The organism is Vibrio sp. 10N.261.55.A10 (assembly GCF_041470825.1).
In the GTDB taxonomy this organism is placed as follows: domain Bacteria; phylum Pseudomonadota; class Gammaproteobacteria; order Enterobacterales; family Vibrionaceae; genus Vibrio; species Vibrio crassostreae_C.
Genome location: NZ_JBFRNC010000054.1, coordinates 57,672 through 101,139 on the forward strand (window position 1 = coordinate 57,672; position 43,468 = coordinate 101,139).

A 43,468-nucleotide genomic window follows, 5' to 3' on the forward strand; every position below is an offset into this window, starting at 1 on the left:
CGGACGCCAGTGTCGGAATGAACATCAGTGGAATCACAATCAAGAACTGAATCCAAGCCGCACGCTCTGGAACGCCTTGTTTGTTTAGAGCGACCGTTTTCTCACCGAAGATACCTTTAGGGATTTCAGAGAAGAAAATCTTAACGGGTGTTGCCGTCCACATCAGCAGAGAGCCCAGCATCGCCGTGAATGAAACCACACCAACGAAACGGTTCATCAAGATTTCAGACAGGCCAAAGTGTCTTGCTAGCCCTTCAAATACCTGAACTGAGCCGCCTGTGAATTTAAGCTCTTCACGCGAAACAAACACGTTTGCTAACACAGATCCTACCGAGTAAAGCGCACCGATGAAGATACCGGCAATGATGATGACTTTAACGAAAGACTTGTGACCGCCTTTGATGTCGTTAACGTAAACCGCGACCGATTCTGCACCGCCTGCCGCCATGAAGATCCAAGTGATTACGCCAAGGAATGCCCAGTTGAAGCTTGGTGTCATGGCTTCAATGGTGATTGGGTCAGCTGGCTCGATACCGCCTACCAAAGCACCGCCAGATAGCAAGATGTAAGACATCGTTAGCAGCAGCATCAGTGATGATGTTAGTGAGGTGATAGGGCCCAGTAATTTCGCACCGTTATTCGAGATATGAGTCGCGACCGCAAACAAAATAGTACTTAGAATTGCGGTGGTCATTGGCGTGAATATGTACTCAAAACCTAAGAACGCATACGACGCGTAAGCGATGATTCTAGGGAGCAGAGAGGTGAAGAAGAACAGGTTAACAAACCAGTAGGTGTAAGCTGAAATAAACGCCCAGCGGCCGCCTAGAGAGCTTTTAACCCAAGAGTAAACACCCGCTTCAGAGTCTTTATTCAGTGACACAAACTCTGCAACGATCAAACAAAATGGCACAAAGTAAAAGATGGTTGCTAGAAAGAACATCGGAGCCGAGGAAAGGCCGATCTCGATGTTGTTATTAATGATGTTATTGAAGCTGTATACCGCCGCGAAGGTCATAGACAGTAGGGCAAATTTGCCTATCGTACTGCGTTTATTTTCGGACATGATGTTCTCCGGTGAATCACGTTGATGATCGTTATAACTTGGTCCTAGAGAGGGAAGCTCTAGGCCGCACTTTTATTGTTATGTTGGTTTGGCAAACACCCGCTTTGTTTTGTCAGGGTTGGCTCATTGTTGTTTTTATAGATTTACGATCGGACTTCTTTGGGATTTTTTTCTTTGGTATTTCAGTAAACTTATTACCAAAACAAAGAGTTAAAGATTAAGAAGTTCATTGAAGAGATTGCTTGTTTCATGAGCGACGATTTATAAGGCGTGTAGGGGCTTTTTTGTCGCTTTCTTTATATGAATCAGTTTGTCTCTTCAGCAAGAAGATTAAAGATTAAGCGGCGGGAAGTTAATCGAAATTGATCAAATATGTGACCTTGAGTAAATAAATTTAGTTAATGTTTTACCTTGGTTTTTATTTGAGTTTTATTACCTATTAATTGGTGTTTTTCGTGAACTGAAAACTTGACGGAACGCCGTTTTTATTTTTGGGTTTTTTATTTTAATTATCTGATTTAAAACAAAAAAAGCGCCAATTAAGGCGCTTTTAACTAGATGTATAGATTCTGGATTACGACTGCTTAGCCGTTTCTAGCTTTGCTTCTTTACCTGCTTGCTTCTTTTCAAAGCGAGAGATCCACCACCATGCGATACCAGAGAATACCGCTGTCATGAAGACGTTGATGAAGAAGGCTTGAACAAGGTCAACACCTGTCGGGAATGCCGATGCTGTCATGCTCACAATGAAGATACCAATCAGTACCGATACTACTGCCATACCTTGAACTCGAGTACCCATGCGGAAATCACGCGGTGTGTCGTCGTGTTTCAAGCGGAATACAAAGTAGGCCACCATGATGAAGATTGGCGGTAGCATTGCGGTACCTGCTGTTAGATTGATTGCTGTATTCATCATGTCTTGTACAGATTCAGAGCCGAAGCCGTTCACCACAAGCATCACGAATACAAACGCGAACTGCCACCAAGCTGCACGTACTGGCACGCCGTGTTCGTTAAGCTCTGTTGTCTTCTCGCCGTAAACACCTTTAGGGATTTCAGAGAAGTGAATTTTTACTGGAGCTGCTGTCCACATCATCATCGAACCGAACATAGCAACGAATAGGATAATACCGACGAAGCGACCCGTTAGAGATTGTGAAATGTCGAAGTAGTTCGCCATACCTGTGAAGATTTCAACCATGCCGCCAGCGTAGGTCAGTTCATCACGAGCAACGAATACGTTTACTAGAAGAGAGCCCACTGCGTACATTGCGCCGATTGCGATACCTGCACCAATGATAACCTTGATGAAAGACTTGTGACCGCCCTTAACATCGTTTAGGTAAGCGGCTGCGGTTTCTGCACCACCGGCTGCTTGGAATATCCAACACATGATACCTAGCGTTGCCCAGTTGATGGTCGGTGTCATTGCTTCAAGCGTGATTGGTTCTACTGGCTCATGGTTGCCGCCCAGTGCCATTAGTGCACCGATAACGTAGATTGCAAACAGAGCGAATACACCGTAGGCCACGATCTCGGCAATCTTACCTAGCCAGCTCGCGCCTTTGGTTGAGATGTGAGTTGCTGCAGCAAACAGAGCAATCGAGATAGCCGATGTGACGACTGGCGAGAAGGCGTATTCATAGCCCAACATCGCGTAAGACGCATAGGCGATTACGTTTGGTAGCAGGGATACAAACCAGAAAAGGTTTACGAACCAGTATAGGAAGGAACCTAGGTAGGCTGCTTTTGAGCCTAGTGGTTTTTTTAGCCAGTCATACATGCCTGACTCAGAATTTTTATTTGCTGATACGAATTCAGCAATGATGAACACGAACGGAATGAAGTAAATAAGGGTCGCGAGCAAAAAGATAGGGGCTGAACTCAATCCCAATTCGATGTTGTTGTTTACAATGTTGCGAACGTTAAATACCGCTGCAAATGTCATGGAGAGTAGGGCAAATTTGCCTAACTTACCGCGTACAGATTCAGACATAGTGTCCTCCGAGGAATCAGGTAATTATAGTCGTTATTTCTCAATGCTTCCTTGTAGGGAGGAAGCATTGAGGCTTTGTTCAGCATGTTGGAGCCTTGAACGGCAAGGCTCGATACATACTGTGAATAGATAGCGTTATTGTTTATTTATTGAGGAAGTAACCGTCTTCAATGGTCACTTTCAGTACCACTTTTCGAACTCGGTTATCACCGTGGAAACGGTAAGCCTGATTGTTGTCAAAGATCGCCACTTGGCCTTCAGCTAGCTCACGAGTTTCACCGTTCCCCATTAGGTGTTCGCGGTCGGTTTCATCGCTATAAGCTTGGATCTGCTCTAGCTCTGATTTCGCTGCGAATTCAACCGTTTCACGGCCTTCTAGGTAGTAGTGCACGTCGAAGTAACGACGATTACCGGTGAAGTTTTCTGTGTTACGAGCCACACCGTCTTCAATCATGTAAGCCAGTGAATCACCAATTGAATACATCACGCCATCTTTGATGTTTCCGATGTTTTCAATCGCTTCTACACAGCGTTGCCATTTACGACCATCGCGGTAGACGACTTTAAATTGTTCTAAGTTCTCTAAAACGATCATCGCTTATGCCTCGTTCAGTTGTGGTTGAGCTTTTGGTGCATTCACCGTAAAAAACTCATCGCCAAAGTTGTGATTGATTAGGTGCTGCGCATCGCAATCGCCTGCTTGGAATGGAATCAGAGTTAAACCGTAGCGGAACTCGTCCATGTAAACGCGGTAAGAATCGAGCACTTCGCTGCCCCAAGAGTTAGAGCCTAAGCCCATCACTTGGTGATCTAGGTTTAACGTGATGTAACCGCTTTTCTCTAGCTCAATGGTGTGTTGTGCTTGGTGCAGGTTTTGGTTGGTGTAGAACCATGCGCTGAAGTTGATTTCTTGCTGTGGTTTTACTGCAATACCATTACCCGCGCGGCTTGAAAGCGCAGCCCAACGAACGTGTTGGCGGTTGCCGTTGTTCTGTGGGAACGGGTAGTTCTCGAACATGTCTGCAACGGTTGATTGGTACACATCAATCATGTTGGCTTGCTTGCTGTCTTGGTAGTTCTCTTCAGGGCCGCGTCCGTAATATTGGACTTGGTCGAAGTCGCCGTTGATGCCCATATCAAAACCAATCACAGGAATTACATGAGGGTACTCACCGTAACGTTCGCCGCTTAGCTCAACGTTCAATTGGCCTTCAGCATTAACTTGGTAGCGATATTCACAACGCATGCCGAAATCGAATACTGGTGGAGCAATGATGCTGGTGGTGGTGATCTCTACCTTGCCATTTACCTGTTCAACGTTAACGCATTCAAGGTCAATGCTACGGAAGTGCTCCTGCATAATTTGCAAGTGTGCAGGCTCCCAGTAACCATCGTGCTCTTGTTTATGGTTATCGATCATTGGCTTGAAGAAGTTGATTCGTGGTTCTGACTTAATCATCTCTTCGCCATTGACCAACCATGACGTCAGCTTGCCGTTCACTTTCGAGAAGTTCAGTGCGAAGTTGTGGCCTTTGATTAGATAGGCTAAGCGAGATTCTTCAACATTCAGTGCTGTCGCATTGTTGTTAGTGAAGGCTTCTAGCTGTGCTGTGTTCTCTTTCACTTGGAATTGATACACCGCGATGTCGTGGTTCGCTTCGCTGTAAGGCGTACGAGAATCCTTGCGCACGGTAAAGTTCACAAACACTTCGCGCTCATCAAGTTGTGGCAAGTTAAGTGTCAGTTCACGGCTCGAGTTTTCTGCCAGTTCTTCAATCTTGATGTGTTGCACAGCAATGGTTTCACCTTCAGCACGGATTTCCGCAGTGATGGTGTAGTCATCGATGTTTGAGAACCAAAGTTTGTTGTCTACCGTGAAGGTGCCCGTTTGTGCATCGAAATCGCGAAGCTTCACTGGGGCAATCACTTGCTTGTACTCTTTCAAGCCAGGGCCTGGCGTTTGGTCTGGGTAGATCAAACCGTCCATGCAGAAGTTGTAGTTGTTCGGGTAGTCACCGTAGTCACCGCCGTATTTGTAGAACTCTGTGCCTGCTTCATCACGCGCTAGAATGCCGTGGTCACACCATTCCCAAACGTAGTGACCTTGAATTGCATCGTGCTTGTAGAACACGTTTTGGTATTCGGTTAAGCCACCTGGGCCATTACCCATTGCGTGTGCGTATTCACAGATAATGCGTGGTTTTTCGTGTGGGAATTCACCGAAGGCATTCATCAGTTGAGCACGTGAGTACATGGTTGAAATGATGTCGACCACTTCAGCATCGCGGTCTTCTTCATAGTGAACCAAGCGGGTGTCATCAATCGCTTTTGCCGCATCGTACATAGAGCGGATATTGCAGCCGTAGCCTGATTCGTTACCTAAAGACCACATGATGATAGAAGGGTGGTTCTTTTGAGCGTGGATATGACGTTCGATACGTTCAACAAACACCGCTTCCCATGCTGCATCGTTAGTGATGCGGCTTAGGTCGCCAACGTTAGCAAAGCCGTGAGTTTCGACATCGGTTTCACCCATCACGAACAGGCCGTAGATGTCACACAGTTCGTAGAAACGTGGGTCATTCGGGTAGTGCGCAGTACGTACTGAGTTGATGTTGTGTTGCTTCATCAACACCAAGTCTTTCTCAACGCGATCCATGCCCACAGCACGACCTTTCAGGTGGTCGTTGTCGTGACGGTTTACACCATGCAGCATCACGTATTTGTTGTTGATGTAGAACAGACCATCGCGAACTTTAATGTCTCGGAAACCAACGCGCTGTGGAATCACTTCTAGCACTTCGCCGTCTGTGTCTTTTAGCGTCAGCAACAGTTGGTAAAGGTATGGGTTTTCAGCATTCCATTGAACAGGGTTCACGACATCGATAGAGAATTGAGTGTTCGCATTGCCGCCAGTCTGTTGGTTAGGAACAGTTAAGTTATCTACTGAGCCTTGGGAGATAACTTGGCTGCCATCAAGCAATGCGTACTCAAGAGTTGCGTTAGTCGCTGCTGCTAGGTTTTCTAGAGCAACGTTGCACGAAAGGGTCGCGCTTTGGTAAGCGTCGTCAAAATCAGTACGAACCATTAGGTCTTGAACGTGAAGTTGTTCTTTACCAACAAGGTAAACATCACGGAAGATGCCGCCTGTCCACCACATGTCTTGGTCTTCAATGTAGGTGGAGTCTGCCCACTGCATCACGCGAATAGAAAGTAGGTTGTTGCCCGCTTTTACGTGGCTAGAGATATCGAATTCAGCGGTTAGGCGGCTGCCCTTGCTGAAACCAACGTACTCACCATTTACGTAAACTTCGAAGTAGGTCTCTACGCCATCGAATTTAATAATGGTTTGTTTCTCGTTCCAGCTGTCGCCAAGGAAGAACGAACGTTGGTATGCGCCTGTCGGGTTATCTGACGGTACGAAAGGTACATCAATTGGGAATGGGAAACCTTCATCTGTGTACTGAAGATCGCCGTGGCCTTCCATCTGCCACATATTTGGCACCGTAATGTGGCCCCAATCGCTCATCTCTTGAGAGTAAAACTCTTCAGGAACCAAGAGCGGGTTAGTGAAGTAGCTGAAATTCCATTGACCACTTAGTAGTTGGAAGTGGCTGCTTAGTTCACGTTGAAATGTTTTAGCGGTTTTTTCTGATGCGTATGAGAAGAAGTAAGCACGTGGTGCCATACGGTTCTCATGTAAGTTCAGGAAGTTTTCCCAGTTGTTCACGTTGCCTCTCTCTCGGTCTGAATGCAGTTTGCTGACCGACGTTCTTATGCGTAATTGGGTCGTAGTGAATACGAGTATTTTTGGATTGAGGTAATTATTAGTAAAAGTTTTACTAAATGAAAATGGTGAAAACGTTTTACTTTAACTTCATCACGTTTTTTATGGTCTTTTTACGGTGCTGTGTGATCCACTTAAAAGAATGCTATTGGCTGATTTATGTAGCAGATTAAAGAGGGGGATACGTGGAGATTGATGTATGTGACGGGCACAAAAAAGGCCACCTTCAACAAAGGTAGCCTTTATTTATCTACTTGATATATTTAATTATTTTGTTGTATCGCGCAGCTTGAGTTTGCTTGGTACATAGACACGTAGTGGGATGGTTCGGCCGTCGCGTACTTTCTCAATCAGCAGATTAACGCCTTGAATTCCCATCAATTCAGAGTGAATACGAACAGTTGATAAAGATGGGAAGGTAAATTTAGCTGTTGGGATGTCGTTTACACTGATCAGCGCAATATCTTCAGGGATGTTTAATCCGTGCTCATGAACTGCTCGTAAAACGCCAATTGCGATGGAATCTGACGCAATAAACATGGCTTTAGGGTAGTCGCCCGTCGCGAGCATCTGTTTTGCAAGCTTGTAACCTGATGAGCTAGAGAAGTCACCACGGTAGATGTCTTGCTCACTGACAACGTTCTTGAGGCCACCATATTCAGCAAAAGCGACTTCACGAATATCAGGGGTATTGACGTCGTCTTGGCCACCAATAAAGCCGATGCGCTCATAGCCTTGGTTGATAAAGAAGTTGGTGATCTCTTTGCTGATCAAAGCCAGGTCGATATCGACAGAGTCATAAGGTTCTGAGTGATCGGTAAAATCGACATAACAGATATTATCGCTCAGCTTTTTAGCTTGCTCGATAACCTCTGGTGTCATTCTACCCACCAACAAAACACCTGTGATTGGTGCTGAATTGATCTGTATTTTACTTTCATAACAGTTGGTTAGCTTAACTTCCATCTTTTCACATTGGGTTTCAATCCCGTGGCGAATCGATAGATAGTAAGGGTCGTTAACTTCCGCTTCTTGCTTGTAGTTATACAGTGCTAGGAAGTGATGGTTTTGTTTTTTACTGCTAACGGTTTTTCGTGAGCTGCTGGTTTTGTATTCCAACTTCTCTGCAATTTCAAAGATACGCCTTTTGGTCTCTTCCTTGACGCTTAATGTTGGATCTTCATTGAGAACCCTTGAAACTGTAGCCAATGATACATTCGCTTCAGTCGCGATATCTTTTAACGTTGCCATACTCACTTCCTGTTATTGGAACATTGCGCTGCTTTGAAATTGGTATTTAGTAAAAAAGCAATGCACCTCTTTATTCTACAGACCTATTGTAATCAAACTGGACGTCATTGCATTAACTTTTAGTAAAATAAATGCTCAACTCATCTGTGATGTCTCAAATCTAACTATCTATAATTATCTTATTAAAATTCAATGAATTAGAGGTTAACAGCTATGCGTTCTCTCTATGTCATGATCAGTTCCAATGATGAAATTCAGTGTAAACGTTTACACTTCGTGGTTTTGATCACAGAATTATAGTCAAAATGGCTGCTACTATTTCTGACATACGGTGCTACTGAGCTGAATATCAGTTCGAGTTAGCCCACGAATGACGACAAAGAGAGGTTGATTGTGAAAGTACTGGTTACGGGCGGCATGGGTTACATCGGAAGTCATACATGCATTCAAATGATACAGGCAGGTATGGAGCCGATCATTGTTGATAACCTTTGCAACAGCAAAGAGCTAGTGCTGAAACGAATCGAATCGTTAACTGGCAAGCGACCAACGTTTTATCTTGGCGACATTCGTGACCAATCTTTTCTAGATGGCGTGTTTTCAGAAAACGATATCCAAGCGGTGATTCACTTTGCTGGCCTGAAAGCGGTAGGGGAGTCGGTGGCTAAGCCTTTGGAGTACTACGATAACAACGTTAATGGTTCACTAGTGTTAGCTCGAAGCATGAAGAAAGCGGGCGTGAAAAGCATCGTATTTAGTTCTTCGGCTACCGTTTACGGTGATCCAGAAGTAGTGCCGATTACTGAAACTTCACCAACTGGCGCGACAACTAACCCTTATGGTCGCAGCAAATATATGGTGGAAGAGTGCTTGAGCGATCTGTTCAACGCGGAGAACGACTGGAGCGTCACTTTACTGCGTTACTTCAATCCAGTTGGCGCACATCCATCGGGCACTATGGGTGAAGACCCACAAGGTATCCCAAATAATTTAATGCCGTTTATTGCTCAAGTAGCCGTCGGTCGCCGTGAAAAACTGGCTGTTTTTGGAAACGATTACCCAACAGTCGATGGAACAGGCGTTCGTGACTATATTCATGTAATGGATTTAGCGGACGGTCACGTCGCAGCACTAAAAGTGGTTGGCGAGAAAGCGGGCTTACACATTTACAACCTAGGTACGGGCAAAGGCTCAAGTGTACTCGAGATGGTTGAAGCCTTCGCACAAGCATCGGGCAAACCGGTTCCTTATGAACTTTGCCCACGCCGCGCAGGTGACATTGCCGAATGTTGGGCAAGCACTGAAAAAGCAGAGCGCGAGCTTGGCTGGAAGGCGACGCGTAGCGTGATGGAGATGACAGCGGATACGTGGAATTGGCAGTCGAATAACCCACAAGGTTACTAAAGAACTTTTAAGTTATTGAAAAAAGAGAGATTCCAGATATCTCGCACCTCGATTCTGGAATGACGGATGAGCATAAGGCTATGAAGTGGTTGCCTTTGCACAACTAGCACAACGAGATTACACGTCATTCCCTACAGCGAGGCACGAGCGTGATAGGGAATCTCCTTGTAGAAGAATTATTCATCTTGGTGAATTGACCAAGACACAAAATTTGAGAGCAATCTAAACATGTCAAAAGTTGAATTTAACCCAGTAGACCACCCGCATCGTCGTTATAACCCATTAACGGGCCAGTGGATCTTAGTATCACCGCACCGAGCAAAACGTCCTTGGAGTGGCCAAGATGAAAAACCATCGACCGCGCAGCTTCCTGCGTACGAGAAAGAGTGTTTCTTGTGCCCAACCAATACGCGTATCTCGGGCGACGAAAACCCAGATTACGACGGCACTTACGTATTCAGTAATGATTTCGCGGCCTTGATGCCCGATTCGCCTGACGCTCCAGAGTCTGAAAACCCTCTATTCAAGACTCAAGGTGTTCGCGGGTTGAGCCGCGTGATCTGTTTTTCTCCGGACCACAGCAAAACGCTGCCAGAGTTACCAGTAAACAAGATTCGCGGTGTTATCGACACATGGAATGAACAGATTGAAGAGCTAGGTAAAGACTACCTATGGGTTCAAGCGTTTGAAAACAAAGGCGAGACCATGGGCTGTTCTCAGCCACACCCACACGGTCAGATCTGGGCAAACAGCTTTTTGCCCAACGAGATTGAACGCAAAGAGAAACTGTTAAAAGAGTACTTTGAACAACAAGGTTCGAATCTTTTAGTGGATTACGTTGAAGCTGAAATGAAAGACGGTTCTCGCACTGTGGTTGAAACTGAACATTGGATCGCTGTGGTGCCTTATTGGGCTGCGTGGCCATTTGAAACCATGTTGCTACCAAAAACACACATTCGCCGTATGAGCGAACTGACTGACGAGCAGCGTGATGATTTAGCGCTTGCGATTAAGAAGCTGACCAGTCGTTACGACAACTTGTTCCAGTGTTCATTCCCTTACTCAATGGGCTGGCACTATGCACCGTTCTTCGAAGAAGGCACCGACATCGATCACTGGCAACTGCATGCGTTGTTCTACCCGCCACTGTTACGCAGTGCTTCGGTTCGTAAGTTCATGGTCGGCTACGAAATGCTGGCTGAGTCTCAGCGTGATTTAACTGCAGAACAAGCCGCGCAACGTCTGCGTGATTTGAGTGACGTTCACTATAAAGAGCAGGAATAGCCTACTTCGTAGATAACGAGCGAGATTCCTGATATCTCGTCCCTCGATTCTGGAATGACGGCAGGTGAAAGGCTGATGTTGTCATTCCCTACCGTGAGAGACGAATGAGATAGGGAATCTAAAAGAATTAAAGTGGTGCCGTGAAGGGGCCATAACCAATTGAACAAAGAGTTTAACCAGAGAGTTTACTTATGTCTGACCTAATCCAAAACGTGAAAGCATCTTTTGAGCAAGTCCTTGGTTACCAAGCGACTCATATTATCCAAGCACCAGGTCGTGTGAACCTGATCGGCGAGCACACTGACTACAACGATGGTTTTGTTCTACCGTGTGCCATTAACTACCAAACGGTAGTCGCCGCGGCTAAGCGTGACGACAACATTGTTCGCGTAGTATCAGTGGACTACGGTAATGCAGTCGATGAGTTCGATTTAACTCAAGAGATCACATTCCAACAAGACAAGATGTGGGCTAACTACATTCGTGGTGTGGTGAAGTGCTTAAAAGGTCGCGGCTTTGAATTTACAGGTGCAGACATCTCTGTAACGGGCAACGTGCCTCAAGGTGCAGGTTTAAGTTCTTCTGCGGCGCTGGAAGTGGTGATTGGTCAAACATTCAAGGTGCTTTATAACCTAGAGATCAGCCAAGCTGAAGTGGCGCTAAATGGTCAGCAGGCCGAAAACGAATTTGTGGGCTGTAACTGCGGCATCATGGACCAAATGATCTCTGCAGAAGGTCGCGCAAACCACGCGATGCTTTTGGATTGTCGTAGCCTAGAGACTCAAGCGGTTTCAATGCCAGAAGATATGGCTGTGGTTATCATTAACTCAAACAAGAAACGCGGCTTAGTCGACAGCGAATACAACACACGTCGTGAACAGTGTGAAGAAGCGGCGCGCATCTTTGGTGTTCCGGCACTTCGTGATGTGACCATTGAGCAATTCAAAGCGAAAGAGTCTGAATTGGATGAAATGGTCGCGAAACGTGCTCGTCACGTGATTACTGAAAATGACCGTACTGTTGAAGCGGCTCAAGCTCTACGCACTCATGATATGAAGCGTATGGGCGAGTTGATGGCTGAATCGCATGCATCAATGCGTGATGATTTTGAAATCACGGTGAAAGAGATTGATGCGCTGGTTGATATGGTCAAAGAAGTGATCGGTGAACAAGGTGGCGTGCGTATGACTGGCGGTGGTTTCGGTGGTTGTATTGTGGCATTGGTTCCACCTGCATTGGTTGATGAAATCAAAACAACCGTTGAACAGAAATATCAAGCGGCGACGGGGCTAAAAGAATCTATTTATGTGTGCCAAGCGAAAGACGGAGCAGGCTTAGTTGAAGTAATCTAACGGCTTCGAGACTTAATATAGAGCTTACCAAGTAAAAAGATCATGGTAGGCCAAATGCTAAAGCCTTTACTTCAGGTAGAGGCTTTTTACTGGCACTAGAAGGAATTTAGAATGACACAAGAGCAAAACCTGCATCAATCCATGGCGCAGACTCCAGCCTATGATGGCCAACCCGCTCAGTTAGTGACGCTATCAAATACGCATGGGATTCAAGTGACATTCATGGATATTGGTGCAACATGGTTGAGCTGTATCCTGCCAGTAAAGGGAAACAAAAGAGAAGTGTTGTTGGGTGTTAACTCAATGGAGAACTTCGATAAACAAGCCAGCTATATGGGCACAACCGTTGGCCGTTATGCTAACCGCATTGCTAATGGTCGTTTCAAAATTGATGGTCAGAATTACAAGCTGGAAACCAACCAAGCGGGCAATACCTTACATGGTGGCCCGAACGGATTTGATAAACGCCGTTGGAATATTGCCGAGCAAACCGAAACGTCAGTGGTGTTCAGTCTAGAGTCTGCTGATGGCGACCAAGGATTCCCGGGGAATTTGAATGTGTCGGTACGTTATGACATCACCGAAGACAATCGAGTGTCCATTAATTACTCTGCAACCACAGACAAGCCGACTGTAGTCAACCTAACGAATCATGCGTACTTCAATCTACTTGGCGCTGAAGCTGGACACGATTGTTTGTCACACATTGTCAGTATCAATGCTAATCAGTTCTTACCTACCAATTCGGTGGGTATTCCGTTAGGTAACCTTAAATCAGTGAAATCGACCAGCTTTGACTTCAATCAGCCTATGATGATCTCAGAGCGTTTGTTGGGCGATGAACAGCAGAAAGCAGCAAAGGGTTACGACCACTCTTTCTTATTGGCTGATGGCTGCAAACGCACTCAATGCGCCGCGACCGTAACCTCACCGGATGCGCTCGTCACACTAAAAGTATTTTCAACCAAACCTGCGATGCAGCTATACACCGGAAACTGGCTTGGTGGCACACCAAACCGAAGTGGTGGCAGCTATGAAGACTACGCTGGTTTGGCGCTAGAAACCCAGTTCTTACCTGACTCTCCTAACCACCCAGAGTGGAAGCAGGACAGTTGTATTCTCAAGCCTGAACAAGAATATAACTACAGTACCTGTTACCAGTTTGAATTTTCGGGGGATTCTTCAAACTAGTACGCTCTAGCTCAAAGCGGTTACGTCAATATCTTTTGTTTGTGAATAGGACGATGTGAATTATCGCGTTGTTCTTGGGGGATGAGCAAAAGTGGCGCTCAACAAGAGTGCGGTTTATTAAGCGCGATTGTTGAGTATCTGAGTAAGGTAGGAAAGCCCTAACAGAAGCGATTCTGTTAGGGCTTTTTTTTGTTTATTGCTTGATGAGTCGATCAGAACCTAGACTTTCTCTACCGAATTACGGCGTACCAGAGTTGGAGAGAACATCATTGGTTCAGTTGAGGTGTTTTCACCTTTGGCGAAGTGCAACGCGAGTCGTGTCGCTTTCTCTGCCATCATCTGAATCGGGTAGCGAATAGTGGTGAGCTTTGGATGAACATAGCGGGCAATCAAACCATCATCGAAACCGATGATCGACATTTTGTCTGGCGCTTGAATACCGTTTTCATCAAGGACAGACAAAGCACCAGCTGCCATGTAATCGTTGTACGCCACAATGCCAGTGATTGGCAGTGACTTAGTCAGAAGGTTAGTCATGGCGTATTCGCCACCGTCACTGGTCGGCGCTGAGTATTCAATATAGCTGTCAGAGAGCGCTATTTTGTAATCTGAGAGTGCCGCTAAGTAACCTTGGATACGCTCATCGGCATCTTCAATGCTATGCGATGAGGCGATACAGGCAATGTTCTTATGGCCATGGCGGATCAGATATTCCGTCGCAAGATACGCACCTTTTTTGTTGTCTAAGAAAATACAGTGGTTGGCAATCTCAGCAATATAACGGTTGATCAGTACTAAGCCTTTGACCTCTTTTGCATAGGCAATCAGTTCTTCGTCGGTGAGGCCTTTAGAGTGGATCACCAGGGCGTCACAACGGCTGTTAATCAGCAATTCAATCGCTTGTCTCTCTTCTTCACGATCGTGCGAGCCATTACCGACAAGGATATGTTTTCCGTTCTCACGAGCGACATTGTCGACAGCCTTAACCAGCGTGCCAAAAAAGGGATCGGAGATGTCACCGACCAATACACCAACAGTGTTCGTGCTTTGGCTTACCAGCGCTCGAGCATTGGCATTCGGTCGATAGCCAAGTTTAGACATCGCTTTAGTTACAGACTCTACCGAGCTTGCACTCGCCTTGGGAGACTTGTTGATCACTCGAGATACGGTTGCAACAGAAACACCAGCTTCCTTTGCTACATCTTTAATTGTTGCCATTTTTAACCTCTATACATTGCTTCATCTATTTAACACCGACAATGATAGTAAGGCAACGAAACTCTCATTTTACTTCCAGTAATGAGATCTTTACCGCTTGTAATTATTAGGCTTAATGCTAGTGTAAACATTTACATTTTACTTAATTTTAGTAAATGATTTAATGAGTGAAAATAAACCAATATAGGAAGTGAGAAATGGATACTGTCTCTTATGGTGACTTTGCTAAGTTAGAAATGCGTGTGGGTAAGATCATTGAGGTTGTGCGTCATGAAAACGCCGACAAGCTTTACATAGTGCAAGTGCAAGTGGATGTTGGTGACAAGACACTGCAAACGGTGACCAGCCTAGTCCCTTACTACACAAAAGAAGAGTTGATGGGTAAGCAGGTTGTTGTTTTGTGCAATCTAGCGAAGGCGAAGATGAGAGGCCACACTTCTGAGTGCATGTTGCTTTGTGCAGAAACGGAAGATGAATCTGAAAGTGTATTGCTAACACCTGAACGTGCGATGCCAGCAGGTATTCGTGTCGTTTAAGCTCATTTTAGGTTGGTGAGTCAATGTGTTCACCAACCTAAATCAACTAGCTGCGCACGGTCAGTATCAAGCCATCAATCACACTGTGGTGGTGATCGGAAACCCCAGCAAGGTTGCCGTATTTAGGCTGGTGGCGATCATTTTCTAATGGGTGATGCCAACCTTGTGTGTGTTTAACGAAGTGCGCCGCAAAGCTTTCAGACACCTCTAAACATCCTGCTAATACAGTATCGACGTAGGTTTGAACGATAGGGCTGTTTTCGCAAGGTGCTTCAATCTCGTCTTTGATGTAAACCCAGATCGGTTGATCCTGTTTGAATTCATCTTGGCTTTCTATCTGAGAGGCCTTTAATTCGATACGGTGATAACCACGCTCACGGCGATCAAACTCAGCCAGTGCAATATCATCCACCTCAAGCAACACACCATTCACTTGTCCCTCGCCGAGATTGACGATCAAAGGGGATAAGACATAGCTGTCATCGATCTTGCTCCAATGGCGAATTAAGCCATGAACAATCGCAGGGATCGCTTGCCCTGTCTGACCGGTAAGCTGGCGTGAAGATGAGTTGATTAAACTGCCATAACCAAAAATATACATCGCATTCCTTGTCTGAGTTGTTCCATTTAAGTCTAGTCTTACTATATGTGGCGAGATACCAAAAGTCAGTAAGTTTCTATTTATACATATATAGGTCTTTATGACTCTTTTGGTTGTGTTTTTTTGACTTGTTTATTGGCTGTTGAATCTCGTTAGTCGCTGTTTTTACTGGTTTTATCTAATTGGCGCGTTTCATGCAATGTGATCTGCATATTGCATCGGATTTGATGCACACAAAATTTGGTTTAGGTAATACCTTGGCCGCTTATCTGAGAATTAGGAGCGAGTTTGTTAAATATCACAGATAAAAGTGTAGAAGACGCGATTCCAGCCTACCTGCGTTTAGGCTTTCGACCTTTCTTCTTTTTAGGCAGTCTCTATGCAGTGATCGCGATTGTCGCTTGGGTCATCATGTTCCAAAACGGTCAGCCTGAGATTTTAAAAGTTCCCGCACTGTGGTGGCACGTGCATGAGATGCTGTTTGGTTTCTCAATGGCGATAGTGGTCGGTTTTGTGTTAACGGCAGTACAAACGTGGACGGGAGTCAATGGCACTAAGCATTATCGATTGGCTGCCTTAGTGGGATTATGGCTTGCACCTCGCCTTCTATTTTGGACACCCGCTCCGTTATGGCTGATCTCGTCGGTTGAGGCGCTGTTCTTAATCTTCGCCGCCTACGAAATTGGTTTCCGAGTCGTGAAGTCGAAAGGCTGGAAGAATCTATTCTTTGTGCCACTGTTTATATTGGCTATCGTGGCGAACTTTGCTAGTTACGCGACCATTAAGGGGATGCCTCCATTCCCATCGTCTGCAGTTTGGCAGGCTATGTTGTGGTGGTTTACCTTGCTGTTATCAGTGATGGGTGGGCGAGTGCTCCCATTCTTTACAGCGCGTCGTTTTGATTTCGAAAAAGCGCAGCCCTTGGTTTGGTTGGAATGGTTAGCCAATCTACCTTTGGTTGGCTTATTTGTGTTGAGCTTCTTCCCATTGACCTTTGCTCAAGTCGGCAATGAGTTGATGGTATTTGCAGGTGTGACACAGTTGGTGCGCTTTATCCGCTGGAAGCCTTGGACAACACTATCAGAACCCTTGGTGTGGTCGCTGCATGCGGCTTACCTATGTATCCCTCTCAGCTTGCTGTTACGCGGTTTGCTAGATAACCCGTTCGCGAGCCATAACATGCTGCACCTGTTTGCGATTGGCGGTTTGAGTGGGTTAATTCTGGCGATGATCACGCGCGTGACAATGGGACATACTGGCCGTGCTATCTATAAAGGGCCAAGTATGGCTTTGGCGTTCTCGGCTATTTTTGTCGCGGCTTTGGTTCGCAGCGTAGGTGTGACTTTCTTCCCTGCGTATTTATTTGAGATGGTGAATATCAGCGCGGGTTTATGGACGTTAGCATTTGGGTTGTTTATCTGGAAGTTCGGCATGATGCTTTTAACACCAAGAGTGGATGGTCACCCAGGCTAAGCCTATTGATTCTCGAACCCATTTTGAAAGGGAAGCACTGAGCTTCCCTTTTTTGATCTTGATAACTCATTAAGTATTCGCAGCAAGATATTGGCGCACTTGTGCAATGAGATCTTCTTTGGCGTGAGGCGAGATAAAACTGGCTTCGATGGCATTAATACTGAACTGCGCCAATTCGTTTTTGGTCACTGGGTGAGCATTGGCGACGGCGAGGAAGTTATCATTCATATAGCCGCCGAAGTAAGCCGGATCATCGGAATTGATGGTGACGCACAGCCCTTTTCTCAGCAACTCGACGATGTTGTGCTCTTGCATGGTCTCAAACACCTTGAGCTTGGTATTCGACAGCGGGCAGACGGTCAGTGGTGTACGTTTTGCTATTAGCTGTTCCATCAACTCTTCATCTTCTACACAGCGAACGCCATGATCAATTCGGGTAATGCCTAGCAAGCTCAGTGCGTCGCTAATATTTTGTGCTGGGCCTTCTTCTCCGGCGTGCGCGACAGTCAGAAAGCCTTGGTTGATCGCTTCTTGGAATACATGTTTAAACTTCTCTGGTGGATTGCCCTGTTCTGATGAATCTAACCCAACGGCAATGATCTTATCTTTATAAGGAAGGGCTTGTTTGAGTGTTTCAAAAGCGCTGTCTTCATCGAGATGACGCAGAAAGCACATGATCAGTTGGCTGCTGATACCAAGCTCTTGCTCCACTTGATTCAAAGCTCGAGTAATCCCGCCAACGATGACTTCAAAGTCAATGCCGCGTTCAGTGTGAGTCTGAGGGTCGAAGAAGATCTCAGTATGAACCACATTATCTTGCTGACACTTCAACAGATAAGCCCACGTCAGGTCGTAGAAATCTTGTTCATGAATCAGTACGTTTGCACCTTGGTAATAGATATCGAGAAAGGATTGAAGATTGTGGAACTGGTACGCGTCTCGAACTTGGTCTGGGGTCTCAAAGGGAATCGACAGGTTATTACGCTTGGCGAGTTGGAACATCAGCTCTGGCTCTAATGTGCCTTCTATATGTAAGTGCAGCTCAACTTTGGGTAAATTTTTGATGAAGCTATCCATAGCAACTCCTTAGCTATTTTAATTATGAGCGGAGTAGGTGAGACAGTAGAGTCTATAAACCTGAGCAAGCAGGTATCTCTTTCATTTATCTCTGTTTGAGCATAGTTCATTTCATTGTTATCGATAAAATAGGATAGAAGTTGATGGTGAACCGAGAGTTATGAACCGATTGAAATTAGGCGCAAACGATTTGCAGCATTGGAGTGTGATCCGCTGCAAATATTTGCAGCAATATTCATTGATTTGTGCTCTAATACCGCGCTTACCAAGGGATGGTGTTAAAAGATGCTCACTTAGATGGAGTTATCAAAGTTGACCGATCCCTTAATGATCTCCCTTAGGAAAAAATAGAACATGTCTAAGAACAAAAAATTTGATATCCGCCTTACAGAAAAACGCAACGGTTGGTGTGCAGAGATTACTCGTCAAGTAACGTCTCGCAGCACTACAGTATCTAAGCGTGAGTCTGGTTTCGAAACTGAAGCTCTAGCACAAGAGTGGGCAGAGAAAGAGCTAGCATCTTTCATCGCTAACCAAGCTGAACGTAACGAGCGTAAATCAGAGCAGCGTAAAGAGCGTGACGAACTACGTCACACTAAAGAGCTTAAAGCTGAGCAAGCACGTGAAGCGCGCGCTAAAGCTCGTGCAGAAGAGCAAGAAGACGCTGAGTAATTCAGTGCATGACTAATTTATAGATCCCTTAATTTTAAGATAAGGGATTTGTGAAAAAAAAGCCCCGATACAACTTTTTTCTTTATAGTTAAAAGTGTATTGGGGCTTTTTAGTTTGTGGAGTTCTGTTTTATTGTGTTTAAGAGCTCGGTTTGGCTTCTCGCTTTTAACGTCGAGCTCTTAAACTGTTAAGCATTGTCTGATCAGTTATTCAGTGCAGTTAGCCAATCGTCTTCTGCCACTTCTTCAATGTAGCTTTCTACTGATTGTCCTACTTCTTCATCGTCTTGCTTGAAGTAAGCGATGTGGAACACAGCATCACCTTCGTTGACCAAAGGCAGAGTTTGCTGACCAATCACGATACCGCCTTTGGTTGTGATCACTTGGCCTTCTTGGTGACCCAATGGAGAGCTGATGTAAGCAAGGGTTTGTCCTGCTTCAACCTGTTCGCCAAGTCTTACCATGTTACGCAAAATACCGTCTGATTCAGCGCGGATCCAGCTGGTGGATTTACTCAATACTGGCTCTGGTAACTTCTTACGGTTAGGGCGCAGCATGCCGATTTCTTTCATCACTTGATGCACGCCAAGGTAACCCGCACGAATCGCGAGGTGATCAAAACGCAGCGCTTCACCACCTTCGTAAGTTAATACAGGAATACCCAGTTTTTCCGCTTCGCTACGCAGTGAACCGTCGCGCAGTGGAGAATCAATAATCACGGGTGTTGCGAACGCTTTTGCGATGCGCAGTGTCTCAGGGTTCGATAGGTTTGCACGAATCTGTGGCAGATTGGTACGGTGAATCGCGCCCGTGTGTAGATCCAGAATGTAATCACAGTGCTTTGCCACGTTCTCAAAGAAGGTGTAAGCGATACGTGATGTTAACGATCCTTTCTCACTGCCAGGGAAGCAACGGTTTAGGTCACGACGGTCTGGTAGGTAACGAGATTTATGGATAAAGCCAAATACGTTAACGATAGGCACAACAATTAATGTCCCTTTCAGTTTCTTTGGATCAATCGCATTGGTCAGTTGTCGTGCAATCTCAACACCGTTTAGCTCATCGCCGTGGATAGCCGCATTTACCATCAGTGTTGGGCCTGCTTGGCGACCGTGAATAATTTCAATCGGGATCGAAAGTGGAGAATGCGTGTAAAGCTGAGCCGCTTGCAGTTCAATCTCCATTCGCTGTCCTGGCTGAACAGTATAACCAAGTAATTCGAATGGTTGATTAGGTTTTAGTCTTGCCATTTAGGTTGTTCTCAACATGGTGATAATTCGTTAACACGGAATGTAGCAATCGTTGATTTTTAGTACGAATCAATCGCTTTACGGTGACGACAAAAGTTTTTTATGAAGGGGCTTCTGAATTGGTTTCAGTTTTTTATCTGGCTAATTGAAGGGTGTTTAAAATTTTGAATTTTATGACAATACATTAACTTAGAGCTGATATTTGTCATTCAGTTCGTTGGTATTATCCACCGCCATTTTTTGGCGGCCAAATTCAAATATTGAGATCAAAATGAAAAAAACAATTTCAAAAGTTGTAGCACTAGCGGTGGTATCTGTTGCTTTATCTGGCTGTGTTGGTAGCAACGCAGTAACGGGTTACCTAATGAAGTTCAACATCAAGGCTGTTGATAACCGTTACGCTCGTGGTGGTTTGAACATTCTACTTGCACCTGCATACGGTCTAACAGTTGCTGCCGATTACATAGTATTCAACTCACTAGAGTTCTGGACTGGTAGCAACCCACTAACAGGTGCTCCGCACATCTTTGATACTAAGACTGATACTTACCTAGACATCAACCACCAACTTGATCCGTCTCTAACGGAAGCGCCAGTGGGTCCTATCACGAGTGCAGATGTGATCGAAAAAGGTCAAATGCAGCAGATTGATGAAAACACGATCCAAATGGACATTACTTACCAGTCTGGTGAGCGTGCGACGTTAATCGGTGTTCGTGATGGCGAGATGGTGACGTACTTCATCGATGGCGAAGTTGTGGCACAAACTTCAATTGATGAGCTAGAAAGCTACGCGGCTTCACGCGCTTAATTGTTTATTTAGTCACAAGTAGTAGCTACAAAGATTAGATACAAAAACAGGTACTCATTGAGTACCTGTTTTATTTTGTCTCAGATAAACGGTGTTTACTGTAAAACACCATTTACTGAACAAACATAGCTTATCGAATTAAGCTTTTTCTGGGATCGCTTCAAGCAATGCAACCATTTGGTTCCAGAATAGCTCAACGGTGTCGATCTTCACTTTCTCATCAGGAGAGTGCGGAAACTTGATGGTTGGGCCGAAAGAAACCATATCCATGTTCGGGTAAGGTTCTTTGAATAGACCACACTCAAGACCAGCATGGATAACCATGATGTTTGGCTTGTGACCGTAGATACCTTCGTACATGTCACGGAAGATATGCATGATTTCTGAATCTGCGTCTGGTTTCCAACCTGGGTAAGCACCAGAGAACGCGATGTTAGCGCCTGCTAGTTCAGCAACAGAGTGAAGCATGCTTTCTACTTGGCTACGACCTGAATCGATAAGAGAGCGGATCAGGCAAAGTACTGTGATTGAGTTCTCTTCTGTTGTGATAACACCTACGTTTAGAGACGTTTCCACAACACCTTCAATCTCGTCACTCATACGAATCACGCCGTTTGGACATGCGTTAAGTGCCGCGATAAAGCGAGCTTGGTCTGCTGACGCAAGTGCGCCCATTTCTACAGAAGCTTCTTCATTGAAAGTCACGATGCTGTCTTCTACTTTACCTAGCTCTGTTGAAAGCAGCTCAGTGTAGTAGTTGTATAGTGAAGCCAGTTTTTCTTGGTTTGCCGCAGGAACAGCAACCGTTACGAAACCTTCACGAGGGATCGCGTTACGAAGGCTACCACCTTTGAATTCGACGATGCGAAGGTCTAGCTCTTTTGCGTGACCCGCTAGGAAGCGAGCAAGCAGTTTGTTTGCGTTTGCACGACCTGTGTGGATGTCACAACCAGAGTGACCGCCTTTTAGGCCTTTTAGCGTTAGCTTACGTGTTACGAAGTCAGCTGGAATCGCATTACGAGCAATTTCAAATGTCATTGCGCCGTCGATACCGCCAGCACAACCCATGTACACTTCGCCTTCTTGCTCTGAATCGGTGTTAAGAAGGATATCGCCTTCTAACCAACCCGCTTCAAGACCGAAAGCACCAGTCATGCCTGCTTCTTCATCTACTGTTAGTAGAACTTCGATAGGGCCGTGCTGGATTTCGTTTGAAGCAAGAACCGCTAGGCAAGAAGCCATGCCCATGCCGTTATCAGCGCCAAGCGTTGTGCCTTTAGCTGTAACCCACTCACCATCAATGTATGGTTGAATTGGATCTTTAGCAAAGTCATGAACTGTGTCTTCGTTCTTTTGTGGAACCATATCGATGTGAGCTTGTAGCACTACACCTTTTTTGTTTTCCATACCCGCCGTTGCTGGCTTTTTGATGAATACGTTACCCGTTGGGTCACGACGTACATCTAGGCCTTGCTCTGTTGCCCAAGCAATAATGTATTGAGCAAGCTCTTCTTCATGCTTAGAAGGGTGTGGGATTGAGCAAATCTTATCGAAGAACTGCCAGATAGGGGCAGGGGATAATTTACTGATCTCAGAATGGAATTCAGACACGGATGACTCCTTTTTTATTTAATAACCATATATTTAGGTTTTGCATGGGGGAAAACCTAGAACAAAAATCTAAAATATGGGTCTGTTTTGATGGCAACAGCATACCACTTGAGCGTTTTGACGAGTAGCGGTTCTAAACCTCAAATAGCTCAAATTTTGAAAGCGATCTTGTCCATCTGATCACAGCTAAGCGCCTTGATGCTTATAAATGGAGCAGGCAAACGTTTGTTTAATTCTATTTTGTAATTTTATTACAAAATAAGTTTGCAAAATAACCGCAAATGGCCAAAAATGTGACGTATAGCAAAAAATACTTGTAATCTTTTTTCTTTAGGGTATATTAATAACCAACTTCTGAGATGAAGAGTAAATGCTCAAAGGATGAGTCCGTTTTATCGCCTCCAAGGAACCGAGAAATCAAATTCGTTTTTTATTGATTTATTAAGGTGATAGTTATGAAAGGTTTACCATCTGCAATGTTCTGGATTAACAGCTCTGTTTACACTAGCAACTTTGCATACCCTACAAGCTTTGGTTACTAATACCGTAAGCATGTAACTCGAACAGTTTTGTTCACCCCTATATATTGGAATTCTTTTACAGCCCTTTTGGTTGACAGATTCTACCGCCACTCAGTTTTGAGTGGCGTTTTTTTTGCCTGCTACTTTTCCAAACCGCTTTCGCTTGTCACTTTCCTTGCTGTTCTGCGTGGTTGTTTTTTAAACGCCGAAATATCAATTTGCGCCTTATTACTGATCCTGTTGAAAAATACATAACTATTGTGAGTTTGAATTCAGAATTTACTGGCTAGATTATCAATGAAAATAACCGATGGTAGAAAAAACAACCAACTAGTTTTAGTGAGTCTATTGTTGTTAATTGTTTGTTTTTAATGGTTATTTATCGATGATATCTTCATTTTTAATCGCTTTGTTTCATACGGCATTCTGATAAATATCGATTAGAGCCTTAATTCTATCTGGAATTTGTTATTTGATAACTTTATAATCCACAGCCAATCGATTACGCAACCGTTTACTTTTTACCCTTATAGGATTCGATAATGTTCGAAAAGCTATTCAAACTCAGTGAAAATGGCACCAATGTGCGCACTGAAATCATCGCAGGTCTAACAACCTTCCTAACAATGGCTTACATCATTTTTGTAAACCCAATGATTCTAGCTGATGCTGGTATGGACCATGGCGCTGTATTTGTAGCAACCTGTTTAGCGGCTGCTATTGGCTGTTTCATCATGGGCTTTGTTGCTAACTACCCAATTGCTCAAGCTCCAGGCATGGGTTTGAACGCATTCTTTACCTACGCTGTTGTAATGGGTATGGGTTATACGTGGCAAGTTGCTCTGGCAGCGGTTTTCGTATCAGGCGTAATCTTCATCTTCTTAAGCATCTTTAAGATCCGTGAATGGATTATCAACTCGATCCCTATGTCTCTGCGTGTTGGTATCTCTGCAGGTATCGGTCTTTTCCTAGCGTTTATTGCGCTTAGCAATGCAGGCATCGTTGTTTCTAACCCAGCAACTAAAGTCTCACTGGGCGACATTACCGCGATTGCTCCTATCCTAGGCTCACTTGGTTTCTTCCTAACGATTGCTCTTGTTCACCGTGGCGTGAAAGGGGCAGTAATGATTGCGATTCTAGCTATCACAGCTCTTGGCATTGTTATTGGTGACGTTCAATACGGCGGCATCATGTCTACACCACCAAGCCTTGCTCCTACATTCATGCAGCTTGATTTCTCTGCTGTATTTGAAATCGGTATGATTTCAGTGGTATTCGCGTTCTTGTTCGTCGATTTGTTCGATACAGCGGGTACTCTGGTTGGTGTTGCAACGAAAGCAAACCTAATCAAAGAAGACGGCAAACTACCTCGCTTGAACAAAGCACTGCTTGCTGACTCTACAGCAACATCTATTGGTGCACTGCTAGGTACATCAAATACTACTTCTTATGTTGAGAGTGTTGCGGGTGTTGCTGAAGGCGGCCGTACCGGTCTAACGGCTGTTGTTGTTGGTATCTTATTCCTACTGGCTCTTTTCTTCTCGCCACTTGCAGGTATGATTCCGGCTTACGCAACATCAGGTGCACTTTTCTATGTAGCAATTCTGATGATGTCTGGCCTAGTTGGCATTGATTGGCGTGATCTTACGGAAGCAGCACCAGTCGTGGTAACATGTCTGCTTATGCCGCTGACGTACTCTATCGCTGAGGGTATCTCACTAGGTTTCATCGCTTACGCTGCAATTAAGCTGCTAAGTGGTAAAGGTCGCGACGTTTCACCTGCTGTGTGGGTAATGTCGGCTATCTTTATTCTTAAATACATTTTCGCTTAATCGTCTAGATTTCTGCTTAATCGCTGAAGAGGCTATGTTTGAAATAGCCTCTAATAACATGACAAAATTATTAGGTTTTATACTATGAGCAACAAATTCGTTATCACTTGGGACAACATGCAGACTTACTGCCGTCAACTTGCTGAAAAGCAAATGCCAGCAGAGCAGTGGAAAGGCATCTGGGCAGTAAGCCGTGGTGGTTTGGTTCCTGGTGCAATCTTGGCTCGTGAGCTAGGTATTCGTCACGTAGATACGATTTGTATTTCTAGCTACGACCACGATCACCAACGTGATATGACAGTAGTTAAAGCACCTGAAGGTGACGGCGAAGGCTTCCTAATCGTTGAAGACTTGGTTGATAGTGGTGACACTGCACGTAAGCTTCGCGAAATGTACCCTAAAGCGAAACTGATCGCTGTATGTGCAAAACCATCTGGCGCTGATTTGCTAGACGAGTACATTGTTGATATCGCTCAAGACACATGGATTGAGCAACCTTGGGATACTAGCCTAAGCTACGTAGAGCCAGTAAATCGCAAGTCAAAATAAGCGTAAACTTAGTTTTTTGAGAAATGACCCTTTATAGGGTCATTTTTTTTTATATTATTAGTGACAACCATTTCTTATTAAGTATCCCAATGTCTGAACCAGAAGAAACGAGCTCGAACCTTTCGGAAACTTTGTTTGTAAAGCACAAGCAAGCGAAAGAGACCTCAATGTTGACACAATACATGCCAAGCTCTGAAGCGCTATTGGATGAGAAACGTGAACAGCAAAACTCATCATGGTATCGAAACCTAAGACGTCTTCAGTGGGTATGGCAAGGCGTTAATCCAATAGAGCAGGAAGCGGTATTGGCTCGCATCGCGTCATCAGATAACTCTCGTACAACCGATGAGTGGCTTGATACGGTCATGGGTTACCGAAGTGGTAACTGGGCATACGAATGGACCAAGCTGGGTATGCAGCATCAAAATCGTTCTAATGAGAAGAATGGTGAAGAGATGGCTGAAGAGCTATTTTCCGCATCGTTGTGCTTCAGTATTGCGGGTTACCCACACCTCAAGAACGACAACTTGGCAGCTCAGGCTCAAGTGTTGGCCAACGCAGCGTATTCTGAAGCGATCAAGCACACTAAGTTGATCGTCAAGCAGATTGATATTCCATACCAAAACAAGAAGATCAAAGCGAACTTGCATCTAACCAAGACAGATAAACCACAACCGGTTGTGATTGTCAGCGCGGGTCTAGATAGCTTGCAAACCGATATGTGGCGCCTGTTTAGGGATTATTTAGCACCTAAGAACATTGCTATGTTAACGGTAGACATGCCATCAATAGGGCACAGTGCACATTGGCCGTTAACAGAAGACTCATCTTGTCTTCACCAAGCAGTGCTGAATGAATTGCCTAACATCCCATGGGTCGATCACCACAAAGTCGGCTTGTTTGGTTTCCGCTTCGGTGGCAATGCGATGGTGAGATTATCTTTCCTCGAGCAACATAAGATTAAAGCGTGTATTTCTTTAGGCGCGCCAATTCACGATATCTTTGTTCATGCAGACAAACTTAAGCAGATGCCTAAAATGCATCTAGATGTGTTGGCTTCGCGCCTTGGTAAAGGGGCGGTCGATATCAATAGCCTTTCTGGGCAGTTGATGGCGTGGTCACTCAAGGTACAAGGTTTGCTGTCAAACAGTAAAACCAGTGTTCCTATCTTGGCATTGGCTCTGGAAGGCGACCCGGTTTCACCGCCAATGGATAATCAACTGGTTGCTATTTACAGTGATTACGGAAAAGCGAAGAAAATCAAAGCTAAGTCAATTACACAAGGTTATGAGCAATCCCTCGAATTGGCGATAAAGTGGCTTGAGGATGAATTATTTAGATGACATTTCTCCTAAATTAGTTAAGCATGAAAAATGTACAAACTAAGTACCTGATACTCAGAGGTCATTTATAAAATCCAAATGCGTAGTTTCTACGTATAACAGTCTGAGTAACGTCATTCTTAACATTGAAAATGGAGATTCAATATGTCAGAAGTGACACAACAACCTACGCATTACCGCTTGTTGAATGTTTTAAAGGCGATCGGGCCTTACTTAAGGGAACCGCAATCAGAAGAAGGCCACTATATCTTTGATTGCTTGTCTGTATGTGTGAACGATAAAAAATCACCAGAAGAACGCGAGTTCTGGGGCTGGTGGCTGGAATTGGATAAGTCGGAAGAGGGATATTCGGCGAAGTACAATATCGGCAAGTACAACATCGATGGTAACTGGGATTCTTTGCCGTTACCTAAAAAGGCGGTCGCTGAGGTCTTTCGAACTCAAGAAGCCTTCCACAAGAAACTGGTTGATGAACTTCAAAGTAAGTTTGAAATCAGTATCCAATTAGACGAAGAGTCTGTCGAATTCGTCTAATTTTAAAGGTTACTCTTCTATATAAAGCAAAAAGGTGCGATTTCGCACCTTTTCTGCTTGTGAATTCCCCTTTTGATTGCTAAAACATCACCTCTTATTTGTTTTATCCATAAAAGACTTCATGACAACAAATCATCAAAGCGGGACAACAACACAGCGTAAAACTGTCGTTGTTAAACTGGGTACCAGTGTCTTAACTGGTGGAACATTGGCATTAGACCGCGCTCATATGGTTGAGCTGGTTCGTCAATGTGCTGAATTAAAAAAACAAGGCCACTCTGTGGTTATGGTTTCGTCTGGTGCAATTGCAGCAGGACGTGAGCACCTTGGTTACCCCGCACTTCCCAACTCAATGGCGAGCAAACAGTTGCTTGCGGCAGTTGGGCAAAGTCAGTTGATTCAAGTTTGGGAGTCTTTGTTTGCTATCTATGGCCTTAAGATTGGCCAGATGCTACTGACTCGTGCTGATCTCGATGATCGCGAGCGTTTTCTTAATGCACGTGACACGATCAACGCACTGGTTGAGCACGATATTATTCCGGTAGTAAACGAAAACGACGCAGTAGCAACCAACGAAATTAAAGTGGGCGACAATGATAACTTGTCGGCCTTAGTGGGTATTTTGTGCGGTGCTGATAAGCTTTTGCTACTAACAGACCAAAAAGGCCTGTTTACGGCTGACCCTCGTAAAGATCCAAATGCTGAGCTCATCAAAGAAGTGAAAACCATTGATGACACGCTGCGTAAGATCGCAGGTGGCAGCGGTACTACGTTGGGTACTGGCGGCATGGCGACAAAACTGCAGGCGGCTGACATTGCTCGTCGCGCAGGCATCGAAGTGATTATTGCTGCGGGCAGTGCTGAAAATGTGGTGTTTGATTCACTGAGTGATAACCCACAAGGCACACGTTTCTTGCCTTTAGCGGAAGCGCTTGAAAACCGTAAACGCTGGATTTTAGCGGGCCCTGCTTCAGCAGGTGACATCGTGGTTGACGACGGCGCAGTAAACGCAGTCAACACCAAAGGCAGCAGCTTGTTGGCGAAAGGGGTTGTTCGAGTTAAAGGCGAATTCTCTCGTGGTGAAGTTACCCAAGTCACAGACAGCAAAGGCAAAGTAATTGCGCGTGGTATCGCCAGTTATTCAAGCCAAGACCTAGCAAAAATTGCAGGCAAGCACAGTAAAGATATTGGCGACATCCTTGGATACGATTATGGGTCAGAAGTCATTCACCGTGACGACCTAGTTGTAATCCAAGAGTAGCTCGTGATGATAGGGTGAATCACCTTTTTGCATCCAAAGACAGACAGAATTTAGGGAGAGTTAAACGTGGATTTAACTAACATGGGTATCGCAGCAAAAGACGCTGCTTTCCACCTAGCGACCGCATCTACGGCGCAAAAGAATAATGCATTGGCGATTATCGCTGATGAGCTAGAAGCAAACGCAACAACGATTTTAGAAGCGAACGCGAAAGACATCGAACTGGGTCGTGAAGCGGGTTTAACTGACGCACTGCTCGATCGTCTACTTCTTAACGAAGAGCGCTTAACCGGTATCGCTAACGATGTTCGTAACGTGATTAGCCTGAATGACCCAGTTGGCAGCGAAATTGACAGCAAAGTACTAGAAAACGGTATGTCACTGTCTCGCCGCCGCGTGCCACTTGGTGTGGTGGGTGTTATCTATGAAGCGCGTCCGAACGTAACCATCGATATTGCAGCTCTGTGTCTGAAGACAGGTAACGCAAGCATTCTACGTGGTGGTAAAGAGACGTTTTTCTCGAACATGGAACTGGTTAAGGTTATCCAGTCTGCATTAGAGAAAGCGGAGCTTCCAGCCGCTTCTGTTCAGTACATCGAGAAGCCTGATCGTGAACTCGTTTCTCAACTGCTTAAACTGGACGACTACGTGGATATGATCATTCCTCGTGGCGGCGCTGGTCTGCACAAGATGTGTAAAGAGAACAGCACCATCCCAGTAATCATCGGCGGCTTTGGTATCAGCCATATCTTCGTTGATGAAAGCGCTGATCTTGAGAAATCTGTCGATGTGGTCGAAAACTCAAAAGTTCAACGTCCATCGGCGTGTAACTCGTTAGATACACTGCTAGTGCATGAAGCGGTTGCTGAAGCTTTCCTAACTAAGCTGAAACAGCGTTTAGCCGGCAAGGTAACCTTAGTTGCTGATACCAGTGCAAAATCGCTGCTAGCGGGTTTTGAAGACCAACGTGATGCGGTTGAAGGCGACTTTGACACTGAATGGCTAAGCTACACGCTCGGCGTGAAAGTGGTAGCGGATGTGGCAGAAGCGATTGACCACATGCGTGTACACAACGCGAGTCATTCAGATGCGATCATGACCAATAGCTTAGAGAGCTCAGAGCGTTTCATTAACTCTGTTGGTTCTGCAGCGGTTTATGTGAATGCATCAACACGTTTCACTGATGGCGCACAGTTTGGTTTAGGTGCTGAAGTTGCCGTGTCTACTCAGAAATTGCATGCTCGCGGCCCAATGGGCTTAGAAGAGCTGACAAGCTACAAATGGGTAGGTAAAGCGAACTATTTAGTCCGCGGTTAACGCTGGTCGTTAATTTTACTCCTCAGCTCATTTTTGAAATGGCGGTCGAGTAGCAATAATCAATGAATCACCACACAAAAGGGCCTTAATTGGCCCTTTTTCTTTCCTAACGTTTGGCAATTCCGTTACACTGATATTCAATTATTTGGAGGTGATATGCATTGTCCTTTTTGTTCAGAGAACGACACTAAAGTAATCGATTCAAGACTGGTAGCCGATGGCCATCAGGTTCGTCGTCGCCGTCAATGCCTTGCATGTAGTGAACGTTTTACTACGTTCGAATCGGCAGAACTTGTGATGCCTAAAGTCATAAAGTCGAATGGAAACCGCGAACCATTTAATGAAGATAAAATGGTGGGTGGTGTACAGCGCGCCCTAGAAAAACGCCCAGTGAGTGCTGACGCGATTGAACTTGCGATCAGTACGATTAAGTCACAACTCCGTGCAACTGGTGAGCGTGAAGTACCAAGCGAGATGATTGGTAATCTTGTGATGGGCCAATTGAAAGAATTGGATAAAGTGGCGTACATTCGTTTTGCCTCTGTTTACCGCAGCTTTGAAGACATCCGAGAGTTTGGCGAAGAAATCGCTAAATTAGAGGATTAACTCCTCAATCATGTCAAACTTTACTCCCCTAGATTTTCAAATGATGTCGCGTGCTATTCAGTTAGCAAAACGCGGCATTTACACTACTGCGCCAAACCCTAATGTGGGTTGTGTCATTGTACAAACCGACGGTCAGATCGTTGGTGAAGGTTTTCATGCCAAAGCTGGCGAACCTCATGCTGAAGTACATGCCATGCGAATGGCAGGCGACAAAGCAAAAGGTGCGACGGCTTATGTCACGCTAGAGCCTTGTTCTCATTACGGTCGAACGCCGCCTTGTGCTGAAGGTTTGATTAAGGCTCAAGTAGCCAAAGTGATTTGTGCCATGCAGGACCCAAACCCAAAAGTCGCAGGTCGTGGTATCAAAATGCTACGCGATGCGGGTATTGAGGTTGAAATCGGTTTGCTAGAGCAAGACGCTCTCGACTTGAACCCTGCATTTATCAAGCGTATGCAAACTGGCATGCCATTCGTTCAGTTAAAGATGGCCGCTAGCCTTGATGGGCAAACGGCATTGGAAAATGGCCAAAGCCAGTGGATCACATCGCCAGAAGCACGTCGTGATGTTCAGAACTACCGAGCAAAATCAGGCGCTGTGTTGTCAACTAGCCAGACGGTGATTGAAGACAACGCGTCGTTGAATGTTCGTTGGGCAGAGTTGCCAAGCAGTATCAAAGGTCATTACGCTGAAGACGAGCTGCGTCAGCCGATTCGCGTGATTCTTGATCGTCAAAACCAACTGCGTCCTGAACTCAAGTTATTCCAGACTCCAACATCGGTGTTGAGAGTTGCCGAAGCATCTGCTGATATTGAAGTCGCAACCACAGATGCAGGTCAGCTCGATTTGCACGATCTGATGCGTCAATTACCTGCCAATCATATCGACCATATTTGGGTCGAAGCGGGCGCAACATTGGCAAAAAGCTTGATTGAAGAGCAGCTGGTGGATGAGCTAATCCTTTATTTAGCACCTAAACTTATGGGCAGTGACGGACGAGGTTTGATGGGTGCATTAGGGCTCACTTCAATGTCTGACGTTATTGACCTAGAAATTAAAGATGTTCGACAGGTTGGTGTGGATATTCGCATCGTTGCGAAACCCGTATTTCGAAACAGATAGTAACGAAACCACAGTGGAAATAGTTACTCCAACTACATACGTGTCGTTGACAACAAAAAGAGTTTTAAAATGTTTACAGGAATTGTAGAAGCCGTAGGTACATTGAGTGCAATCACTCCCCGCGGAGAAGACATCACCGTAACGGTTAATGTTGGTAAGCTTGATATGGCTGACGTTAAGTTAGGCGACAGTATCGCTACCAATGGTGTGTGTTTGACAGTTGTTGAATATAACGACCACAGCTACAGTGCAGATCTTTCGCTTGAGACCCTGAAAAAAACGGGTTTTGTCGATTACCAAGCGGGCGATAAAGTTAACCTTGAGAAAGCAATGTTACCAACCACGCGTTTCGGTGGACATATAGTGTCTGGTCACGTTGATGGCGTGGGTGAGATTGTTGAACGTAACCAAGTTGGCCGTGCGATTGAATTCTGGGTAGAAATGCCAGCAGAAATCTCAAAATACGTGGCTCAAAAAGGCTCAGTAACAGTTGATGGCATTAGCCTGACTGTGAACGATTTACGTAAGAACGCATTCAAGCTGACTATCGTTCCTCATACTTCTTCAGAAACCACCATCGACCAATTCAATGTCGGTCGTAAAGTGAATATAGAAGTTGATGTATTAGCACGTTACATGGAGCGTTTACTGCAAGGCCAGCAACAAGAATCTGAGCCTGAATCTCGATTAACGATGGAATTCTTACAGCAGAATGGTTTTGCCTAACCGTTGATACAAAGTGCGTTAAGCGAGACTTTGTAAAGCGAAGCAATATCATCAGGTTTAAATAGTGTCGGTTCTAGGAAGCAGAACCATTTCAAAGGATATAGAACAATGCCAATTAGTACTCCTCAAGAAATTATTGAAGACATTCGCCTAGGAAAAATGGTTATCCTGATGGATGATGAAGATCGCGAAAATGAAGGCGATCTGATCATGGCAGCAGAACATGTGACGCCAGAAGCGATTAACTTCATGGCGATGTACGGCCGTGGTTTAATTTGTCTGACGCTAACCAAAGAGCGTTCAAACCGCATGGGTCTAGCGCCTATGGTTCAAGATAACAACGCACAGTACACCACTAACTTTACTGTTTCGATTGAAGCGGCAGAGGGCGTAACAACGGGTATCTCTGCATCAGACCGTGCGGTGACGGTTCAAGCTGCAGTGGCGAAAGATGCAAAAGCGGCAGACCTTGTCCAGCCCGGTCACATCTTCCCGCTGACCGCGCAAGATGGCGGTGTTCTCACTCGTGCTGGTCATACTGAAGCGGGCTGTGATTTAGCACGCTTAGCTGGCTGTGAGCCAGCATCGGTTATCGTTGAGATCCTAAACGACGACGGTACTATGGCTCGTCGCCCAGATCTTGAAGTGTTCGCAGAAAAGCATGACATCAAGCTAGGCACGATTGCTGACTTGATTGAATACCGCAACAACACAGAAACAACGATTGAGCGTGTAGCACAATGCCATTTACCAACTGAATTCGGTGATTTCGAGCTGGTGACTTACCGCGATACAATTGATAACCAGATCCACTACGCGATGCAAAAAGGCGACCTATCTGAAGGTGCTCCTTTGGTACGTGTTCACCTGCATGACACGTTCACCGATCTGCTTCATTCAGACCGTGGTACTGAACGCAGCTGGTCGCTAGATAAAGCGATGAAGCGTATTGGCGACGAAGGCGGTGTGTTGGTTATTCTTGGCAACGAAGAGTCGTCTGATTCTTTGATTCACAAAGTGAAGACATTCGAAGCGCAAGACAAGAACGAGCAGCCAACTATGGCGAAGAAGCAGGGTACCTCGCGTCGTGTTGGTGTCGGTTCTCAGATTCTTCAAGATCTAGGTGTGCACGATATGCGTCTGCTTTCTTCAAGCACTAAGCGTTACCACGCATTGGGTGGTTTTGGCCTTAACGTTGTTGAGTACGTTTGCGAATAAACCATGCGTTAGCAAGCAGACGTTTCTCCGTTTGTAGCAACATAATTTACCGATGATTTCAGTGGCTCTTTTGGTGATAAATCTTGCCAAAAGAGCAAAGTAGCCAAGTCCGACTCAAAACGTGTTCAACACACAAACTTGGTTACTCGCTGTTCCTATATGCTTGGGATCAGCGCTGCATTATCATCTTTACATTGCCGGTGTCTGTTCTTCTAAATTACCATTAGATATTGCTCACAGTTTTGTGCTAGAATCCGGCGATTCTCACTTGATGAAAATAGTTAAAGGAAGGCTTATGAAAGTGATCGAGGGTGGCTTCCCAGCGCCAAATGCAAAAATTGCTATCGTTATTGCTCGTTTCAACAGTTTTATTAACGAAAGTTTACTTTCTGGTGCAATCGATACTTTAAAGCGTCATGGACAAGTAAGCGAAGACAACATCACTGTTGTTCGTTGCCCTGGTGCAGTAGAACTTCCACTTGTAGCGCAGCGCGTTGCAAAAACAGGTAAGTTCGATGCGATTGTATCTCTTGGTACAGTAATTCGTGGCGGTACACCTCACTTTGACTATGTTTGTAGTGAATGTAATAAAGGTTTGGCACAAGTGTCTCTGGAATATTCTCTTCCAGTAGCGTTTGGTGTTCTTACTGTTGATACGATCGATCAAGCTATTGAACGCGCAGGAACCAAGGCTGGTAATAAGGGTGCAGAAGCAGCACTTAGCGCACTTGAGATGATCAACGTTCTTTCTGAAATCGATTCCTAATGGGGGCCAGTGTGAAACCAGCCGCACGTCGTAACGCACGTCAATTTGCTCTACAAGCAATTTATTCTTGGCAAATTACTAAAGAAAATATTGCTACCGTTGAAGAACAGTTCTTATCTGGTGGTAAGTATGATGAAGAAGAGCATCATGCTGCAGAGCCTGCTCTTGCTATGCCAGAAACAGACGTTGCATACTTCCGCGACCTACTAACTGGTGTTGCTCTTAGCCACATGGAACTTGATAGCAAGCTTCGTCCATTCGTATCTCGCCCTATGCAAGATCTGGATCTGATGGAACTAGCGCTTCTACGTTTAGCTATGTACGAGATGACTCGTCGCGAAGATGTACCATACAAAGTGGTTATCAACGAAGCTATCGAGCTTGCAAAAGTATTTGCAGCAGAAGACAGCCATAAGTTTGTTAACGGTGTGCTTGATAAAGCTGCACCGCACGTTCGTAAGAAATAAGACGTTCGTATATTGAATCTAAAGGTCAGCTTTTATGCTGGCCTTTTTTGTAACTAAATTTCTGTAATATCCATGATTACGGCGATTTTTATGAGACTAAAGATAGGGCATGTGATGTCTGGCGAATTTAACCTGATTGAAAAATATTTTGTAAATCGACAACCACAACGTAAAGACGTTCTTCTAGCTGCTGGCGATGATTGTGCTTTGGTCAAAGCGCCGGGCAATGTTGAGATAGCGATCAGCACGGACACCTTAGTGGCTGGTACCCATTTCTTAGCTGAGGCGAATCCGGCTTGGGTGGCACACAAAGCGTTGGCTTCCAATATCAGTGACCTTGCTGCAATGGGCGCGACGCCTGCTTGGGTGTCTTTTGCTTTAACCATGCCTGAAATCGATGAAGCATGGCTTGCTCCCTTCTGTGACTCCTTTTTTAAACTCGCAGACTACTTTGGTATTCAGTTAATTGGTGGCGACACAACCAAAGGTCCACTAAGCCTGACACTGACGGTACAGGGCTTTGTTCCTGAAGGACGAGCGCTGCGCAGAGATGGCGCGAAAGTGGGCGACTGGATTTACGTAACAGGTAATCTAGGTGACAGCAAAGCTGGCTTAGAAGTGTTACTTAACCCTGAGCAGAACAGAGCGAAGCCCTATGCTGCTGAGCTTGAAGAGAGACATTATGTGAGCGCCCCACGAGTGTTAGCGGGTCAGGCTCTAGTGAACCTTGCTTCATCTGCGATTGATATCTCTGATGGCGTTATTGCTGATTTAAAACATATCCTTAAGCGTTCTCAAGTTGGCGCGAGTATTGATGTAAGCACGCTGCCTATCTCTCCAGAGTTACGTCAGTTCGCTCCTGATATCACTTCAGCTCAGCAGTATGCGCTAACGAGTGGTGAAGAGTACGAACTGTGCTTTACTGTACCAGAAGAGAATAAAGGGTCGCTGGAAAGTGCTTTGTCACACACTGGTACAAAAGTCACCTGCATTGGCCAGATAAGACCTGTAGAATATTTTGAATTACACAATAATGGTGAACCACTAAGCTGGAACTTAACTGGTTACGATCACTTTAAGGTTAATTGATGACAAACCCACTTTCTCTTATTTCTCTTAAAAATCCTTGGCATTTCTTAGCAACGGGTTTTGGCAGTGGCTTATCGCCTATTATTCCCGGCACAATGGGCACGCTTGCGTCAATTCCGTTGTACCTATTGTTGGTTCAGCTACCGTTTCCTGCTTACGTTGCCGTGGTGGTGGTAAGCTGCATTATTGGTATTAAGATCTGCCAAGTAACGTCTGATGATATGGGCGTGCATGACCACGGTTCTATCGTTTGGGATGAGTTTGCGGGCTTTTGGATCACCATGAGCTTAGTGCCTATGCTGAATATCCCTGCCGATGACTGGAAATGGCTTCTGACTGGTTTTGTGCTTTTCCGCTTCTTTGACATGGTAAAACCTTGGCCGATTGGTTGGCTAGATGCGCGAATTCACGGCGGCTTGGGTATCATGATTGACGATATTGTAGCGGGTATTATGGCGGCTATTTCGTTGTATGCCGTGGCACATTTCGCAGGTTGGTTAGTGTGAGTTAACTGAAGGGCTAAGGTTTAGTTGGCGATACACCAAACTAATTAGCAGATACTAAAAAGGTTGACCCTAGGGCCAACCTTTTTTGTTTGCGGAGCTTACGAGCTTACGTATTAAAGCTACTTGGCAAGATAGTCAGTGATAGACTTCTCAATCCCTTTCGCATCTAAGCCAAGCTCTTCATGCAGCTCACCTTGAGTACCTTGAGCAATAAACTTGTCTGGTAGGCCAAGGTTCAATACTGGCATCAGTAGTTTTTCTTGCATCAAGAATTCAATCACACCCGCACCCGCACCACCTGCAATCGCGTTTTCTTCGATAGTCACTAGTACATTGTGGTCAGCAGCAAGTTGTTTGATCAGAGCTTCGTCGAGGGGCTTAACAAAGCGCATATCTGCCACTGTAGCATCGATAGCATCAGCCGTTTGAAGTGCACTCTCAAGGAAAGTACCGAAGCTTAGGATAGCGACCTTCGAGCCATCTTTTGCTTTTTCGCTTTCGCGAACGATACGACCTTTACCAATCTCAAGAGCGGTAAACTCACTTTGAATCTCAGTACCCATGCCATTACCGCGAGGGTAACGAACGGCACTTGGCCCCGTGTGCTGGTGACCGGTGTAAAGCATTTGGCGACATTCGTTCTCGTCGCTTGGTGCCATGATCACCATGTTTGGAATACAGCGCATGAAACTTAAGTCGAACGCACCTTGGTGTGTTTGACCATCGGCACCGACGAGACCTGCACGGTCAATAGCGAACATAACCGGTAGATCCATGATTGCCACATCGTGGATCAGTTGATCGTAGCCACGTTGTAGGAAAGTCGAGTAGATAGCCACAATTGGCTTATCACCGGCAATCGCCATACCGGTTGCTAGCGTCACAGCGTGTTGCTCAGCAATTGCTACATCAAAGTACTGTTCTGGATACTCTTTCGAGAAACGCACCATACCAGAACCTTCACGCATTGCAGGCGTGATCGCCATTAGCTTAGGATCTTGAGCGGCCATATCACACAGGAAGTCGCCAAAAATCTTAGAGAAAGTTGGTTTAGAGCTGGTGCTCTTAGGCAGACTTGAATGTGCAGGATCGAATTTAGGTACGCCATGGTAGCCAATTGGATCTTTCTCAGCTGGCTCGTAGCCTTTACCTTTCTTCGTCATGATATGCAGGAACTGAGGACCTTTTAGATCTCTCATGTTCTTCAGCGTTTTAATCAGCTCATTGACATCGTGACCATCAATTGGACCAATGTAGTTAAAGCCTAACTCTTCAAACATGGTGCCAGGGACAACCATGCCTTTTAAATGTTCTTCTGTACGACGAACGAGCTCTTTAATTGGCGGAACGCCTGATAGCACTTTCTTGCCACCCTCACGAATTGACGTGTAAAGACTGCCAGAAAGAACTTGAGCGAGGTGGTTGTTTAGAGCACCGACGTTTTCAGAGATCGACATCTCGTTATCGTTAAGGATAACCAGCATGTCATTGTGAATATCGCCCGCGTGGTTCATGGCTTCGAAGGCCATACCTGCGGTAATCGCGCCATCACCAATCACACTCACGACTTTACGGTTCTTACCTTCTTTCTTCGCACTGATCGCCATACCAAGTCCGGCGCTGATCGATGTTGAAGAGTGACCAACAGATAGAGTGTCGTATTCGCTCTCTTGACGCCATGGGAATGGGTGCAGTCCATCTTTTTGACGGATAGTCGATAAGCGGTCACGACGGCCAGTAAGAATCTTATGTGGGTATGCTTGGTGGCCAACATCCCAAACCAATTGGTCAAAAGGCGTGTTGTACACATAGTGCAGAGCAACGGTTAGCTCTACTGTACCTAAGCCTGACGCTAAGTGACCACTTGACTGGCTCACCGAGTTAAGAAGATAGGTACGTAATTCATCACAAAGCTGTGTAAGCGTCTCTTTTGGAAGTAGACGCAAATCCTCTGGCTTATCAGCCAAAGCAAGAGTTGGGTACTTTGATATATCAAGAGTCATAGGTAATGCGCGCTTATTGTCTTAGTTCTTGCGCTCGATGACGTATCGGGCGAACTCTTCGAGTGACTGGGTATTGTATGGGATTGCAGCCAAAGCTTGAAGCGCTTCCTGTAGCAGAGTTTGCGCTTTTTCTTGAGCGCCCTCTAAACCTAGCAAAGAAGGGTAGGTGCTTTTGTTTAATTCTTGGTCAGAACCCTGTGGCTTACCCAAAGTTTCAGTATCGCTAGTGATATCTAAAATATCATCTTGAACCTGGAATGCTAATCCAATGGCATCGGCGTACTTGTCTAATAGAGGCATCACTTCAAACGCTTTCTCGCCCGCAGCAAGCGCACCTAAACGAATCGCACATTTCATTAGAGCGCCCGTTTTATTGCGGTGAACTTCTTCTAACTCTTCTAGAGTGACAGAGCGGTTTTCAGCTTCAATATCAAGTGCTTGTCCAATACACATACCTTGTGCACCAGAGGCTTCTGCTAGGCGTTGAATCATTCGAACGCGATTGCTTTCACCGTCAGTACTTAATGTGCCTTCCGCAAGTATAGTAAAAGCGAGAGTTTGTAGTGAATCGCCCGTTAAAATTGCCGTTGCTTCATCGTATTTGATGTGACAAGTCTGATGCCCACGACGCAGTTCATCGTCATCCATTGCTGGAAGGTCGTCGTGAATCAGAGAGTAGGCATGAATACATTCGATTGCAGATGCTGGAGTGTCGAGTTCTTCAGCGGTGCAGCCGAGCATTTCCCCTGTAATGTAGACAAGAAATGGACGTGCGCGTTTGCCGCCTAAAAGTAACCCATAACGCATCGCGTTGATCAGGTTCTGATTTTGGTGTGGCAGGCGATCAAGCCAAAGGTTCAGTTGCTCGTTATTACGTGCTTGATAAGACAATAAAGTCTCGATCATAGGGGATCTCATACAATTCGTTATTCTGGTTGTGGGTTAAAGTCACTAAGTTCTGCGTTTTCATCATTTTGCAGTAGGATGCTAACACGCTGTTCAGCATCGTTTAGTTTGCTTTGACCGGCACGAGCGAGGGAGATACCTCGTTCAAATTTTTTCAGCGCATCATCTAAAGCTAGATCACCGTTTTCTAGTTGATCAACCAAGCCGTCGAGCTCTTCGATTGCCGCTTCAAAGCTCATATTTTCAGGTTTCTTAGTAGCCATAATAAATCTGCGTTTGGAAAGATGAACGAACGTTACCTTAGGGCGTTGAGATGGTCAAATGTAACCAATAAATTTTGCTAGAAAGTTCGTTTTTAAGAGGCTTGAAGCCACTTTCATCTAATAACCTCACCTTTATCGAGTTTATGACTGCTCGAGAACGGGGAAGCGGGTAATAGTTGTGATACAAAAAGCAAAAGTGTGATACTTAGGCCAAGAATTTACTAAAAGATCTTATAGTCTTGCCGATAAAAAGATTATCGTCGACATAGAGCTACAAAAAAGCATGAGGAGTGCTCAGTGGATTTAGCAACCCTAATAGGTTTGATTGGTGGATTTGCCTTTGTAATCATGGCAATGATCCTAGGTGGAAGCCTCGGGATGTTCTATGACACGACATCCATATTGATCGTGGTTGGTGGTTCAACGTTTGTTGTTCTGATGAAGTTCACCATGGGACAGTTCTTTGGCGCGACTAAGATTGCCGGCAAAGCTTTTATGTTTAAAGCGGATGAGCCTGAAGATCTTATTGCGAAAGTTGTAGAGATGGCTGATGCGGCTCGTAAAGGTGGTTTTTTAGCACTGGAAGAGATGGAAATTAACAACAGTTTCATGCAAAAGGGCATCGATCTTTTGGTGGATGGCCATGATGGAGATGTAGTTCGTGCTGCACTGCAAAAAGACATCGCATTAACCACAGAGCGTCATGAGCAGGGCGCGAAGGTGTTCTCTGCATTTGGTGATGTAGCACCCGCGATGGGTATGATTGGTACCTTGGTTGGCTTGGTTGCCATGCTTTCTAACATGGATGATCCAAAAGCGATCGGCCCTGCGATGGCGGTGGCACTTTTAACCACCCTATATGGTGCGATTCTTTCGAACATGGTGTTCTTCCCAATTGCCGACAAGCTTGCGCTGCGTCGTGACCAAGAGACACTCAACCGTCGTTTGGTTATGGATGGCGTACTCGCGATTCAAGATGGTCAGAACCCACGAGTAATCGATGGTTACCTGAAGAGCTACCTAAACGAAGGTAAGCGTACGATTGATGGTGAACCTGCGTAAGAGGAGTTGAAGATGGATGAAGAAAATCCATGTAAATGTCCTCCTCCGGGATTGCCTCAATGGATGGGGACATTTGCTGACTTGATGTCACTGCTGATGTGTTTCTTCGTACTGCTGCTCTCATTCTCTGAGATGGACGTACTGAAGTTCAAACAGATCGCTGGCTCGATGAAATTTGCGTTTGGTGTACAAAACCGCTTGGAAGTGAAAGACATTCCTAAAGGCACCAGCATCATTGCACAAGAGTTTCGACCTGGTCGTCCAGAGCCGACACCGATTGATGTGATCATGCAGCAGACGATTGATATTACGCAGCAAACGCTTGAGTTTCATGAAGGTGAATCTGAGCGTGCTGGCGGTACCATGCGTGATCAAGGCAAGATGACCGGAGGCAAGTCGCCAGAGGTTTCGACTCACGACAATCAAAACTCTGAGTCAGACCAACAGCAACAACAAGCTGAAGCTCAATCGCAAGAGATGGAAACCTTGATGGAAAGCATCAAGAAGGCGTTGGAGCGAGAGATAGACCAAGGCGCGATTGAAGTTGAAAACCTTGGCCAGCAGATTGTGATTCGAATTCGTGAGAAGGGTGCATTCCCATCGGGTTCTGCTTTCCTACAGCCTAAGTTCCGACCTTTGGTGAGACAGGTTGCTGAGTTGGTGAAAGATGTTCCGGGTATCGTTCGAATCTCAGGGCACACCGATAATCAACGTCTTGATTCCGAGCTTTATCGATCTAATTGGGACTTGTCATCACAGCGAGCAGTGTCTGTTGCTCAAGAGATGGAAAAGGTGCGTGGTTTCTCTCATCAACGCTTGAGAGTACGCGGCATGGCGGATACCGAGCCAGTCGAGCCGAACGATACTGAATGGCAACGTAGCCTCAACCGCCGCGTTGAAATCAGCATCATGCAGGGCGAGCCGCTTTACAGTGACGAAGTGCCTGTTATTAATGAATAGCCGATACGTGTACACACGGTAGCATGCAGATAGCATCGAAAGCCCAACCTTATAATGAGGTTGGGCTTTTTGTTTGCTGGTCTTCAATGGTTCTCTCTGCGGCATTTATGTCGTTTCGAAACCTGCTACTGTTAATAACAAGCGGTTTAATGATGGTGTTACAGCAAGCACTCTTTTCCTTGCTTCACTTTCTCATGTATAATTCGCGCCCTTAGATTTAGATATGATCTATTCTTGCTTCAAGTGCTGTGTAAATTTTCTAATTTACTTGGCGATGAGCGTTTTCAAAATTTTGAACATTAATGTTGTGAAAGTACTATGAAATTTATTGTTAAGCCCCATCCGGAAATTTTTGTAAAAAGTGAATCGGTGCGTAAGCGCTTCACAAGGATTCTAGAGTGCAACATTCGTAACGTTATTCAACGTCGCTGTGAAAGTGTTGCGGTATTCAACCGTCGCGATCATATTGAAGTGACGTCTGAGAGTGACCAGTACTACGCAGAAGTGTTAGAGGCTCTGACTCACACTCCAGGTATTCACCACTCTCTTGAAGTTCAACAGTCTGAATTCAAAGACTTGCACGATATTTACGAGCAAGTACTAGAACGCAGCCGTGCTGACATTGAAGGCAAGACTTTCTCTGTACGTGCTAAGCGTCGTGGTAAGCATGACTTTACCTCTATTGAACTTGAGCGCTACGTAGGCGGCGGTCTAAACCAAGCAGTTGAGTCAGCGAAAGTTCGACTTAAGAACCCTGATGTAACCGTTAAGGTTGAAGTGGCTAACGACAAGCTAAACCAAGTTCTAGCTCGTCACAAAGGCCTCGGTGGCTTCCCTCTTGGTACTCAAGAAGATCTACTGAGCTTGATCTCTGGCGGCTTTGATTCTGGTGTTTCAAGCTACCTGCACATCAAACGTGGCTCTAAGGTTCACTACTGTTTCTTCAACCTTGGTGGCCCAGCGCACGAGATTGGCGTTAAGCAAGTAGCTCACTACCTATGGAATAAATACGGCTCATCTGCAAAAGTGAAGTTCATTTCTGTAGACTTCGAACCAGTAGTTGCTGAAATTCTTGAGAACGTAGAAGACGGCCAAATGGGCGTTGTTCTTAAGCGTATGTTTATGCGTGCTGGTGGTATGGTTGCAGAGCGCTTCGGTATTGAAGCTCTAGTAACGGGTGAAGCACTTGGTCAGGTTTCTAGCCAAACGCTAACTAACCTTCGCCACATCGACAACGTGACAGATACTTTGATTCTTCGTCCGCTTATCAACTGGGACAAAGAAGACATCATTGACCTTTCTCGTATCATCGGTACTGAAGACTTCGCTAAAGTAATGCCTGAGTACTGTGGTGTTATCTCTAAGAAACCAACAGTGAAAGCGAAGAAAGGTAAACTGGAAGCAGAAGAAGCTAAGTTTAACTTTGAAGTGCTGGATCAAGTGATCGAGAACGCTCGTGTTATGGATATCCGTGACATCGAGAAAGAGAGCCAAGAGCAAGCGCCTGAAGTTGAACAAGTTCAAGCTGTTGCTGAGCACGCTATCGTTCTTGATATCCGTAGCCCAGAAGAAGAAGACGAAAGCCCACTAGAGATTGAGGGTGTTGAAATTAAACACATCCCATTCTTCAAGCTTTCGACTCAGTTTGGCGACCTAGACCAAGCGAAAGAGTACTTGCTGTACTGTGACCGTGGTGTAATGAGCCGTCTACAGGCGCTTTACCTACAAGAGCAAGGCTTCCATAACGTTAAGGTTTACCGCCCGTAGTGGTGTATTGACCAACCGTTAATCATTTTGCAAAGCCGCTTACTGAAAAAAGTGAAGTGACCCCGTAAAG

The 43,468-nt window shown here is 45.3% G+C and carries 38 protein-coding genes (1 of these 38 running past the window's edge); 25 read left to right on the forward strand and 13 right to left on the reverse strand.

Annotation, left to right across the window (positions count from 1 at the left end):
- The 5 genes from AB4274_RS16910 to ebgR form a co-directional block, all read right to left on the reverse strand.
- Positions 1 to 1,066: the 5' portion of an amino acid permease gene (locus AB4274_RS16910; RefSeq protein WP_017069519.1), read on the reverse strand. It extends 368 nt beyond the left edge of the window; the window shows 1,066 of its 1,434 coding nt (coding positions 1–1,066); the start codon lies at positions 1,064 to 1,066; the stop codon falls past the left edge of the window.
- A gap of 574 nt (positions 1,067 to 1,640) precedes the next feature.
- Positions 1,641 to 3,065: an amino acid permease gene (locus tag AB4274_RS16915; RefSeq protein ID WP_017063320.1), complete on the reverse strand. Its 1,425-nt coding sequence runs from the start codon at positions 3,063 to 3,065 to the stop codon at positions 1,641 to 1,643.
- 142 nt (positions 3,066 to 3,207) lie between these two features.
- Positions 3,208 to 3,660, reverse strand: coding sequence for a beta-galactosidase subunit beta (locus AB4274_RS16920; protein ID WP_017066026.1), 453 nt, complete (start codon positions 3,658 to 3,660; stop codon positions 3,208 to 3,210).
- A gap of 3 nt (positions 3,661 to 3,663) precedes the next feature.
- The gene (gene ebgA / locus AB4274_RS16925; RefSeq protein ID WP_372112687.1) at positions 3,664 to 6,795 is read right to left on the reverse strand and encodes a beta-galactosidase subunit alpha; all 3,132 of its coding nucleotides are present in this window, start codon (positions 6,793 to 6,795) and stop codon (positions 3,664 to 3,666) included.
- A gap of 324 nt (positions 6,796 to 7,119) precedes the next feature.
- Positions 7,120 to 8,103, reverse strand: a complete 984-nt coding sequence (ebgR, locus tag AB4274_RS16930; protein ID WP_017069515.1) for a transcriptional regulator EbgR — start codon at positions 8,101 to 8,103, stop codon at positions 7,120 to 7,122.
- Between the two features lie 393 nt (positions 8,104 to 8,496).
- Between ebgR and galE the strand changes: the two genes are divergently transcribed.
- The 4 genes from galE (at position 8,497) to galM (ending at position 13,334) form a co-directional block, all read left to right on the forward strand.
- On the forward strand, positions 8,497 to 9,507 hold the full coding sequence (gene galE, locus AB4274_RS16935; RefSeq protein WP_371720860.1) for a UDP-glucose 4-epimerase GalE: 1,011 nt from the start codon (positions 8,497 to 8,499) through the stop codon (positions 9,505 to 9,507).
- Between the two features lie 228 nt (positions 9,508 to 9,735).
- Positions 9,736 to 10,791 (forward strand): UDP-glucose--hexose-1-phosphate uridylyltransferase, encoded by a 1,056-nt coding sequence (locus AB4274_RS16940; protein WP_016784956.1) that lies wholly within the window; start codon positions 9,736 to 9,738, stop codon positions 10,789 to 10,791.
- Positions 10,792 to 10,982: 191 nt separating this feature from the next.
- The gene (gene galK, locus AB4274_RS16945) at positions 10,983 to 12,143 is read left to right on the forward strand and encodes a galactokinase (RefSeq protein WP_017060799.1); all 1,161 of its coding nucleotides are present in this window, start codon (positions 10,983 to 10,985) and stop codon (positions 12,141 to 12,143) included.
- Positions 12,144 to 12,254: 111 nt separating this feature from the next.
- Positions 12,255 to 13,334 (forward strand): galactose-1-epimerase, encoded by a 1,080-nt coding sequence (gene galM, locus AB4274_RS16950; protein ID WP_017063325.1) that lies wholly within the window; start codon positions 12,255 to 12,257, stop codon positions 13,332 to 13,334.
- Positions 13,335 to 13,553: 219 nt separating this feature from the next.
- Here galM and AB4274_RS16955 read toward each other — a convergent pair whose 3' ends face one another.
- Positions 13,554 to 14,552, reverse strand: a complete 999-nt coding sequence (locus AB4274_RS16955) for a substrate-binding domain-containing protein (protein ID WP_372112689.1) — start codon at positions 14,550 to 14,552, stop codon at positions 13,554 to 13,556.
- 197 nt (positions 14,553 to 14,749) lie between these two features.
- Here AB4274_RS16955 and AB4274_RS16960 point away from each other — a divergent pair, with 197 nt between their 5' ends.
- Positions 14,750 to 15,088: a tRNA-binding protein gene (locus AB4274_RS16960; protein ID WP_372112691.1), complete on the forward strand. Its 339-nt coding sequence runs from the start codon at positions 14,750 to 14,752 to the stop codon at positions 15,086 to 15,088.
- A 46-nt stretch (positions 15,089 to 15,134) separates the two neighbouring features.
- On the opposite strand, the gene AB4274_RS16965 is transcribed toward AB4274_RS16960, so the two are convergent.
- The gene (locus AB4274_RS16965; RefSeq protein WP_017060795.1) at positions 15,135 to 15,689 is read right to left on the reverse strand and encodes a gamma-glutamylcyclotransferase family protein; all 555 of its coding nucleotides are present in this window, start codon (positions 15,687 to 15,689) and stop codon (positions 15,135 to 15,137) included.
- A 288-nt stretch (positions 15,690 to 15,977) separates the two neighbouring features.
- On the opposite strand from AB4274_RS16965, the gene AB4274_RS16970 reads away from it, so the two are divergent.
- Positions 15,978 to 17,162, forward strand: a complete 1,185-nt coding sequence (locus AB4274_RS16970; protein ID WP_372112692.1) for an NnrS family protein — start codon at positions 15,978 to 15,980, stop codon at positions 17,160 to 17,162.
- A 69-nt stretch (positions 17,163 to 17,231) separates the two neighbouring features.
- Here the strand turns inward: AB4274_RS16970 and AB4274_RS16975 are convergent, their stop codons facing one another.
- The gene (locus AB4274_RS16975) at positions 17,232 to 18,239 is read right to left on the reverse strand and encodes an adenosine deaminase (protein WP_372112694.1); all 1,008 of its coding nucleotides are present in this window, start codon (positions 18,237 to 18,239) and stop codon (positions 17,232 to 17,234) included.
- A 354-nt stretch (positions 18,240 to 18,593) separates the two neighbouring features.
- Between AB4274_RS16975 and AB4274_RS16980 the strand changes: the two genes are divergently transcribed.
- Positions 18,594 to 18,911 (forward strand): DUF3622 domain-containing protein, encoded by a 318-nt coding sequence (locus AB4274_RS16980; protein ID WP_017056240.1) that lies wholly within the window; start codon positions 18,594 to 18,596, stop codon positions 18,909 to 18,911.
- A 202-nt stretch (positions 18,912 to 19,113) separates the two neighbouring features.
- Here AB4274_RS16980 and AB4274_RS16985 read toward each other — a convergent pair whose 3' ends face one another.
- Positions 19,114 to 20,160, reverse strand: a complete 1,047-nt coding sequence (locus tag AB4274_RS16985; protein ID WP_017060792.1) for a succinylglutamate desuccinylase/aspartoacylase family protein — start codon at positions 20,158 to 20,160, stop codon at positions 19,114 to 19,116.
- A 271-nt stretch (positions 20,161 to 20,431) separates the two neighbouring features.
- Here AB4274_RS16985 and AB4274_RS16990 point away from each other — a divergent pair, with 271 nt between their 5' ends.
- A complete protein-coding gene (locus AB4274_RS16990) occupies positions 20,432 to 20,971 on the forward strand; it encodes a DUF3332 family protein (protein WP_017069508.1) in 540 nt (179 codons plus the stop codon).
- A gap of 138 nt (positions 20,972 to 21,109) precedes the next feature.
- On the opposite strand, the gene AB4274_RS16995 is transcribed toward AB4274_RS16990, so the two are convergent.
- Positions 21,110 to 22,582, reverse strand: a complete 1,473-nt coding sequence (locus AB4274_RS16995) for an aminoacyl-histidine dipeptidase (RefSeq protein WP_017060790.1) — start codon at positions 22,580 to 22,582, stop codon at positions 21,110 to 21,112.
- A 1,063-nt stretch (positions 22,583 to 23,645) separates the two neighbouring features.
- On the opposite strand from AB4274_RS16995, the gene AB4274_RS17000 reads away from it, so the two are divergent.
- The 14 genes from AB4274_RS17000 to pgpA all read left to right on the forward strand — a co-directional run bounded on the left by AB4274_RS17000 (position 23,646) and on the right by pgpA (position 36,437).
- The gene (locus tag AB4274_RS17000) at positions 23,646 to 24,935 is read left to right on the forward strand and encodes an NCS2 family permease (protein WP_017060789.1); all 1,290 of its coding nucleotides are present in this window, start codon (positions 23,646 to 23,648) and stop codon (positions 24,933 to 24,935) included.
- An 84-nt stretch (positions 24,936 to 25,019) separates the two neighbouring features.
- A complete protein-coding gene (tet(34), locus tag AB4274_RS17005) occupies positions 25,020 to 25,484 on the forward strand; it encodes an oxytetracycline resistance phosphoribosyltransferase domain-containing protein Tet(34) (RefSeq protein WP_009847475.1) in 465 nt (154 codons plus the stop codon).
- A gap of 89 nt (positions 25,485 to 25,573) precedes the next feature.
- A complete protein-coding gene (gene frsA / locus AB4274_RS17010) occupies positions 25,574 to 26,827 on the forward strand; it encodes an esterase FrsA (protein WP_017060788.1) in 1,254 nt (417 codons plus the stop codon).
- Between the two features lie 144 nt (positions 26,828 to 26,971).
- Positions 26,972 to 27,361, forward strand: a complete 390-nt coding sequence (gene crl, locus AB4274_RS17015) for a sigma factor-binding protein Crl (protein WP_372112696.1) — start codon at positions 26,972 to 26,974, stop codon at positions 27,359 to 27,361.
- A gap of 76 nt (positions 27,362 to 27,437) precedes the next feature.
- Positions 27,438 to 28,622: a glutamate 5-kinase gene (gene proB, locus AB4274_RS17020; RefSeq protein ID WP_012604650.1), complete on the forward strand. Its 1,185-nt coding sequence runs from the start codon at positions 27,438 to 27,440 to the stop codon at positions 28,620 to 28,622.
- A 66-nt stretch (positions 28,623 to 28,688) separates the two neighbouring features.
- Positions 28,689 to 29,939, forward strand: coding sequence for a glutamate-5-semialdehyde dehydrogenase (locus AB4274_RS17025; protein ID WP_372112697.1), 1,251 nt, complete (start codon positions 28,689 to 28,691; stop codon positions 29,937 to 29,939).
- Between the two features lie 156 nt (positions 29,940 to 30,095).
- Positions 30,096 to 30,545 carry a transcriptional regulator NrdR gene (gene nrdR, locus AB4274_RS17030; protein ID WP_004734394.1) on the forward strand — a complete coding sequence of 150 codons (450 nt, stop codon included), beginning with the start codon at positions 30,096 to 30,098 and terminating at the stop codon, positions 30,543 to 30,545.
- A gap of 40 nt (positions 30,546 to 30,585) precedes the next feature.
- Positions 30,586 to 31,665, forward strand: coding sequence for a bifunctional diaminohydroxyphosphoribosylaminopyrimidine deaminase/5-amino-6-(5-phosphoribosylamino)uracil reductase RibD (gene ribD / locus AB4274_RS17035; protein ID WP_017060785.1), 1,080 nt, complete (start codon positions 30,586 to 30,588; stop codon positions 31,663 to 31,665).
- 69 nt (positions 31,666 to 31,734) lie between these two features.
- Positions 31,735 to 32,391: a riboflavin synthase gene (locus AB4274_RS17040; RefSeq protein WP_102319946.1), complete on the forward strand. Its 657-nt coding sequence runs from the start codon at positions 31,735 to 31,737 to the stop codon at positions 32,389 to 32,391.
- 108 nt (positions 32,392 to 32,499) lie between these two features.
- A complete protein-coding gene (gene ribBA, locus AB4274_RS17045; protein WP_017060784.1) occupies positions 32,500 to 33,609 on the forward strand; it encodes a bifunctional 3,4-dihydroxy-2-butanone-4-phosphate synthase/GTP cyclohydrolase II in 1,110 nt (369 codons plus the stop codon).
- A gap of 295 nt (positions 33,610 to 33,904) precedes the next feature.
- Positions 33,905 to 34,375, forward strand: a complete 471-nt coding sequence (gene ribE / locus AB4274_RS17050) for a 6,7-dimethyl-8-ribityllumazine synthase (RefSeq protein WP_004741508.1) — start codon at positions 33,905 to 33,907, stop codon at positions 34,373 to 34,375.
- Positions 34,375 to 34,842 (forward strand): transcription antitermination factor NusB, encoded by a 468-nt coding sequence (nusB, locus tag AB4274_RS17055; RefSeq protein WP_004734399.1) that lies wholly within the window; start codon positions 34,375 to 34,377, stop codon positions 34,840 to 34,842. The genes ribE and nusB overlap by 1 nt, the downstream gene beginning before the upstream one ends.
- Positions 34,843 to 34,956: 114 nt before the next feature.
- Positions 34,957 to 35,931, forward strand: a complete 975-nt coding sequence (gene thiL / locus AB4274_RS17060; protein ID WP_017066823.1) for a thiamine-phosphate kinase — start codon at positions 34,957 to 34,959, stop codon at positions 35,929 to 35,931.
- Positions 35,931 to 36,437, forward strand: a complete 507-nt coding sequence (pgpA, locus tag AB4274_RS17065; protein WP_017060782.1) for a phosphatidylglycerophosphatase A — start codon at positions 35,931 to 35,933, stop codon at positions 36,435 to 36,437. Before thiL ends, pgpA begins: the two co-directional genes overlap by 1 nt.
- A 119-nt stretch (positions 36,438 to 36,556) precedes the next feature.
- Here the strand turns inward: pgpA and dxs are convergent, their stop codons facing one another.
- From dxs to xseB, 3 genes are read right to left on the reverse strand one after another with little or no spacing between them, the layout of a single operon-like run.
- Positions 36,557 to 38,440 (reverse strand): 1-deoxy-D-xylulose-5-phosphate synthase, encoded by a 1,884-nt coding sequence (dxs, locus tag AB4274_RS17070; protein WP_372112699.1) that lies wholly within the window; start codon positions 38,438 to 38,440, stop codon positions 36,557 to 36,559.
- A 21-nt stretch (positions 38,441 to 38,461) separates the two neighbouring features.
- On the reverse strand, positions 38,462 to 39,346 hold the full coding sequence (gene ispA / locus AB4274_RS17075; RefSeq protein WP_372112700.1) for a (2E,6E)-farnesyl diphosphate synthase: 885 nt from the start codon (positions 39,344 to 39,346) through the stop codon (positions 38,462 to 38,464).
- Between the two features lie 20 nt (positions 39,347 to 39,366).
- The gene (gene xseB, locus AB4274_RS17080; RefSeq protein ID WP_004734405.1) at positions 39,367 to 39,609 is read right to left on the reverse strand and encodes an exodeoxyribonuclease VII small subunit; all 243 of its coding nucleotides are present in this window, start codon (positions 39,607 to 39,609) and stop codon (positions 39,367 to 39,369) included.
- A 297-nt stretch (positions 39,610 to 39,906) separates the two neighbouring features.
- Here xseB and pomA point away from each other — a divergent pair, with 297 nt between their 5' ends.
- From pomA to thiI, 3 genes are all read left to right on the forward strand, one after another.
- The gene (gene pomA / locus AB4274_RS17085; RefSeq protein WP_017060778.1) at positions 39,907 to 40,671 is read left to right on the forward strand and encodes a flagellar motor protein PomA; all 765 of its coding nucleotides are present in this window, start codon (positions 39,907 to 39,909) and stop codon (positions 40,669 to 40,671) included.
- Positions 40,672 to 40,683: 12 nt separating this feature from the next.
- Positions 40,684 to 41,631: a flagellar motor protein MotB gene (locus tag AB4274_RS17090; RefSeq protein WP_017060777.1), complete on the forward strand. Its 948-nt coding sequence runs from the start codon at positions 40,684 to 40,686 to the stop codon at positions 41,629 to 41,631.
- A 318-nt stretch (positions 41,632 to 41,949) separates the two neighbouring features.
- Positions 41,950 to 43,398 carry a tRNA uracil 4-sulfurtransferase ThiI gene (gene thiI / locus AB4274_RS17095; RefSeq protein ID WP_017060776.1) on the forward strand — a complete coding sequence of 483 codons (1,449 nt, stop codon included), beginning with the start codon at positions 41,950 to 41,952 and terminating at the stop codon, positions 43,396 to 43,398.
- Positions 43,399 to 43,468: the final 70 nt, after the last annotated feature.

Bases quoted from the DNA above. Each gene is read 5' to 3' on its own strand.
- nrdR (WP_004734394.1), top strand. From the start codon at position 30,096: ATGCATTGTCCTTTTTGTTCAGAGAACGACACTAAAGTAATCGATTCA.
- AB4274_RS16955 (WP_372112689.1), bottom strand. From the start codon at position 14,552: ATGGCAACAATTAAAGATGTAGCAAAGGAAGCTGGTGTTTCTGTTGCA.
- AB4274_RS16940 (WP_016784956.1), top strand. From the start codon at position 9,736: ATGTCAAAAGTTGAATTTAACCCAGTAGACCACCCGCATCGTCGTTAT.
- AB4274_RS16980 (WP_017056240.1), top strand. From the start codon at position 18,594: ATGTCTAAGAACAAAAAATTTGATATCCGCCTTACAGAAAAACGCAAC.
- AB4274_RS16960 (WP_372112691.1), top strand. From the start codon at position 14,750: ATGGATACTGTCTCTTATGGTGACTTTGCTAAGTTAGAAATGCGTGTG.
- AB4274_RS16975 (WP_372112694.1), bottom strand. From the start codon at position 18,239: ATGGATAGCTTCATCAAAAATTTACCCAAAGTTGAGCTGCACTTACAT.
- frsA (WP_017060788.1), top strand. From the start codon at position 25,574: ATGTCTGAACCAGAAGAAACGAGCTCGAACCTTTCGGAAACTTTGTTT.
- ispA (WP_372112700.1), bottom strand. From the start codon at position 39,346: ATGATCGAGACTTTATTGTCTTATCAAGCACGTAATAACGAGCAACTG.
- AB4274_RS16965 (WP_017060795.1), bottom strand. From the start codon at position 15,689: ATGTATATTTTTGGTTATGGCAGTTTAATCAACTCATCTTCACGCCAG.
- thiL (WP_017066823.1), top strand. From the start codon at position 34,957: ATGTCTGGCGAATTTAACCTGATTGAAAAATATTTTGTAAATCGACAA.
- galM (WP_017063325.1), top strand. From the start codon at position 12,255: ATGACACAAGAGCAAAACCTGCATCAATCCATGGCGCAGACTCCAGCC.
- ribD (WP_017060785.1), top strand. From the start codon at position 30,586: ATGATGTCGCGTGCTATTCAGTTAGCAAAACGCGGCATTTACACTACT.
- AB4274_RS16985 (WP_017060792.1), bottom strand. From the start codon at position 20,160: ATGGCAAGACTAAAACCTAATCAACCATTCGAATTACTTGGTTATACT.
- AB4274_RS17000 (WP_017060789.1), top strand. From the start codon at position 23,646: ATGTTCGAAAAGCTATTCAAACTCAGTGAAAATGGCACCAATGTGCGC.
- ribE (WP_004741508.1), top strand. From the start codon at position 33,905: ATGAAAGTGATCGAGGGTGGCTTCCCAGCGCCAAATGCAAAAATTGCT.
- AB4274_RS16920 (WP_017066026.1), bottom strand. From the start codon at position 3,660: ATGATCGTTTTAGAGAACTTAGAACAATTTAAAGTCGTCTACCGCGAT.
- thiI (WP_017060776.1), top strand. From the start codon at position 41,950: ATGAAATTTATTGTTAAGCCCCATCCGGAAATTTTTGTAAAAAGTGAA.
- AB4274_RS16915 (WP_017063320.1), bottom strand. From the start codon at position 3,065: ATGTCTGAATCTGTACGCGGTAAGTTAGGCAAATTTGCCCTACTCTCC.
- ebgR (WP_017069515.1), bottom strand. From the start codon at position 8,103: ATGGCAACGTTAAAAGATATCGCGACTGAAGCGAATGTATCATTGGCT.
- AB4274_RS17090 (WP_017060777.1), top strand. From the start codon at position 40,684: ATGGATGAAGAAAATCCATGTAAATGTCCTCCTCCGGGATTGCCTCAA.
- dxs (WP_372112699.1), bottom strand. From the start codon at position 38,440: ATGACTCTTGATATATCAAAGTACCCAACTCTTGCTTTGGCTGATAAG.
- ribBA (WP_017060784.1), top strand. From the start codon at position 32,500: ATGCCAATTAGTACTCCTCAAGAAATTATTGAAGACATTCGCCTAGGA.
- xseB (WP_004734405.1), bottom strand. From the start codon at position 39,609: ATGGCTACTAAGAAACCTGAAAATATGAGCTTTGAAGCGGCAATCGAA.
- crl (WP_372112696.1), top strand. From the start codon at position 26,972: ATGTCAGAAGTGACACAACAACCTACGCATTACCGCTTGTTGAATGTT.
- pgpA (WP_017060782.1), top strand. From the start codon at position 35,931: ATGACAAACCCACTTTCTCTTATTTCTCTTAAAAATCCTTGGCATTTC.
- nusB (WP_004734399.1), top strand. From the start codon at position 34,375: ATGGGGGCCAGTGTGAAACCAGCCGCACGTCGTAACGCACGTCAATTT.
- galK (WP_017060799.1), top strand. From the start codon at position 10,983: ATGTCTGACCTAATCCAAAACGTGAAAGCATCTTTTGAGCAAGTCCTT.
- AB4274_RS16990 (WP_017069508.1), top strand. From the start codon at position 20,432: ATGAAAAAAACAATTTCAAAAGTTGTAGCACTAGCGGTGGTATCTGTT.
- AB4274_RS17040 (WP_102319946.1), top strand. From the start codon at position 31,735: ATGTTTACAGGAATTGTAGAAGCCGTAGGTACATTGAGTGCAATCACT.